Below are 56,479 nucleotides of genomic sequence, written 5' to 3' on the forward strand. Positions count from 1 at the left end.
CCACATGTAGCCGAGCGCGACGAGGCCGAACAATTTCATGAAATCGGTCGCGGCGGCGCCGGCATTGTCGGGCTTGGTCAGCGCGTTCTGCATCAGCCAGCCGGTGGCCTGCTGCAGATGGCCGAGAGCTGTGGAGAGCGGGGTGATGAACGGCTTCATCGCCTCGTCGCCGCCATGCTCCTTGGCGAAGGCCGTGACCTCGCCGAAGAACGCCATCGCGGCGCGGCCGCCGTCGCGCGGCAGCTTGCGGCCGACCAGGTCGAGCGCCTGGATGCCGTTGGCGCCCTCATAGATCATCGCGATGCGGGCATCGCGCACGAACTGCTCCATGCCGTGCTCGGCGATATAGCCGTGGCCGCCGAACATCTGCTGCGCCGAGACCGTGTTGGCGAAACCGGTGTCGGTCAGAACGCCCTTCAGCACCGGCGTCATCAGGCCCATGTGGTCGTCGGCGGCCTGGCGATCCTTCGGGTCGTTGGAGCGGTGCGCGACGTCGCTCTTCAGCGCGGTCCACACCACCATGGCGCGCGCCGCCTCGTTGAAGGCGCGGATCGTGAGCAGCGTGCGGCGCACGTCGGGATGCACGATGATCGGATCGGCCGGCTTGTCGGCGGCCTTGACGCCGGTCAGCGCGCGGCCCTGCAGGCGCTCGCGCGCATAGGCGACCGCGTTTTGATAGGCGACCTCGGACTGCGCGAGGCCCTGCACGGCGACGCCGAGGCGGGCCTCGTTCATCATCACGAACATGCCCTGCATGCCCTTGTTCTCTTCGCCGATCAGCCAGCCGGTGGCGTTGTCGTAGTTCATCACACAGGTCGAATTGCCGTGGATGCCCATCTTGTGCTCGATCGAGCCGCAGGTGACGCCGTTGCGCTGGCCGAGCGAGCCGTCGGCATTGACCAGCACCTTGGGAACGACGAACAGCGAGACGCCCTTGATGCCGGCCGGCGCGCCTTCGATGCGCGCCAGCACCAGGTGGATGATGTTCTCGGCGAGGTCATGCTCGCCGGCGGAGATGAAGATCTTGGTGCCCGTGATCTTGAAGCTGCCGTCGGCCTGGCGCACCGCCTTGGTGCGGAGCAGACCGAGATCGGTGCCGCACTGCGGCTCGGTCAGGTTCATGGTGCCGGTCCACTCGCCGGCGATCATCTTCGGCACATAGGTCTTCTTCTGCTCGGGGGTGCCGTGCACCAGGAGCGCGGCGGTCGCGCCCATGGTCAGCCCGCCATACATCGAGAATGCCATGTTGGCGGAGATCTGGAATTCGTTGACCGCCTGCGAGAGCGTCACCGGCAGGCCCTGGCCGCCAAATTCAGTCGGCGCCGACAGGCCGAGCCAGCCGCCTTCGGCGACCTGCTTGAAGGCTTCCTTGAAGCCTTTCGGCGTGGTGACGCTGCCGTCGTCATTGCGCTTGCAGCCTTCGAGATCGCCTGTGCGATTGAGCGGCTGCAACACCTCTTCGCTGAGCTTGGCGGCCTCGCCAAGGATCGCCTCGCGCACATCGGCCGACGCATCGGTGAAGCCGGAAAGATTGCCGTAGCGATCGATCTGGAAAACGTCGTTCAACAGGAAGCTGACGTCTTCGACGGGGGCTTTGTAGGTCGGCATGCTGATCTCCCGGCTGGCTCGCGGTCGCACGCGCGACCGATGCTGCTCAGCTTGTCCTTGGGTTTGTTGGAACGGACCTTATCCGGTTCGGAAGGTCCGCGGCAGGTCCTAGCGAGACTGTGATTGCGACGTTGCGCCGCTCTGCTTCATCAATTCCTCGCCCATCATCCGATGCAGCAGGTTGATCGCCTTGAGCGGGCGCACCATCACCTTGAAATGCGTGATCCGGCCGTCACCGTCGAACGTGATGATGTCGACGCCGTTCAGCTTGATGCCTTCGATCTCGTTCTCGAATTCGAGCACCGCGCCGGTGTCGTTGCGCCACTCGCCGAGATACTTGAAGGTCGGGCCGCCGAGCACCTTGGCGGCGCTGGTAAGATATTTGAAGGTAATGTCGCGGCCGCGCTGCGGCGTGTGCACGACCGGGCTTTCGAACACCGCGTCGGGATGCAGCAGATCCCACAGAGCGGCGGTGTCGTGGGACTTCATGTAAGCGTACCACTTGTCGAGGCCCGGCTTGCTCATTCGGACGTCTCCTGCGGCAGGGGGTTTAAGAAGCCTGAACATCAGCCGCGCGCGACAAGGCGGCACGCCGATCATCATATGCATATTGACGCATATGCACAGTTGCGCATAAAGTCAAGCGAACTTCAGAATGGCGAACTCGGGAACTGAGATGGAGGTGGGCGTTGGCACTCGGTGACGCAATCCTCGCCTGCCTCACGGAACGTCCGATGACGGGCTATGAGCTCGCCAAGACGTTCGACGCCTCGATCGGCTTCTTCTGGAAGGCCGACCATCAACAGATCTACCGCGAGCTCTCCCGCCTGCGCGACAAGGGCCATGTCCAAGGCCGCGAGGTAGTGCAATCCGGCAAGCCGAACAAGCTGGTCTACACCCTGACGGCCGAGGGGCGCGCGGCGCTGAAGCACTGGGCGGCGCGGCCGAGCGTTCCGGCCTCGATCAAGGACGACCTCTTGGTCCGGCTCTATGCGCTCGACTGCGTCGACATCGAGCCGCTGCGCACCGACCTGATGGCGCGGCTGGAGCATCACCGTGACCGCTATGAGCGCTACGAGCGCCTGCTCAACAAGCGCTTTCCCGACGGCACCGCACCGCTGGCCGATGTCGGCAAGATGCTCAGTCTGCGTCTCGGGATGCGCCATGAGCGCATGGTGGTGGAGTGGTGCGAGGAGGCGCTCGACGCGCTGTCGGCGATGTCCGGCCGCAGCAATGTGCTGCCGCTCGACGACGGCAAGCGCGAAGGCAACGGCTAGAAACAAATCTCAGGTCATGTTTTGCGCGTGCCGACACGCGACGCGGAATCCGCTTTGCCGGAAAGCGATAGGCGTGTCCTGATCCGGCGCAACAGGTTCCCGGATTCTCTAACTTTAAGGCCCGCCGGCCGCATTCCTTAACCCGTTATTTACCGTGACGGGAAAAAGTCAGCAGCTGAAGCAGACGACCAGCGCAGAATTCGATTGTCTCTTAACGGGAATGCGCGGGGAGGCTGCGGGCGCAGGGTGTAGCGCCGGAGTCGGGACCGGACGGAATCATGAATTCGCGCGTATCGTGGAGTGTTGACGGCATCGATCCCTCCGTCCGCGACAGGGCCGAGGCGGCTGCGCGCCGCGCCGGCATGTCGCTGAACGACTGGCTCAACTCCACCGTCGGCGAACCGAGCCCGCCGGATTGGCGCATGGCGCCCGAGCAACGGCAGCCGATGCCGAGCCGGGAAAGCCGCGAGGTCGCCGATATCCATCAGCGGCTCGACGCGATCACCCGCCAGATCGAACAGATTGCAAAGCCAATGTCGCGCGCCGAAGCCGTGCGCGCCGAAGTGCCGCGCGGCCAGCCCGCCGTCGCACGGCAGCTGAACGACGCGATTTCGCGCCTCGATGCGCGGCTGTCGCAGATTTCGCGACCGCAGCCGGCGCGCGAGCCGCAACCCCAGCCGATGCGTGAAGCGCAGATGCAGCGGGAGCCGCAGATGCAGGACCGGCAACTGGAGGAAAGGCTGCGCCAGGCGGAAGCGGTCGAGCGCGCCGCAGCCCAGGTCTACCGCCCCTCGCCGCCACTCAGCCCGGCCTCGTTCGATTCCGCGATCGCGGAGATCGCCGCGCGCCAGAACGAGCTCGACGGATCAGCGCAACGGCAGATGCCGCCGCGTAGCGCGCCGCCGATGCAGCAATCATCGCCGCCGATGGCCGCCTATGCGCCGCCGCCGGCTGCGCCGGCCGGGCCCGATTTCTCCTCGCTCGAGCGGCACCTGCTCAAGATCACGAGCCAGATCGAGGCGCTGCAGCGGCCCGATCATATCGAGCAATCGATCGCGGCCTTCCGCGGCGAGCTTGCCGAAATCCGCCAGGCGATCACTGAGGCGATGCCGCGCCGCGCGATCGAATCGATCGAGAACGAGATCCGTTCGCTGCATCACCGGATCGACGAGATCCGCCAGGACAGCAGCAACGGCCAAGGCCAGGTGATTACCGGCATCGAACGCGCGCTGGCGGAAATCCGCGAGGCGCTGCGCACCCTGACGCCCGCCGAGCAGCTGACCGGCTATGACGAGGCGATCCGCAATCTCGGCGCCAAGCTCGACATGATCCTGCGCGCCAACGACGATCCGTCGACGGTGCACCAGCTCGAGAGCGCGATCGCCGCGCTGCGCGCCATCGTCTCCAATGTCGCCTCCAACGACGCGCTGCTGCAGCTCTCCGGGGACGTGCATGCGCTGGCCGCGAAGGTCGACCAGCTGTCGCAGATGTCGCGCGCCGAGTCCCACGTCGATGCCTTCGCCGGGATCGAGCAGCGCATCGCCGCATTGGCCTCGACGCTGGAAACCCGCGAGCGGCCGGTCGCTGGCTACGACAATACCGACGCCATCGAGGGCGCCCTGCGCTCGCTGTCGGAGCGGATCGACCGCCTGCAGGTCGGCAACGACAGCTCGTCGGCGTTCACCCATCTCGAGCAGCGCGTCTCCTATCTGCTCGAGCGCCTGGAGTCGGCCGACCAGCGCTCCGGCAATCTCGGCCGGGTCGAGGAAGGGCTGCATGACATCATGCGGCACCTCGAGGCGCAGCACGCCCACATCGCCTCTCTGGCCGAAGCCACCCGTAACAACATCAACACCGCCGCGCCGCAGCCGATGATGGACAGCGGCATCGTCGACCTGGTGAAGCGCGAACTGTCCGACATCCGCTTCAGCCAGTCGGAGACCGATCGCCGCACCCAGGATTCGCTGGAGACCGTTCACAACACGCTCGGTCATGTCGTCGATCGGTTGGCGATGATCGAGAACGATCTGCGCACGGTTCGCACCGCGCCGCCGCCGGCCCCCGCGCCGGCCGAACCGCGGATGGAAGCACCGCGCACGGAGATGCCGCGCGCGGCGATGCCGCAGCCGGTCGCGCAGCCCCAACCTGAATCGTACAGGCCTGAATCGTACCGGCCCGAATTGCCCAATCCTGCGCTGGCGCAGGAGCACTTCATGTCCGCGCCGCGCGAATTCCATGCCGCGCAGCCGGTCGAGACCGCGCCGCCGCCGCTGCCGCCGCGCGCGATCAGCGAAATCCTCGAGCCGCATGCCGCCTCCGCGCGCGCCGCGATCGCGCCGGATCTGCCGCCGGATCATCCGCTCGAGCCGGGCACGCGCCCCTCGGGCCGCGTGTCGTCGCCGTCGGAGCGGATTGCGGATTCCGAGCGCGCGATCTCTGATCTTCCCGCCGGCAAGAAGGAGCCGGTCTCGACCTCGAGCTTCATCGCCGCCGCGCGCCGCGCCGCGCAGGCCGCCGCCGCGCAGCCCGTCAACGACAAGGCCGCGCGTGCAGCGAGCAAGGCCGCCGCCAAGGCCAAGGAGAAGGCCGACAAGGCTGCGAAGGCCGCTGCCGGCAAGGCCGGCGCGCCGGCGACTGGCGCGTCGGAGACCCAGCCTTCGACCATCACCTCCAAGATCCGCTCGCTGCTGGTCGGCGCGAGCGTGGTCGTGATCCTGCTCTCGACCGCCAAGATGGCGATGAACCTGCTCGACACCAGCTCCGCGCCGCAGACGCCGGCGATCGAGCACAGCGAGCCGGCCGCGCCCCCCGTGCAGCCGCCCGCCGAGAACTCTGTCGTCCCAGCACCGGCTGCGCCGTCCGGCACGCCCGGGCCGTCAGCGCCTGGGCCGTCGATGACCTCGCCGACTCCGCTCGGCCGCCAGTCCAACAACACGGCGGCGCCGAACACGCTCGACAGCGCGCAGGTCACGATCCCTCAGGCTCCCGCGCCCGCAGCGGCGCCTGAGCCGGCCGCGGCACCGGTCGCCGCTGCCAGCGATATCACCGGCACGATTCCGACTGCGCCGCCGCTCGGCGGCAAGCTTGCCATGGTCCAAATTCCCGCGGGCGAGAAGCTGCCCGACGCGATCGGCGGTCCGGCGTTGCGCACGGCTGCGATCAAGGGCGATGCGGCGGCGGCTTACGAGGTCGGCGTCCGCTTTGCCGAGGGCAAGGGCGTGCCCGCCAATGTCGACGAGGCCGCCAAATGGTATGGCCGCGCGGCGCAGGCCGGCGTGGTGCCCGCGATGTTCCGGCTCGGCACCTTCTACGAGAAGGGCCTCAGCGTGAAGCGCGATTTCGATGTGGCACGGCGCTACTACGTGCAGGCTGCAGAGCGCGGCAACGCCAAGGCGATGCATAACCTCGCGGTGCTCGACGCCGATGGCGGCGGCAAGGGTGCAGACTACAAGAGCGCCGCGCAGTGGTTCCGCAAGGCGGCCGATCGCGGCGTCGCCGACAGCCAGGTCAACCTCGGCATCCTCTATGCCCGCGGCATCGGGGTCGAACAGAACCTCGCAGAATCCTTCAAGTGGTTCAGCCTCGCAGCCGCGCAGGGCGACGCCGACGCCGGCCACAAGCGCGACGATATCGCCAAGCGGCTCGATCCGCAGTCGCTGGCCGCAGCGAAGCTTGCGATCCAGACCTTTACCCCCGAACCGCAGCCGAGCGATGCGGTCAACGTGCCGGCCCCGGCCGGCGGCTGGGACGGCGCGCCGGTGCAGCCCGCGGCGGCGAAGTCCGTCAAGCCACCGTCGAAGCGGACCGCGGCGCTGGCCGCACACTAGAGCATTTTCGGTTCTGATTGAATCAGAACCGAAGCTCTAGGTGGTGTGGACACTTACCGCATCCAAAGGACGATGGCTGCGAGAGTGACGACGGCTAGGTAATTTCGGGCGGTCTTTTCGAAGCGGGTTGCGACGCGTCGGAACTGCTTGAGCTTTGAGAAGCAGCATTCGACGAGGTGACGCTGGGCATAGAGGTGCTTGTCCAGCGGGTATTTGAGTGCGCGTGACGGGTTGTTGGGGATGACGGCGAGCGCGCCCTTGGCGGCGATGGCTTGGCGCAAATGATCGGCGTCATAGGCCGTATCGGCCATGACGACCTCGGCAGGTAGTCCCTCGATCAATGCGGCAGCTTGCGGTGCATCGCCCTTCTGGCCTGCGGTCAGCGCGAACCGTACGGGACATCCCAAGCCACGAACGGCCATATGTATCTTGGTGCTCAGGCCACCGCGCGAGCGGCCGATCGCCTGATCTTCAGACCCCCTTTTTTGGCCCCGGCGGCGTGCTGATGCGCCCGGACGATGGTGGAATCGACGATCAAATATTCGAAGTCCGGATCATCGGACATCGCCTCGAAGATCCGCCACCAGACGCCCTTGATGCTCCACCGACTGAAGCGCCGGAACACGCTGTTCCAATCCCCGAACGCCTCCGGGAGATCACGCCAGGGAGAGCCCGTGCGAACAATCCAAAGTACACCTTCCACGAACATCCGATTGTCGCGCCCAGTGGAGCCCTTCTGGTCGGGGCGACCTATGATCAGCGGCGCCATCCGCTCCCAAGCCGCGTCGCTCAATACCAAACGGTCCATCACACCCAAGACTGCCTCCCCAAAAGCAGTCTTGAATCTGATTTGCGCCTAAAAGGGAATCCTTAGAGTCCACACCACCTAGTCTAGATTCTTGTTTTGACGCATTTTCTTCACGCGAACCGGTGTCCACTTCGCTCGAAAACGCTCTAATCGCACTCAGTTGAAAGCTGCTGCGGCGCCTTGACGGCGCCGCTGTCCTATCCCTCCGCCCTTCCGCCGTGTAGATAGGCGCAAAACCCCGCGCCAATAGCGCACGCGTTCCGGAGGGTCAGGCTTGTCTGTCGACGATCGTCAGGATGATGGAACGGGCCATCGTTCGTCGCCGACCGGTCCCCAGACGCCGTCGCCGTTTGCCGCGCCTCCCAAGCCTCGGCCTTCTCCTCCACCTTCTCCTCCACCTTCCCCTCGGCCTCCACCCCCGCAATGGCAAGGACAAGGGAACGTCGCATCGCCGCCCCGCACCTTCCGGTTCTCGCTCTGGTCGGTCATCATCTTCGTGCTGCTGGTGTCGAGCGTCGCCATTCAGGCCTATCGCGACCTGTCGAAGCCGGGTGCCTGGGACTTCTGGCGCGAGACTTACATCGCGGCGAGCATGAATTCGGCGGTGATACCCGACGTCGACATCGATGGGTCGGGCCGCGGCCGGCGTGCACTTGCGATCAGCGGCAAGATCGGCTCGGCCAGCGCGAGCTGGTTCCGCGACCGGCTCAGCGAGGCCCGTCTTGCACCAGGCGATGCCGTGCTGCTGTCGTCGCAGGGCGGTGCGTTGAACCAGGCGGCGATCATGGGCGAGGTCATCCGCACACATGGGCTCGTCACCGCCGTCGCTACATCAGACGCATCGGGCAAGCTGCGCCCCGCGGCCTGTGCCAGCGCCTGTGTGCTGGTCTATGCCGGCGGCCAGACCCGCTATGGCATCGCGGGCTCGCGGCTCGGCGTGCATCGCTTCACGACCAGCGCACCGGTCAGCGATCCCCTCGCCGAGGCGCAACGCATCCCAGGGCATGGTGCTGGGCTACATGACCAAGATGGGCGTCTCGTCCGGGATCGTGGAAGCGATGTCGCAGACCTCGGATATCCGCTGGCTGAGCCCGAAGGAAGCGCTCGCGCTGAACCTGGTCACCAAGCCGATCGACCGGCCCTGAGGCGACACGGGCGCCATTAGTCTGAATTATCAACCACGTCCGCAGCCGAGCTGCCACGTGCGGCGAAAAATGCCATCGAGGGCGGATTCTTTAGTCCCTCCCCTCGCCGATTTCGGTTATGCAAGAACGCGGCAATCGACCCGCGTTCGCCTGCTTCTTGCGCGCCGACCGGATTCGTTCAGCCGGAGAATGCCCGACCAGAACGACATCACGCCGTGATGCGGCCTTGCGCCCCAGCATGTGGCGAACCGACAAGAAGCGACGCGCGTGCAGCTCTACCTCCCGATCGCCGACATTCCAGTCAATGTCTTCCTCATCCTGGCGATGGGCGCGGCGGTTGGCTTCGTCTCCGGCATGTTCGGGATCGGCGGCGGCTTCCTGATGACGCCGCTCTTGATCTTCGTCGGCATCGCGCCCGCGGTCGCGGTTGCCTCGGTTGCGAGCCACATCGCGGCCTCCTCGTTCTCCGGCGCGATCTCCTATTGGCGCCGGCGGGCGATCGATCCCCTGCTGGCGGCAGTGCTGCTGGTCGGCGGCACGATCGGCACCGCGCTGGGGGTATGGACCTTCACTTTCCTGCGCTCGCTCGGCCAGCTCGACCTGATGATCGCGCTGTCCTACGTCATCCTGCTGACCACGGTCGGCGGGCTGATGTTCTGGGAAGGCCTGCGCGCGATGCTGCGTTCCCGGCGCGGCGGCCCGGTCACGCTGCGCAAGCCCGGCAGCCATGGCTGGATCCACGGCCTGCCGCTGAAGCTGCGCTTCAAGCGCTCCAAGATCTACCTCTCGGTCATCCCGGTCGTCGTGGTCGGGCTCGTGATCGGCTTCATCGGCGCGGTGATGGGCATCGGCGGCGGCTTCATCCTGGTGCCGCTGATGATCTATGTGCTGCGGGTGCCGACCTCGACCGTGATCGGCACCTCGATGGTGCTCACTCTCGTCACCATGGTGTTCGCGACCATGCTGCACGCGGTCACCAACCACCTGGTCGACGCCGTGCTGGCGCTGATCCTGATGATCGGCGGCGTCACCGGTGCGCAGTTCGGCGCCCGCGCCGGCCAGAAGATCCGCGGCGAGCATCTGCGCTTGCTGCTCGGGCTGCTCGTGCTTGCGGTCGGCATCCGCTTTGCCGTCGAGCTGGTGATCCGGCCGCAGGACCTGTTCAGCATCCGCGAAACCGGCGGAGCGCCGCCATGAGGCTGCGCGCACCGCTTGCGATCGTGGGCCTCGTCGCCGCCAGCCTGGCGGCGGTACCCGCGCGGGCCGAGCGGCTGATCGTGTCGGTCTCCAACCACCGCGTCACGGTGACGCCGAACTATTCCGGCGGCGAGCTCGTGCTGTTCGGCTCGGTCGAGAAGGACGACAAGACACCGTCCAATCGCGGCAATTACGATCTCGTCGTCACGGTGTCGGGCCCACGCGCCGACATGGTGACGCGGCGCAAGGAACGCAAATTCGGGATCTGGATCAATACGGACTCGCGGCAGTTCCTGCAGGTGCCGGGCTATCTCGCACTGTTCTCCAATCGTCCGTTCGAGCAGATCGCCTCACCGGAGGTGCAGCGGCGGCAACAGCTCGGGCTCAACAACGTGCTCTTGATGCAGCGGGTCGGGCCCGACTTTGCCGACGTGGTGCCGAACGATCCGTTCCGCAGCGCCTTCGTCCGGCTGCGCTCCGAACACGGGCTGTACCGCGAGGCAACCGCGGCGGTGACGTTCCTGACGCCGACTTTGTTCCGCACCGGCATTCCGCTGCCGGCGGAGGTGCCGATCGGCACCTACAATGTCGAGATCAAGCTGTTCTCCGACGGCGCGCTGGTGACCAAGACCGAGACCGCCTTCGAGATCGTCAAGGTGGGCTTCGAGCAGTTCGTCGCCACCACCGCGCGGCAGAACGGCCTCGTCTACGGCCTCGTCACCGCGTTCATGGCGCTGATGACCGGCTGGATGGCCTCGATCGTGTTCCGGAAGGATTGATTTAGAGCGTTTTCGAGCGAAGTGGATACCGGTTCGCGTGAAGAAAACGCGTCAAAACAAGAATCTAGAGCCCCGTTCCGATTCAATCGGAACGGGGCTCTAGTCACGCCTCTGCTGCAACGCGCTCGCGAACGCATCGCTCAGGATCGAGAGGCCAAGATCGATCTCGTCATCGTTGATCGTCAGCGGCGGAGCGATGCGGAAGACGCTGCCCATGCCGGGCAATTGCACGATGTTGGTGCTCAGTCCGAGCTCCAGGCAGCGCTGCGACACAAGCGTGCCGAGCGCTTCGTCAGGCCCCTTGCTGAAGCGGTCGCGCACGATCTCGATGCCCTGCATCAGTCCCCTGCCACGTACGTCACCGATGCATTCGAACCGGTTCTGAAGGGCCAGCAGCCCATCCCTGAGCCGCGCGCCCGCGATCCCCGCACGCTCGACCAATCGGTCGCGGAGGATGATCTCGATGACCTTCAGCCCGACCGCAGCCGGCATCGGGTCCGACACATGCGTCGTGTAGAACAGGAAACCCCGTTCGTGACAGCGCTCTTCGATTTCGGCTGACGTGACAACCGCGGCCAAGGGCAGGCCGGCGCCGAGCGTCTTCGACAGGGTCAGGATGTCAGGCACGACGCCGTCACGCTCGAAGGCGAACATGGCGCCGGTTCGGCCGAGGCTGGTCTGTGCCTCGTCGACGATCAGCAGCATGCCGCGCGCGCGGCACAATTCCTTCAGCGCGGCGAGGTAGCCCTCCGGCAGATCGATCAACCCGCCGGAGCTCAGGATCGGCTCGGCGATCATGCAGGCGAGCGAGCCGGTCGATTGGCGGTCGATGAGATCGAAGGCGTAGGCCAGCTCGGCCCGCCAATCCGCCGCTTTGCCGAAGCGGGGCCGATAGAGGTTCGGCGTCGGGATCGCGAGCGAGCCGACCGGCGCGGGACCATAGCCCTTGCGGCCGGCCGAATAGGTCGCCCCGGCCGCGCCCGATGTCATTCCGTGCCAGGACTGCGCGAACGCAACGGTCTCGAAGCCGCCGGTGGCGAGCTTGGCCATCTTGATGGCCGCCTCGTTCGATTCGCCGCCCGTGCTCAGCAGCATGACGCGATCGAGCCCCGGCGGCAAAAGCTCCGCGAGCTTTTCAGCGAGCGCGACGACCGGACGCGTCAGCATGCCGCTGAACAGATGGTCGAGCCGCTCGGCATGCTCGCTGATGGTCTGGACGATCTCCGGATGGCCGTGACCAAGCACGGCACTCATCTGCCCGGACGTGAAATCCAGGATGGCGCGGCCGTCAGCGTCATAGACGAAGGATCCGGAAGCGCGCTCAATGATGACGGGGGCAAACGTCCCGCCATAGCGAATGAGGTGACGTCGCGCGCGCGTTCCCAGAAGGATTTGTCGTCATTTCCGGCCATGCCCGTTTCCTAGCTGCTCGGTCGCCGCGATGAACGACCTTTGCAGCACATCTTATGCACGCGGCGCAGCAATGACGTTGCGATTTGAGATGCATTTCGCCCATTCTTCTGCGATCAATTGCGCAAAAGATAGAAAATGCGAAAGAAATGGGAACCACAATCGTGATCGACGAGATGGACCGGAAGATCCTCGACGTGCTGCAGGTCGAGGGGCGCATCACGAATCTCGAGCTGGCCGAGCGGATCGGCCTCTCGTCCGCCCCCTGCATGAGACGCGTCCGGACCCTGGAAGAGACCGGCATCATCAATTCCTATGTGGCGCTGGTGGACCCTGCGCGAATTGGACTTGGGTTCGACGTCATCGTCGAGGTCCGCCTCAAGCAACAGAACAGGGAGTCCTTCGCGCGCTTCGAGAAAAAGGTGACCGGCCTTCCGGAGGTTGTCGAATGCTGCATGATTGCCGGCGATTGGGATTACTCGCTAAGGGTCGTGTCCTCAGATCTCGCAAACTATCAATCGTTCATCCTCGACCGCCTGATGCACCCGGACACCGATATCGCGAGCTACCGCACGACCATCATCCTGCGGAAGGTCAAATCGACGACAAAGATCGATAGCTCGCTGTTCTGACTGCAAGGATCAAAGCAGCACCCCGACCGCCATCGCGATCACGCTGAGCGCCATCGCACCGGTCGAAAGCCAGCCGAGCCGGTAGAGCCACCCGCCCACAACGAAGCGTCCCATCACCTCCTTGTGGTGGGCCATGATCATCAGCAGCACCATCACCGGCACCGCGAGCACGCCGTTGACGACCGCGCTCCAGTACAGCGCCGAGATCGGATCGATCGGTGTGAAGTTGAGCGCGATACCGATGCCGCCCGACAGCGCCAGCACCGAATAGAACGCCATCGCCTCCTTCGGCTTGCGCGCCAGTCCGACCGGCCACCGCCGTCCCTCGCCTACCGCATAGGCGGTCGCGCCTGCGAGCACCGGGATCGCGAGCAGGCCCGTGCCGACGATACCGAGCGCGAAGATCACCTCGGCAAACGGCCCGGCAATCGGGCGCAACGCTTCTGCGGCCTGCGCCGAGGTCTGGATGTCGGTCTTGCCGGCGGCGTGCAGCGTGGCTGCAGCGGTGACGATGATCGACAGCGCGATCAGATTGGAAAACGCCATGCCGGTGACCGTATCGGCGCGGATGCGGGAGAACTCCTTCCGTGCGCCGTAATGCTTGTCGATCAACGGATGCTTGGTGACGTCGACCCGCTGCTCCTCCGCCTCCTGCGAGGCTTGCCAGAAGAACAGATAGGGCGAGATGGTTGTGCCGAAGATCGCCACGATGGTGGTGAAATAATCGGAGCTCCAGGTCAGGCGCGGAACCAGCACGCCGGCCAGCGCCTGCATCCACGACACCTTGGCAAAGGCGAGCGCCGCGACATAGGCGAACAGGCTGAGCGTCAGCCATTTCAGGACCGCGACGTAGCGCCGGTAGTTCATGAAGATCTGCGCGGCGACTGAAGTAACGCCGAACAGCACGACGTAGAGGATGGCCGGGCCGCCGATCAGGAGCCTGGTCGCGTCCGCCATGGCCGACAGGTCGGCGGCGATATTGACGGTGTTGGCGATGAACAGCAGCATCACCACGATGACCAGCAGCCAGCCCGGATAATGCCGGCAGACATTGCCCGCTATGCCGTGCCCGGTGACACGGCCGACCCGCGCGGAGATCTCCTGGATCGCAGTCATCAGCGGGAACGTCAGCAGCATGGTCCAGCCGATGCCGTAGCCGAGTTGCGCGCCGGCCTGGCTGTAGGTGCCGATGCCCGACGGATCGTCGTCGGAGGCGCCGGTGATGAGGCCCGGGCCGAGCGACTTCACGACGCGCTTGAAGCTGAACGGCTCGCGCCGCGGCTTCGCCGCCGGCGCATCTTCATCCTTGTCGTGTCGCGAGATCGTTTCTTGCCGCGTCATGTCCGGTTCCAGCCGTCTGACAACGGACCGGATACCGCCAAGGTTCCTGGGCTGAAACCTAGGCCTCGATGACCGTGGCGACGCCGGGCGCGAGGATCCGCAGACGGCGGCCGAAGCCGAGCGTATCGAAGCTCGCGCGCAGGTCACTCGCGTCCTGCCGGAAATGCGCCCAGCCATCGGTATGAACGGGCACGATGACCGCGTCCGCAAAGGCGCGCGCGGTCTCGATCGTGTCATTGGTGTCCATGGTGAGATGAAACGGGCCGCGGGTTTGCGCCGCGCCGGCGAACGGCAGCACCACGCCGCAATCAAAACGCCGCGCGACCTCGGCAACACCGTCGAACCAGGTGGTGTCGCCGCTGACATAGACCGGACGGCCGGGCTTCGCCGGCTCCAAGACGAAGCCGACGACGTCGCCGGACAACGGCTCGATGCCCGCGGGCCCGTGCCGCGCCGGCGTCGCGGTGACGGTGAGGGTCCGGCCGCGCTTCGTCAGTGTGGTCGAGGCCCAGGGCGCAAAACCCTCGGCGTTGCCGCCGAGCCGCTTGGCACCGGCCTCCGTCGTCAGCACGCGCTTCGCCTCTTTGAGAAAATCCCGTCCGGAATGGTCGAGATTGTCGGAATGTTGATCGTGGCTCAGCAGCACCGCATCGATCTCGCCGACGTCGCGCGCACTGAGCGCGGGCCCGGTCAGCTTCTCCAGTTTCACATGCGGCAGTTGATAGTCGCCGGGTGCATCGAAGGTCGGATCGGTGATCAGGCGGAACCCGTCGATCTCAATCAGAGCGGTCGGGCCTCCGATCAGGGTGATGGTGATGCTCACGTTGCACTCCTCTTGGGCGAAGCCGCGGCGGGGCGGGTCACCAGGTAAATGCCGAGCGCGACCGGAACGATCCCGAGCAGATCGCGAAATTCGACATGCTCGCCGAGCACCAGATAGGCGAACAGCATGCCGAGCGGCGGCATCAGGAAGTGATAGGCGCTTGCGGCGGTCGCGCCACACACTTTCAGGAGATGAAACCAGAGCAGATAGGCGAGGATCGAACCGCCCAGCACGAGGAAGGCGAAGGCGCCGGCGAGCCGCATGCTGGGCACGATGTCGCCGACGCTGGAGAGCGTGAAGGCGAACGGCATCACCGCAAGGCCGCCGGCGATGTTCTGGATGCCATTGCCGATCCACAGGCTGCCCTTCGGCGCCAGCAGCTTGAACAGGACGGTGCCGGCGACGATCGAGGCGAGCGAAGCCAGCGTGAACAGGATGCCGTGCGGGCTGTCGGTCCCGACCTTCATGCGATGCCAGACGATGAAGGCGACGCCGACGATGCCGAGCACGAGGCCGATCACCTTGCGCCAGCTCATGCTCTCGCCGAGAAACAGCGACGCCAGCATGGCGGTGAACACGGGATTGGCGGAGACGATCAGCGCGCCGAGGCCGGCGGAGACCGTCTTCAGGCCGGTATAGCCGAGCCCGAGATAGAGCGCGTTGTTGGCGACGCCGAGCACGGCGAACACCGCCGCATCGCGCCAGCTGAGGTCCCATTGATCTCTGCGCAGCCAGGAGGTGCCGAGGATCAGAACTCCGGCGAGCGAGAATCGCGTGGCGAGCAGGATCAGCGGCGGGCAATCGGTGACGCCGATCTTGCCGGCGACGAAGGCGTAGCTCCAGAGCAGGCAGAACAGCGCGATCAGCAGCGGCAGGGTGTTGAAGCGGGCGCGGGTGACGGACATCGAGGTTGCGGCGGGCGAGCTTGCAGAGGACATGGCAGTTTCTCCTTCGCCCCATGATCTAAGCCCGCGCCTTGTCATTTGGAAATTAAATGATAGACTGACTTCCAGTGGATTTATGAATGGAGGCTGCGATGCTCGACCTGGAGCTTTTGCGCAGTTTCGTCTCGGTGGTCGACGCCGGCGGCTTCACCCGCGCCGGAGAGCGCGTCCACCGCACGCAATCGACGGTGAGCCAGCAGATCAAGCGCCTGGAGGAGGATGTCGGCCAGCCGCTCTTGATCCGCAGCGGCAAGGACGTCACCCCGACGGAGGCCGGCGAGCGGCTGCTGACCTATGCGCGGCGGCTGCTGTCGCTCGCGGAAGAAGCCCGCGACGTGCTCTCGCGCCCCGGCAGCGAAGGCGCGATCCGGATCGGCATCACCGAGGATTTTGCCGCCTATCGGTTGACGAGATTGCTCGCGACCTTCGCGCGCAGCCACCCGAATTTGCGGCTCGACGTGCGCTCCGGCCAGAGCCTGTTCCTGCACCGCGATCTGGAGCGCGGCGATCTCGATCTCGCGCTGATCAAGCGCGCAGTCAGCGAGAAGGGCGGCATCGCAGTGTGGCCGGAACGGGTGCACTGGGTCACCAGCAAGAGCCATCCACGCGACACGGCGACCGGCTCGGTGCCGCTGATCGGCTTCGGCTCGGGCTGCCTCTATCGCGCCCATGCCATCCATGCGCTGGAGCGCGCCGGCCGCAACTGGCACATGGCCTACACCTCCTCGAGCCTCGCCGGGATCCAGGCCGCGGTCGCCGCAGGCCTCGGGCTCAGCATTCTCTCGGAAATGTCGATCCAGGCCGAGCATCGCGTGCTGACGGCGAAAGACGGCTTTGCGCCGATCGAGCGGACCGAAGTCGCGCTCATCGCTGCCCCTGAGGCCAGTCCTGCGACGTTGCGGCTGGCGGATCGGCTCGCGGAGTATTGCGAGAGCGTGCAGGCGAAGGCGGCGTAGCGGCGATGCTACACTCTCCATCCCATCATCCTGAGGTGGTCGCCTCTTCGGCGAGCCTCGAAGGATGACGGTGATAGAAATGCTTGGATGTCTCAATAACACCGCGAGGCCACGAACGCGTGGACGCGGTTGTCGCCGAGCACGTGTGCCATGAAACCCGGCGATCCGAAAATCCGCGCGAAAGCGGCGTCGCGGATGCTGAGGCCCCCGGTGTAGGCGCCGAACGCCGGCATCACCGCGCGCTCGCCGTCACTCGCAAAGCAACGGCGCTCGATCGAGCGGCCGCGGGTCGGCACCCGCGCCTTGGGGTGGAGGTGGCCGGCGATCTCGCCGGCAGCGCCGGTCGGCTCATGGCGGAACACAATCGGGCCGATCGCGACCTCGGTCGCGACCACGCCGCCGAGACTGGTCGGCAGCGCCGGATCGTGATTGCCCGAAATCCAGATCCAGTTGCGCCGCACTTGCAACGCCGCGAGCGCCTCGCGATCTACATCCGAGAGGCGCGTATGCGCATCACGATCGTGAAAGCTGTCACCGAGCGCGATCACCTGCCTGGGATCGTGCCGCGCGATGACGGCGGCAAGCCGGCTCAATGTCGCGACCGTGTCGTAGGGCGGCAGCAGCACGCCACGGCTGGCAAAGCTCGAGCCTTTTTCCAGATGCAGGTCGGACACCACGAGCAGGCTCCGCTCTTCCCAGAACAGCGCGCCCGAGCAATCCGCCACGAAGCCGACATCCGCCACCGTGACCCTCGAAACGCGCATGTCGTCACCGTCTCGCAAAACCTGCGCGCTTGCCGCCACGTCCTGTTCCCCAAAGGATGATCCGATCGAATCGGATCATATTCTTTTCCGGTCGCGTTTTCTTCACGCGAACCGGTATCCACTTCGCTCGAAAACGCTCCAGCGTTACGTCGTCGCCTCCCGCACGAGTTCCTCGGCCGCCTCGGCCAGAAGCTCGTCGGATGCTTCGCCATAAACTGACTCGCGGCCGATTTCCAGCAGCGCGGGCACGGCAAGCGGAGAAACGTGGTCGAGGTCCTTGTGGGTGATTCGGCCATGGATGCGCGCAAGCATGTCGCTGAGGCGGCGGAGATCGAGCAATCCCGTGGCGGCATCGCCGCGCGCGGCGCGCAGCAGCACATGGTCGGCCTGGTGCTTGCGCAGCACGTCGTAGATCAAATCGGTCGAGAACAGCACCTGACGGCGCGACTTCTCCTCGTCGGTGAAGCGGCGCGCGATCAGCCCGGAGATGATGGCGCAGTTGCGGAAGGTGCGCTTCATCAGTGCGGATTCCGCAAGCCACGCCTCGAGATCGTCGCCGAGCATGTCGGGGTCGAACAGCGCATTGAGATCGAGCTTGCCATGCCGGATCATGAAAGACAGATCTCCGACGCCCCACACTGCGAGCGAATATTCGTTGGCGACGAAGCCGAGCGGACGGGCGCGGGCGCGCTCCAGCCGGCGCGTCAGCAGCATGCCGAGCGTCTGATGCGCGAGCCGGCCCTCGAAGGGATAGCAGACCAGATAATGGCTGCCGCCGCGCGGAAAGGTTTCCACCAGGAGTTCGCGCACCGCAGGTACTCGCGAGAATTTTCGCTGCAGCGACAGCCAGTCGTGCACCTGGCCCGGCAGCGCGTTCCAGGCCCGGCTGTTGTCGAGCAATTTGCGGACGCGTTCGGCGAGATAGGTCGAGAGCGGAAACTTGCCGCCCATATAGGACGGCACTTTTGCATCTTTATCATTGGCGCGGGAGACATAGACCTGGTCCTCGACCAAGGCCTCGTAGCGCACCACCTCACCGCCAAAGACAAAAGTGTCGCCGGGCACGAGCCCCTCGATGAAGACCTCCTCGATCTCGCCGAGCATCCGGCCGCCGCGGGCGATCGCACCGGTCGAGCCTCCGCTTTTCCCTTGCCCGCCGGCACGCGAACGCACCAGCCGCACCTTCAGCATGGTCTCCTCGACAATGGTGCCGACGTTGAGGCGGTAGCTCTGCCGCACCTTCGGATTGGTGACGCGCCAGCGGCCCTGCTTGTCCTGCTTGATGCGCGCGAAACGCTCATAGGTCTTGAGCGCGTAGCCGCCGGTCGCGACGAAGTCGACCACATCGTCGAAATCGGTCCGCGCCAGCGACGCATAGGGCGCCGCGGTCCTGACTTCGTCATAGAGTTCGTCGGACAGGAACGGCTTGCCGCAGGCGCAGCCGAGCACGTGCTGGGCCAGCACGTCGAGCGCGCCCGAGCGCAGCGGCGGCGTGTCCTGCGCATTCTCGGCGATGGCGTCGATCGCGACGGCGCATTCCAGCACCTCGAACCGGTTGGCCGGCACCAGCACGGCGCGCGAGGCCTCGTCGAAGCGGTGGTTGGCGCGGCCGATCCGCTGCATCAGCCGCGACGAGCCTTTGGGCGCGCCGATATTGATGACGAGGTCGACATCGCCCCAGTCGACGCCGAGATCGAGCGATGAGGTGCAGACCACGCCGCGCAGCCGGCCCGCGGCCATCGCGTCCTCGACCTTGCGGCGCTGCGCGACGTCGAGCGAGCCGTGATGCAGCGCGATCGCAAGCCCGTCGTCGTTCATGCGCCACAGATCCTGGAACAGCATCTCGGCCTGGCTGCGCGTGTTGACGAACACCAGCGTGGTCTTGTTGCGCTTGATCAGCTCATAGACCTCGGGCAGCGCATGGCGCGCACTGTGGCCGGACCACGGCAGCCGTTCCCTTGTGTCGAGCATCTCGACCACCGGCGGCGCGGCGCCGCCGGCGATCACGACGTCGGCAGACACGCTCTCGTCGCCCGGCTGCGGCACCAGGAAGCGCGCGAGCTGTTCCGGCTCGGCCACCGTCGCCGAGAGACCGATGGCGCGCGCCTGCGGCGCGATGGTCCAGAGCCGCGCAAGCCCGAGCGACAGCAGATCGCCGCGCTTGGAGGTGACCAGCGCATGCAGCTCGTCGAGCACGATGCGCTTCAGCGAGGAGAACAGGAAAGGCGCGTCGTCGGAGGCGAGCAGCAGCGCCAGCTGTTCCGGCGTGGTGAGCAGAATGTCCGGCGGATAGCGCCGCTGCCGCTGTCGCCGCGACACCGGCGTGTCGCCGGTACGGGTCTCGATCTTGATCGGCAGCCCCATCTCGGCAACCGGCGTCTCCAGATTGCGCGCGATGTCGACCGCGAGCGCTTTCAGCGGCGAGATGTAGAGCGTATGCAGCCCGCCGCTGCGGCGAACGCCGCGGCCGGTGGAGATCAGGTTGGGGCGGACTATTTCCGCTCCGATCTCTCCATTCGCGAGCTCGTCGGGCTCCCTCCCCCTGAAAGGGGGAGGGTTGGGGTGGGGGTCAGCCGCTTGCTCCGTGCCTGCGGCTGACCCCCGCCCGTCACGCTCCGCAGCGCTGACGCGAGCGGGCGCGCGCCGACCTTCCCCTTTCAGGGGGAGGTGAGCAGGAGCAGCGCCACCAAATCCTTCCCCGCTCAATTCCACCAGCGTCGGCAGGAACCCCGCCAGCGTCTTGCCCGCGCCGGTGGGCGCAATCAGCAGCGCGGAGCGTTCCTCGTGCGCCTTCGCCAGCAGCGCGAGCTGATGCTCGCGCGGCGACCAGCCGCGTGACGCGAACCAGTCGCGAAACCGGCGCGGCAAGAGATCGGCCGTTTCCGACGGCGTGACGGAAAAGAGATCGAGCGTCGACACGCCCAAGAGGTAGATGGTTCAGCGGGTTTCGTCGAGGGCGGACGAAAATGGCGGCAGGCGGCAGGTACCGCCAGCTCGCTCTGTGGGCCGCGAAGCGCCTGGAAGTCACCCCGCCCCGCCTGCGGGGAGAGGTCGGATCGCATCGTCAGATGCGATCCGGGTGAGGGGGTACAGGTGTCTCAGCTCACACTGCCTGGTGGAGAGAGCCCCTCCACTCCAACCCTCTCCCCGTAAGAACGGGGAGAGGGAGAAGAGAGAGCTTCTCCCCCTACTCCGTCATCGGCTCGCCCAAGAGGTCCCAGTCCTTGCCGTTGAAGATCGAGACATAGAGCGTCTTCATCGGCGTGTAGTCGTCGGGCGTATAGCTGTAATTGATGCCGTCGAGGAAATAGGGCGAGTGGAAGCCGGCCAGCGTGGTGGCGTGCTTCAGCACGTTGGCGCGGGTCAGATCGTCGCCGCAGCGGCGCAGGATTTCGCCCATCGTCGCCGCCTGGCCGTAGCCGGCGAAGGCGATGGTGTTATCAGGATCGATGTTCGGCAGGTACTTCTTGCGCAGCTCCTCGAACGCGACCACATCGGCATCCTTCTCGTAGCGGGGCACGCCGACTTCCTTGTTGTAGCGGATCGCGACGATGTCCTTGGCGTTCTCGAGACCCGCGGCGCTCAGGATCGAGCGGCCAGTCGAGCCCGCCGACAACAGCTGCAACGGCTTCCAGCCGAGCTCGGCCACCTTGCGGATCGACTGCGACGTCGCCTTGCCGGTGGTGATGTTGTAGAACACGTCGGCGCCCGACTTCGAGAGATTGATGAGCTGGGAATCGACCGTCGGATCGGTGAGATCGTAGGTCTGCTCCATGATCACCTGTGCCTTGCCGCCGGCATCGGCCAGCACCTTCTTGAACGGGCCGAGGAAGTCGCGGCCGAAATCATCGTTCTGGTAGAGGATGCCGACCTTGGCGTTCGGCTTCACGCTGACGACGTGCTTGGCGAGGATGCGCGCCTCGGTCGGATAGAGCGGCAGGCCTGCCATGGTCCATTTGAAATTCTTCGGGTCGTTCCATTTCGAGGCGCCGGTGTTCAACAGCAGTTGGGGAACGCCCTTGGAATTGAGGTACTTGTGCACGGAGGTCTGCGGCGCGGTGCCGAGCGAGCCGTAGAGCGCCAGCACCTCTTCCTGCTCGACCAGGCGGCGCGTCGCCTCGACGCATTTCGGCGCGCTGTAGGCGTCGTCCATGGTGAGGAATTTCACCTTGCGGCCGTTGATGCCGCCCTTGTCGTTCAGCATCTGGAAATAGGCCTCGCCGACGCGGCCCAGCACGCCATAGAGCGAGCCGGGACCGGAATGCGGCACGGTCTGGCCGAGCTTGATCTCGGTGTCACCAGCACCCGGATCGTACTTCTTGTCGGCGGCCCGGACGAACGGCGCAGGCAGCACGGACGCTGCGATCACGGACAATGCAGTGGCGCCGAATTCGCGCCGTGTATGCTTTTTCATTATTTCTCTCCCTGAGACGAAAAGCTCTCGCATTCCGCCATGCGCCGGGCAAGCGCGAAGTCACGGCTTTGCGGCGCAATGCCGCGTCACGGCAAATGCGTAGCGTGTAGACTCAAGTTTGAGCGCGATGCGAAGGATCGCGGTTTCACCCTCCCCTGGAGGGGGAGGGTCGACTCACATTGAGCATAGCGAGATGTGAGGCGGGGTGGGGTGACGGTCTTTCCGCGAACAACGCTGCGCGTGTTGAGAGATCACCCCACCCCGCTTCGCATTTCGCTACGCTTCATGCGAACCGACCCTCCCCCTCCAGGGGAGGGTAAGCGCGTCACGCCTTGGTCGCGACGGCGACGAGCCCGGGCGCCGGGATGTTGTGCTCATTGCGCGCCGAGAGATCGTCGAGCAGCGCCAGCGTCAGCCCCGCGGCGGCGACCGCGGCGCGCACGTAGGCTGCACTGTGGGCGTAGCGCAGCCCCGCGCCGAGGATGACACCCTCGCCGTCATGGGTCTCCGTCGTGAAGGCGAGCACACCGCCCGCGACCAGCACGCGCGCGGCCTCGGCGAGCACGGGCGCGAGATCGGCGACATAGACCATCGCGTCCGCAGCGAGGATCAGTTCAGCGCTGGCGTCCGGCTTGCACGAAATTCCCTTCAGCATGTCGTCGACCTCAAGCTCGGCATAGAGCCCGGTCGCGCGCGACTTGTCGATCATGCGCGGCGACAGGTCGATGCCGATGAAGCGGTCGACGTGCTGCGCGAAAGCACCGGCCGCCAGTCCGGTGCCGCAGCCGAGATCGATCGCGCGCTTGAAGAATGCCGGCTTCCTCGCTGAGGCGCGCACCGACAGCACCGCCTTGAACAGCAGCGCCGGGCCGCGATAGCCGAGATCGCCGACCAGCGCGGCCTCGAAGCGCGGCGCATATTGATCGAACAGCGTCTGCACATAGCCCGGCGGCATCGCGCCGACGGCCTCGACGCCGAGCTGCATCAGATGCAGGCCGGCGCCATGGCGGTCTTCGGGATCGGCGTCGCGCGCGGCGCGGAAGGCTGCGATCGCCGCATCGCGCTGGCCGAGCTCGAGGCGGATATTGCCCAGCGTGTACCAGGCCGACGGGAATTTCGGCACCAGCTCGATCGCCTGTTCGAGCAGCTCGGCGGCAGCCGGCAGATCGCCCTTCAATTGCAGGTCGCGCGCGAACTCGTAGCGGCGGTCGGCAACGAGGTCGCCGGAGGACAGAAACAGGCGGGGGGCCATTTTCTCTTAGGGAACCGATCTTGGCCAAGTCTGGCCGTCCATTAAAACACGGACTTTTTCCGGAGATGGAAGCGCGGGTCAAGCCCGCGGATGACGGCTAAACATCGCGGATCGATCGCCTATATAGGGACAATGCGCCCGCAAGACATCCTGATGCCCGTCCCGGCCGGGCTTTGCTGCAAGCCCGGCCGCTTCCACATCGATCCTGTCAGGCCGGTCGAACGGGCGCTGATCACGCATGGCCATTCCGATCATGCGCGGGCGGGGCATGGCGCAGTGCTCGCGACCCAGGAAACGCTCGACATGATGCGGCTGCGCTACGGCGAGAATTTCGCCGGCACGACGCAGGCGGTCGCTTACGGCGAGGAGATCAGGCTCGGCGACGTCACGGTGACGTTTCATCCCGCCGGGCACGTGTTGGGCTCCGCCCAGATATCGGTCACATGCAAGGATACAAGGATCGTCGCCTCCGGCGACTACAAGGACGCACGCGACCCGACCTGCGCGCCGTTCGAGCTCGTCCCTTGCGACGTCTTCATCACGGAGGCGACCTTTGGCCTGCCGGTGTTTCGCCATGGCGATGCCGCCGATGAGGTGAAGAAGCTGCAGGCGTCGGTCAGGCTGTTTCCGGAGCGCGCGCATCTGGTCGGCGCCTATTCGCTCGGCAAGGCGCAGCGCGTGATCGCGCTGCTGCGCGAGGCCGGCTACGACGCGCCGATCTACCTGCACGGCGCGATGGAGAAGATCACTTACTACTATCAGGAGCGCGGCATCCCACTCGGCGAGCTCCGGCCCGCGCGCGGCATGAAGAAGGCCGAACTCGCCGGCACCATCACGCTGGCGCCGCCGAGCGCGACCTCCGATGTCTGGACTCGCCGCTTTCCCGATCCGGTCACCGCCTTCGCCTCGGGCTGGATGCGCGTCCGCGCCCGGGCGCGGCAGGGCGGCGTCGAGCTGCCGCTGGTGATCTCGGATCATGCCGACTGGGACGGGCTGACGGCGACGATCGCTGCGACCGGCGCCGGCGAGATCTGGGTCACCCACGGCCAGGAAGACGCGCTGGTGCATTGGTGCAAGAGCAAGGGCCTTGCCGCGCGGCCGCTCGATCTGGTCGGCTATGGCGACGAGGATGAGGGCGAGATGGCACCGATCACCGGCGAGGCACAGCCCGCCGGCGAGGCCGAAACATGAACCGCTTTGCCGAGCTGCTCGACCGCCTCGCCTACGAGCCGGGCCGCAACAACAAGATCAAGCTGCTGGTTGCATATTTCCGCGAGACCGAGGATCCCGACCGCGGCTACGCGCTGGCGGCGCTGACCGGTGCGCTGTCGTTCAAGCACGCCAAGCCGGGCTTGATCCGCGACCTGATCACCGAACGCGCCGACCCTGTGCTGTTCGGCTACTCCTATGATTACGTCGGCGATCTCTCGGAAACCGTCGCGCTGATGTGGCCGAAGGCCGAGCTGCCGGGCCACAACAACCCGCCTCCTCCCACCCTCACCGACGTCGTCACCACGCTGCGCACGCTCGGCAAGGCTGATTTGCCGTCGCAGCTGGCGCGCTGGCTGGACGAGCTCGACGAGACCGGGCGCTGGGCGCTGCTGAAGCTCGTCACCGGCGCGATGCGGATCGGGATCTCGGCGCGGCTGGCGAAGACCGCAGCGGCCACACTCGGCGACAAGGATCCGCACGAGATCGAGCTGATGTGGCCCGGCCTGTCGCCGCCCTATCTCGAATTGTTCGCCTGGCTCGAAGGCCGCGGCGACCAGCCGATCAATCGTGATCCGACACCGTTCCGCCCTGTGATGTTGGCGCATGCGATCGAGGATGGCGATTTCGTCAATCTCGACGCCGCCGATTTCAGCGCGGAATGGAAGTGGGACGGCATCCGCGTGCAGGCTGTCGCCGGCCGCGATGCGCGTGGCCATATCCAGGCGCGGCTCTATTCGCGCACCGGCGAGGATATCACCGGCAGCTTCCCCGACCTCGTGCCGTCGCTGCATCTGCAAGATACTCTAGATTTGAAGCATGATGACTCCCGAAAACCGCCGCTTCACACTTTTCGGCATAATGCTTCATTCGCGATCGACGGCGAATTGCTGGTGCTGCGCGACGGTCGCGTGCAGACCTTCAACGTGTTGCAGCAGCGACTGAACCGGAAGGTGGTTTCGCCGAAGCTGATCAAGGAATTTCCGATTCACTTGCGCGCCTACGACCTGCTCGGCGACGGCGAAAACGATCTGCGCGAGCTGCCCTTCACCGAGCGGCGCGCGCATCTCGAAGCCTTCGTCGCCAAGCTGAACGACCCGCGCATCGATCTGTCACCGACGGTTCCGTTCGCGAGCTGGGAAGAACTGGCCGCAGCGCGCGCCGATCCGAAGAGCGCCGGCGCCGGCGACGATGCCGACGCAGTCGAGGGCGTGATGCTGAAGCGGCGCGACGCGCCCTACCTGCCCGGGCGGCCGAAGGGGCCATGGTGGAAGTGGAAGCGCGATCCGCACGTCATCGACGCGGTGCTGATGTATGCCCAGCGCGGCCACGGCAAGCGCTCGTCCTATTACTCCGACTACACGTTCGGGGTCTGGACCCGTGGCGATGCCGGCGACGAACTGGTGCCGGTCGGCAAGGCCTATTTCGGCTTCACCGACGAGGAACTGTTGCAGATCGATCGCTTCGTCCGTCGCAACACCACCGAGAAGTTCGGCCCGGTGCGGCATGTCGTGCACGAGCCGGATCAGGGGCTGGTGCTGGAAGTCGCCTTCGAAGGCCTGCAACGCTCGCCGCGTCACAAATCCGGCGTCGCGATGCGCTTCCCCCGGATCAGCCGCCTGCGCTGGGACAAAGCCGCCGCGCGAAGCCGACCGGCTGGAGACGCTTGAACGGATGTTAATCTCCATGACAGGAAGTTAAACCCGAAGCGCGCATGGCAGCCATTGATCGCGGCTCACAGATTTCCCATGTGCTGCGCCGTGACCTATAATGCGCGGGCGATTCCGCCAGGAGAGAACGATGCCGAACGACGTCAGGGACTTGCCGGCCGGCCAGAGCCAGAGTGACGGCCTGTACCGCTTTCTCGGCGGATCGCCGCTCTCGGTGGCGTTCCGGCTGATCCTGCTCTCGATCCTGGTCGGCGTCGTGCTTGCCGCGATCGGCCTCGACCCGTGGAATATCCTCAACAGCGTCCGCAGGCTGTTCCAGACCATCTGGGATTTCGGCTTCGACGCGATCAACTGGGCCTGGCGCTACTTCCTGCTCGGCGCCGTGATCGTGATCCCGATCTGGCTGTTGTCGCGGCTGTTCGGCGCGCCGCGCGGCCGCTGATCCCAAAGGAAAGCTCGCAGCCCGATGCAATTGCGATTTGTCGGCTGCGGCGATGCATTCGGCTCCGGGGGCCGCTTCAACACCTGCTTCCATGTCAGCGGCGAGCGCGTCAATTTCCTGATCGACTGCGGCGCGTCCTCGCTGCCGGCGCTGAAGCGGCTCGAGATCGACCGCGACGCAATCGACCTGATCCTGATCACGCATTTCCACGGCGATCATTTTGCCGGCCTGCCGTTCTTCCTGCTCGACGCGCAATTCTCCCGCCGCACCCGGCCGCTGGTTATTGCCGGGCCGCAAGGCATCGAAACGAAGCTGCCTGAGGTGATGGAGGTGATGTTCGAGCATTCTTCCAAAACCAGACAGCGCTTCGATCTGTCCGTCGTCACGCTCGCGCCGCAGGAGCGGCGCGGCTTCGGCGAGGTGAACGTGACGCCCTATCCTGTGGTGCATGGCGAGTCCGGCGGGCCATTTCTCGCCTATCGCATCGAGGCGGAAGACCGTGTCGTCAGCTACAGCGCCGACACCGAGTGGACCGACGCGCTGATCCCAGCCGCGCAGAACGCCGACCTCTTCATCGCCGAAGCCTATACCTACGACAAAATGGTCAAGAACCATCTCAGCCTGAAAACGCTGGAAGCGCATTTGCCCGCCATCAACGCCAGGCGCGTGGTGCTGACCCATATGAGCGACGACATGCTCGGTCGCGTCGACGACCTGCCGTGCACGATCGCGAGCGACGGCACGGTCGTGGTGTTCTGACCATGCAATTACCTTGCAGGCTACCCCGCCCCTCCGCCACCGCATTGCTCTGAGGACAATTCCGGCATGGTCGCGCGACGGATGTCGCGATAGAAACGCCTATTCCTTGCAACTGTAGCCATGCACGCACCCATCCACCCAAAGATCACGACCCGCCAGGTGTTCGCCATCGCCGGTCCCGCGATGGTCGCCAACCTGACCACGCCGCTGATCGGCATCGTCTCGACCACGGCGATCGGCCGCCTCGACGATGCCGCGCTGCTCGGCGGGGTCGCAATGGCCTCGGTGATCTTCGATTGCCTGTTCTGGCTGTTCGCCTTCCTGCGCATGAGCACGCTGGCCTTCACCGCGCAGGCGCAGGGCGCGGGCGAGCCGCAGGAATATGCCGCGATCCTGGTGCGCGGCTTCATCGTCGCCGGCCTGATCGGCGCCACGCTGATCGCGTTGCAGGTGCCGCTGGCCGCGGTCACATTCCAGCTGATGGGCGGCAGCGAAGGCGTCACGCGTGCGGCCAAGACGTACTTCATGATCCGGATCTGGTCGGCGCCGCTGGCGCTCGCCAACTACGTCATCCTGGGCTGGCTGGTCGGGCAGGCGCGCGCCAATCTGGCGCTGGCGCTGCAGATCGTGATCAACCTGATCAACATGGCCGCAACCGTGCTGCTGGTGCAGGTCTACGGCGCCGGCATCGCCGGTGCCGCGATCGCCGCCGTGCTTGCCGAGACGACCGGTTTCGCCGTCGGCATCGTGGTGGCGTGGCGGATCTCGCAAACAGGCTTTGCCGTTCCTGCGGCCACGCTGTTCGACCGCGCCAAGCTGATGCGCATGCTGGCCGTCAATCGCGACATCATGGTCCGCACCGCGGCGCTGATCGTCGTGTTCCTGTTCTTCACCGCGAAGGGCGCGCGCGAAGGCGACGTGACGCTGGCGGCGAACTCGGTGCTGAACAATTTCCTGCTGGTGAGTGCCTTCTTCCTCGACGGCCTCGCCAACGCCGCCCAGCAGCTCTGCGGCCGCGCTTTCGGCGCGCGCGACGCACGCGGCTTTGCCGATTCGACCCGGCTGGTGCTGCTGTGGGGTGTCGGCTTTGCGCTGGTCGTCTCGGTGCTGTTCGCGCTGTTCGGACCGGCGCTGATCAACCTGATGACAACAAGCGAGGACGTGCGCCGCTATGCGCGCGAGTTCCTGGTGTTCGTGATCCTGGCACCTCTGCCCGGTGTGTTCGCCTTCGGCTTCGACGGCATCTATGTCGGCGCGACCTGGGCGCGCGAGATGCGCAATTTGATGCTGGCCTCGCTCGCGATCTTCCTCGCCGCCTGGTGGGCGCTCAGCGCATTCGGCAACACCGGGCTGTGGATCGCGCTGCTCGGCTTCTACGTCGCGCGCGGCGGCCTGCAGGGCCTGCGCTATCCGGCGCAGTTCAGGAAAACGTTCAAGACTGCGTAGCCCGGATGCAGCGAAGCGATGCTCTGTTCCCTCGCCCCGCTCTTCCGGGGAGAGGGCTGGGGTGAGGGGCTGTCTCCAAGAAGGCGGTAAGAACTGGATCCGCGGAGGGGCCCGCTCACGGCCCCGCAAGCGGGGGCGAGGTAAGAACGGCTACCTGACCGGCCAATCCTCGGCCGTGATGGTCGCAGCATCGGCGCCGACGATTTCCGACAGCGAGTCGCGGCCGGTCCGCAGCAAGGTCGAGGACAGGTCGCGCTTGATGTCGTCGACCAGGCCGATGCCCTTGTAGACCAGCGAGGAATAGAGCTGGATCAGGCTGGCCCCGGCGCGAATCTTGGTTAGCGCTGCGCCGCCGCTATCGATGCCGCCGACGCCGATCAACGGAAATGCGCCTTCGACGCGGACATAGGTCTCGGCGACCATCCGGGTCGAGAGGCGGAACAGCGGACGGCCCGACAGGCCACCCTGCTCCCTGGCGCGATTCTCCTCGCGCAAGGTCGAGGGACGCGCCAGCGTCGTGTTGGCGACGATCATGCCGTCGACGCGCCGCGAGCGGGCGATGTGCACGACATCGTCAAGCTCGGCGAGGCTCAGATCCGGCGCGATCTTCAGCAGCACCGGCGAATCGCCGGCGTTCTTGCGCACCCGCTCACGGGTATCGATGACCCGCGCCAGCAGATCGTCGAGCGCCGCCGATTGCTGCAGATTGCGCAGGCCCGGCGTATTCGGCGAAGAAACATTGACGGTGAAATAGCTCGCGACCGGGGCAAACGTCTCGATCAGCTTCACATAGTCGGCGACGCGGTCGGTCGAATCCTTGTTGGCCCCGACATTGACCCCGATGATGCCGCCGCCGCTGGCGCGCGCGGCGAGCCGGCGCAGCACGGCTTCCGCGCCGTCATTGTTGAAGCCCATGCGGTTAATGACGGCCTCGTCGCGCTCCAGACGAAACAGCCGCGGCCGCGGGTTGCCGGCTTGCGGCTTCGGCGTCACCGAGCCGATCTCGACAAAGCCGAAACCAAGCCGCAGCAGCGCGTCAGGCACCTCGGCGCTCTTGTCGAAACCCGCCGCCATGCCGATCGGGTTCGGGAAGTTCAGCCCGAAGGCGCGTACCGCGAGCTTGGGATCATCCGCCCGCTGCCGGATTGGCGGCAGCAGCTTCAAGCCCTGGATCGCCATGCGATGGGCATCTTCAGGATCGAACCAGCGCAGCAGCGGCAGCGAGAAGGCGTCGAAGGCACGGATCACGGCTTCAGCTCCGGAACGTCGTGGCCGCCGTCGGAGCGCGCGCGAAGGCTGAGGATTTCGGTGACCGCGCCGAGGTCGAGTTCGCCATAGAGATGCGGGAACAATTCGTCATTGCGCGAGCGTTCCCAGCGCAAGGCGTCGCCGAGCGCATCGGCATCGACCGCGACCAGGAACAGGCCGGTTTGCCCGTGATAGTGCTTGCGCGCGGTTTCGGCCACCTGGGAGGCGGTGGAAAAATGGATGAAGCCGTCGCGATTGTCGTCCGCACTGCCCCGGTAGACGCCCTGCCGCTCGGCCTCGCGCCAGGCCGAAGCGGGGGTGATTTTGTAGATCATGGGCACGGCCCGGCCTTCCCTTTTGTCCTTGAGTCTCTTGGGGTTTTATCCGGATTTGAGGGGAAATGCCCCCGACGCCATTTGGCGAGCGAGGGACCGTATCGGCGGCAGCGGCGCAACTCAAGCGGTGCCGGGACACATCCGACGGCAGATTTGCGGAAACACGAGGTTTCAGGTAATAATTCCTACCATCCAGGGTGTCCTCGATGGCCAAACAGTCCAAAGCCGCCCGACCGCTGACCCACGCGCAGGTCTGGGCCGCGCTCGACAGGCTCGCCGAACGCGCCGGCCTGTCGCCGTCCGGCCTTGCCAAGCAGTCAGGTCTCGACCCCACCACCTTCAACAAGTCCAAGCGCGTGACCGGCGACGGGCGCGAGCGATGGCCGTCGACCGAATCGCTCTCCAAGGCGCTGGCAGCCAGCAATGCCAGCATGGAGACCTTCGTGCAGTTGCTCGGTGATGGCCCGCGCGCCGGCCAGTCGGTGCCGTTGCTCGGCTTCGCGCAGGCCGGCGCCGGCGGCTATTTCGACGACAGCGGGTTTCCCGCCGGCAAGGGCTGGGATGAAGTGGCGCTGCCGGCGACCAGCGACGAGCACGCCTATGCGCTGGAGATCGAGGGCGACTCGATGAAGCCGGCCTATCGCGAGGGTGACATCATCGTGGTATCACCCGCGACCGCGATCCGCCGCGGCGACCGCGTCGTGGTTCGCACGACGGGCGGCGAGGTGATGGTGAAGGAACTGAAGCGACGCACCGGCAAGGTGCTGGAACTGGCATCGCTCAATCCGGAACACCCCGACCGCATGCTCGATGCCGAGGAAGTCACGTGGATCGCGCGCGTCGTGTGGGCGAGCCAGTAATTCGACGAAACGGTAACCACAAAACCGGTGTCGTCCCGGGCAAGCGAAGCGCGACCCGGGATCCATAACCACCGCACGTCCTGCTGGAGAAGGCCGGGGCCACAGCCTGCTCTAACAACATGATCCTGCGGTTATGGGTCCCTTGCTTTCGCAGGGACGACAGCGGAGATTGCGGTTGCGCCTCGCTGCCTCCGCCTACGTCGCGTAGTCCGGCTCCTTGCGGTCCAGCATCCGCTTCAGCGCATCGAAATGCCGCTGCGCCGGGCTCGGGCCGTTGTAGAGATGGTCGTCGCGGAAATCGCGCTTGGTCTTCTCGACCACATGCTGCGGCAATTGCTTGAGCGGCTGCTGGGTCCACATCGCATAGATCTGCACCTGCGCGGCGCGCTCGATGTAATAGAGCCGGTCATAGGCATCGGCGACGGTCTCGCCGACGGTCGAGATGCCATGGTTGGCCATGAACAGGATGGTCTTGTTGCCGATCACCTTGGCGAGCCGCGCGCCTTCCTCGGGATCCAGCGCAGGGCCGGTGTAGAGATCGTCATAGGCGATCGCTTCCGACAGCCCGACCTCGGTCTGACCGATCTCCTTGATGCGCGGATCCTCGAGCCGGGTCAGCGCGCTCGCATACGGCATATGGGTGTGGAACACCGCCTTGGCCTGCGGCAGCGCCTTGTGGATCGGCGCATGAATGCAATAGCAGGAGCGCTCGACCTCACCCTCGCCTCGCTTCACCTCGGCATCGTCGATGCCGACCTCCATGAAGGACGACGCGGTGACCTCCGACCAGTGCATGCCGAACGGAATCTGGTAGTAGCGGTCGGTGCGGCCGGGAACCACGAAGGTGAGATGGTTGAAAATGCCTTCCGAAAAGCCGTGGATATAGGCGAGCCGATGCGCGGCCGCGAGATCGACCCGCGCCTGCCATTCCTCGGCGTTCGAACTGTCCTGCAGCGATGTCGGCGAAACCCTGAACTGCATGCGCATGCTCCCATCTGTGCCGGCCTCTCGGCGGAGGCCGTGCTGATTTTGTGGGACGGAGTGTAGCGCAATCGGACGCAACCCCGGCTGAAATTGCCGGGGATCAGCCATCCGGATTTTGCGGCGCTACGCCGCAGCCGTAACCTCGTAGCCCGGATGGAGCGAAGCGCAATCCGGGACACCTGGGCCGCTGGGAACGCTTCCCGGATTTCGCTGCGCTCCATCCGGGCTACGCATCCCTCAAACTACGATGACCGCGCCAGCGCGCCGTCGATCATGTTCACCGCGTTCTGTACGCCGTAGACCGCGACGAAGGAGCCGAAGCGCGGACCCTTCTCCTGGCCGAGCAGCACCTGGTAGAGCATGTTGAACCAGTCGAGCGAGACGCCGGGACGGCCGTCCTTGCCCTTCTTGACCATGTCGAGGAACGGCTCGCGGCGGCCGATCTCGTAGACCACGTTCTGGATGTCTTCCGCGGTCGCGTCAGCCGGCATGTTGGCAAGCGCATCGCGCAGGTCCTGCAGCGCGGCGCGCTCAGTTTCAGTGGGCTCGCGGAACTGCTTGGTCGGCGCCACGAAGTCGCGATAATAGTTGATGGCATAGCCGACCATCGCATCGAGCTTCGGATGGGTCTGCGGCGTCACGCCGGGACGATAGCGGCCGATGAAGCCCCACAGCGTCTCGGCGTTCTCTGCATTCGACGACGATACAAGCGTCAGCAGCAGCTGGAAGGTGACGGGCATGTCGGCCTGCGGCGGCTTGCCGGAATGGATGTGCCAGACCGGATTTTGTAGCTGCTGCCGCGCCTCCTGCCGCGTGAAGCCGTCGAGGAACTGCTGATAGTCGTCGACATTGCGCGGGATGACGTCGAAATACAGCCGCTTCGCTGCCTTGGGCTCGCGATACATGAACAGCGACAGCGATTCCGGCGAGGCGTAGCGCAGCCATTCGTCGATGGTGAGCCCGTTGCCCTTCGACTTCGAGATCTTCTGGCCCTTCTCGTCGAGGAACAGCTCGTAGTTGAAGCCTTCGGGGGGCGTGCCGCCGAGCGCCGAACAGATCTTGGCAGACAGCTTCACCGAATCGATCAGGTCCTTGCCGGCCATTTCATAGTCGACGCCGAGCGCATACCAGCGCATCGCCCAGTCCGGCTTCCATTGCAGCTTGCAGCGGCCGCCGGTGACGGGAACGGTGACGCTCTCCTTAGTATCAGGATCTTCATAGCAGATGGTGCCGGCCTTGGCGTCGTGCGCCGTCACGGGCACGTAAAGCACGAGGCCGGTGCGCGGACAGATCGGCAGGAACGGCGAGTAGCTCGCCGCGCGCTCCTCGCGCAGCGACGGCAGCATGATCGCCATCACCTTCTCGATCCGCTCCAGCATGCGCAGCAACGCGGCATCGAACCGGCCGGAGGTGTAGTACTCGGTCGAGCTCGCGAACTCGTAGTCGAAGCCGAACTGATCGAGGAAGGCGCGCAGCCGCGCATTGTTGTGCTGGCCGAAGCTCGGATGGGTGCCGAACGGATCGGGCACCTTGGTCAGCGGCTTGCCGAGGTGCTGCGCCAGCAATTCCTTGTTCGGCACGTTGTCCGGCACCTTGCGCAGCCCGTCCATGTCGTCCGAGAAGGCGAGCAGGCGCGTCTTGATCTTGTCCTCGGTGAGCACGCGGAAGGCATGGCGCACCATCGTGGTGCGCGCGACTTCGCCGAAGGTGCCGATATGCGGCAGGCCAGAGGGGCCGTAGCCGGTTTCGAACAGCACCTCGTCCTTCGGATTTTTCTTCAGCCGCGCCACAATCGCTTTCGCCTGCTCGAACGGCCAGGCGTTGGATTGTTCGGCGAGCGCCCGCAGGTCGCTCGGGCTGGCAGCAAGATCAATCACGGACATTTCTTCAGGCTTTCTCCAAAATGGCCGCGAAAACTAACGCTTTCGCGGCAAAATGCAAAGTTTGGGGCGACCGTCATTGCGAGGAGCTCCGCGACGAAGCGATCCATACCGGTTCTGCAGCGGCAGTTGGTGGATTGCTTCGCTTCGCTCGCAATGACGCGGATGGTGTGGCGTGCATCAGAACGGGCTGATCGAGAAATAGCGCAGCCACAGGTCGGTGAAGCGGCCTTTTTCCCAGATCCGGAACAGCGCCCAGTTCAGCGATTGCCGGAGCAGATCGTTGCCCTTGCGCACGGCGATGCCGACGCCCTCGCCGAAATAGCGGCTCTCGACAAAGGGCCCGCCCGAAAACGCGCAGCATTCGGCGGAATCGGTGCCGTTGATCCAGAACGCGAGCGAGATCGCATCGCCAAAGATGAAGTCGACCTCGCCGCGGCGCAGCGCCGCGCGCAGCGCGTCGTTATCCGGATAGGAATGGATCTCGGCGTCGGTGAACATCGCCTTGAGGTAGGCCTCGTGCGAGGTGCCGGCGATGACGCCGACCTTCTTGCCCTCGAGATATTCCGGGCGGATCTCCGGCATCACGTTGTCGCGGCGCGACACGAAGCGTGCCGGCGCGCGGTAATAGGGATCGGTGAAATCGACCTTGGCGCGCAGCTGCGGCGTCACCGCCATCGACGCGATGATGGCATCGCCCCGGTTGGTCGCCAGCGCATCGATCAGGGTCTCGAAGCGGCGCATCTGGATGGTGCAGGTGACCTTGATCTCGTCGCAGAGCGCACGCGCCAGGTCGACATTGAAGCCGGCGGGATTGCCGTCCGGACCGGTGAAATTGAACGGCGGATAGTCGGTCTCGGTCAGGAAGCGGATCACGGTGAGGCGCGACAGGTCGGGCCGATCCGGCCGCCGCCGCGGGTCCCAGAAGCCCGGCACCGCCTGCGGCGCGGCCTCGGCGGCCTTGGGCGGCTGGATCGGGGCCGACGGGGCGGCAGCAGCCGGGGGCGTTGCTACCGGGGGCGTCGCTGGTGCCGCTTTTGCGGGGGCAGGCTTGGCGGGCTGGGCCGGCGCAGGCGCCGGCTTGGCCGGCGGTGTCTGCGGCGCCGAGGGCGTCTGCCCGAGCGCAGGCTCCGCCGAGGCCAGCAGGGCGGCCGCCATCATCCCTACGGCCAGGCGAAGCTGGCGCGAGCGGACGACAAAGGGCTGGGCGGACAAATCTGGCATAACCGGCAATTTTAGGGAATTGAACGGCTTATAGACCATCCGGCGCGTGATGCGAGCGCCGATCGAGGTTAATTCTGAGCCGGAAAAGGCGGTCAAAGATACCGTTTGAGATCGGTCGCCGCCTCTTCCGGCGTCCGTTTCAGATTGAACGGCGCGACGAAATGGCCGTCGCGGTCCATCAGATAGATCAGCGCGGTGTGATCCATCGTGTAGTCGCCATCCTTCAGCGGCACCTTCTTGGCGTAGACCCGGTAGCTCGACAGCACCTTGGCGATCGCGGCGGACGATCGCCGGTCAGGCCCTTGAGGTGCGGATCGAAGCTCGAAAGGTAGTCCTTCATCGCTGTAGCGGTGTCGCGTTCCGGGTCGACCGAGACGAAATAGGCATTCACGCGGTCGGCGTCCTTGCCCATCGCCTTCAGGACCTCCGAGATCTCGAACAGCGAGGTCGGGCAAATGTCCGGGCAATGGGTGAAGCCGAAGAAGATCAGCGTCGGCTTGCCCTGGAGGTTCTTGTCGGTGACGGTCTGGCCGGATTGGTCGGTGAGCTGGAACGGCCCGCCGATCGCGGCTGGCGCGGCGACGGTGCGCAAGCCGCCGACCGCCCACAACATGAGGAACAGGCCGACCGCCAAACTGCACGCGAAGGCAGCAAAGATCACCAATGGGCGCGTGGTCCGGGGCATGATGCGAGGGCGTCCTTGTCAGAAGCAGGCGGAGATGCCGGCCGTGATCATTTCGAAAAACACCGCGGTCCCGTAGTGGAACCAGAGCGCGGCAGCGGCGAGCAAGGCCAATCCGCCGATCCCGGCAGCGGCCCACAGGATCGCAGATGCCACCCGGCCCTGCGGAGCCGTCACGAGCTCGGATCGGGTGGAGATCGGCTGAACCATGCGGTTGAGATAAGCCGGGTTCCGGCGGTCAGCAAGCGCAATGGCCATGGCAGGCCGTCAAATGATAGCGAGGCGATTCTGGGCCTAACCTCGTCATACCCGGTCTGCCGACGATGACGAGAGAGGACGCTCGCCGAGATCGGGCTCAGCGCGCGGGCTCGGCGGGCTTGGGCGCCGAGGCCTGGGCGTTGAGGTAACACGGCTTGTACAGCGCCTGCAGTTGCTTACCGCGCAGGAAGATCATGTGCCGGGTCAGGCCACCGCGGTCCGCGATCCATTTGCGTACCGCCGGCGGGTACATCAGATACAGCATATGGGTGGCTTCGGGATTGGGGACCGGGCGACCGTTGTCGCCGTAATCCCAGGCGGCATGGAAGCCGAGACTGGCGTGTGAGGTCACACAGATCCGGTCATGTGGGACCTTGCCGAGCACGATGGTGCAGGCCGAGGCGCACAGCCCGTCGATGATCACGGTTTCGCCCGATGTGCGCAGGTCCTGGTACTTGTCGACATAGATGCCGATCTTGCCGCCGCGATCGTCGGCGATCCTGACCACTGCCTGAGACGCCCCCATTCCCGCCAGCAGGAGAACCGCAGCGAGCAACCCCGTCATCAACTTCATTTTGGCCAGCCCCAGTCGAAACCGAATCTGTTTGGTCTGTGATGCAAGACAATCGTCAGCGTGTTGCGGCCGCGGATTTTTGTCCAGACGAGCGAAGCCGGTCAAAACAAATTCAAATTGGGTGTTGCGCGGGCGCTGCAGTGGAGCGTGGAAAAGGTCCCAAACTGGAACAGCTTGCCGCAACCATTTGATGCCTCGCCGCCACAGGCAAGATCCATTTGACGTTGACCGCGCACAACGACGCGGTCTTGAATTCCGGCGGGACGGGGAAATCAAAATGGCTGACGATGCAGATGTGATCGTGATCGGCGCCGGACTTGCCGGTCTGGTCGCTGCAACCGAGATCGCCGACGCAGGCAAGCGCGTCATCGTGCTCGACCAGGAAGGGGAACAGAGCATCGGCGGCCAGGCCTTCTGGTCGTTTGGTGGATTGTTCCTGGTCGATTCGCCGGAACAACGCCGGCTCGGCATCAAGGATTCCCTCGAACTGGCGCTGCAGGACTGGATGGGCACTGCCGGTTTCGATCGCGAGGAGGATCATTGGCCGCGCAAATGGGCCGAAGCCTATGTCGCGTTCGCCGCGGGCGAGAAGCGCGACTGGCTGCGCGCGATGGGCCATCGCATCTTCCCGGTGGTCGGCTGGGCCGAGCGCGGCGGTTACGACGCCATGGGCCACGGCAATTCCGTGCCGCGCTTCCACGTCACCTGGGGCACCGGCCCCGGCATCGTCGAGCCGTTCGAGCGCCGCGCGCGCGAGGCCGCCAAGAGCGGACAACTGGCGTTCAAGTTCCGTCATCGCGTCGATGCACTCAGCATCAGCAAGGGCACGGTCGATGGCGTGAGCGGCGCGATCCTGGAACCATCTGATGTCGAGCGCGGCAAGAGCTCCTCGCGCAACGTCACCGGTGATTTTTCGCTGCGTGCGCAGGCAGTGATCGTCGCCTCCGGCGGCATCGGCGGAAATCACGATCTGGTGCGGCAGAACTGGCCGAAGCGGCTCGGCGAACCGCCGAAGTTCATGATCTCGGGCGTGCCCGAACATGTCGACGGCCGCATGATCGGCATCACCGAGGCGGCCGGCGGCCGGCTGATCAACCGCGACCGCATGTGGCACTACGTCGAAGGCATCCAGAACTGGAACCCGATCTGGCCACGTCACGGCATCCGGATCCTGCCGGGACCGTCATCGCTGTGGTTCGACGCCACCGGCAAGCGGCTGCCGGCGCCGCTGTTCCCGGGCTCCGACACGCTCGGGCAACTGCACTACATCATGGGCACCGGCTACGACTATTCGTGGTTCATCCTGACCCAGAGCATCATCAAGAAGGAGTTCGCGCTGTCGGGCTCCGAGCAGAACCCCGACCTCACCGGAAAAAGCTGGCGCATGACGATCAAGCGCGCCACCAACAAGGGGGCGCCGGCGCCGGTCGAAGCCTTCAAGCAGCACGGCGCCGACTTCATCGTGCGCGACAATCTCGCCGACCTCGTCGGCGCCATGAACAAGCTCGCCGGCAGCGACCTCTTGCAGCTCGACGCCATCAAGACACAGATCGAGGCACGCGACCGCGAGATCGCCAATCCCTACGTCAAGGACGCCCAGGTGATGAACCTGCACAATGCCCGGCGCTATATCGGCGACAGGCTGATCCGCACCGCGAAGCCGCATCGCATCCTCGATCCCGCGCACGGCCCGCTGATCGCGGTGAAGCTCAACATCCTCACCCGCAAGACGCTCGGCGGCTTCGAGACCGACCTCGATTCGCGCGTGTTCGGCAGGGATCACCAGATCATCCGCGGACTCTATGCGGCCGGCGAAGCCGCCGGCTTCGGCGGCGGCGGCGTGCACGGCTATCGCTCGCTGGAAGGCACGTTCCTCGGCGGCTGCCTGTTCTCAGGCCGCAACGCAGGGCGCGCGGCAGCGAAGGCGGTGAACTAGACCCGCCGGGCATGAACCGGCGGGTCTCTGTTGTTGAACTCGGAGTTTCTTCAGGCCGTCTTGGTGAAAAGCGTCAGGACACCATTGGTGAGATTGACTGCAACGACTTGTGCCGAGCTGAGGCCCTTCGCCTTCAGTGCGGATACTGCTTCCGTAGACGCGTCGATGGAACCCCGCAGGTTCTTCAGGTCGTCCTCGCTTGCCTTTGCGACGACAGCCTCGACCTTTGACCGGACCTCGGGCTGCAGTTCCTTGACGTCCACGACCTGTATGCTCCGGATGACGGTGGACTCGTCAGACTGAGCCTGCGGCGGCGTCTTCGGTTGCGTTCCCTGCACTTGCGCCCAAGCAGGTGTTCCAAGCGAGAGCGCCGCAGCGATGACGGATGCCGTAGAGATGCGCATGAGCATTCCTTGTGTTGATTGCCCCCAACATCCCGCGACAACGAGCTTTCCTCGCTGATGGTTCCGGCCGGAAATCCGTTCGTCGCAGGGCGCTGCCAAAATATCGAAAACAACCCCATGCAAAGTAGCCGGCAGTGGCCTGCGTTCGACCAAGCGACTTGACACGTCGGGCAACTATTTCTATTATTCAGAATTAATGCAAATGCCCCGCTACGGCTTACTCTCATCTTGCTCTTGGGCGCGTACTCATAAACTCGAAATGTCCGCCTTCGATGGCAAAGCGGGCACGCGACCCCGACCCCAGGAATGTCGCCTTGTGATCCGAAGCCGACATGGCAGCTTCATTCATTCAACATTTCAATGCTCGCTTCGCCGGGACCGTTGTTCCAAACAACCACCATCCCGTCGCGCACCTCCAGAAACGAGGTCGGGTTATCGGGCAGGGTGACGACAGCTTTGCCGCCTGCAGGGATGACCCTTTCCAGCGTTTCAAGCTCGACAAAAATAGTTAGTGGCCTGCCGGAGCCGTTTTCAATCGGAAGCTTCATTTTCGCATAGCTCCAGGGACCGCCTCAGGTCGGAAGCGTCTTTGATACCACAAGCCCGCAATTGTCGCTAAGCGGACTTGATACGCTCGACGCGAGTTCTTCCGAGTCTGGCCTACACCGGAAGTAGCCCACGACTGACAAAGGGTCGTTGCAGTGCGATATAAATATTGGGCCGGAAAGGTATCTTGTACCAAACCGCTATCGGCGTAATTTCGACGCGCGGTAGACGCTGCTGAGGAGGTTTCAAATGTACAGTCGCATCTTGGGACTCACGACATCTGCTCTCATTCTGGCGTACGGCACTGTCGGTGCCTTTGCACAGAACCAAGTGACACCCCAACCAGATCAGCAACAAATGCAATCGCATCCGATGGGCCAGGAAGGCGCGAGCACGAAGGGGCACGGAAGCATGATGGGCGGCGGCATGATGGGCGGCGGCATGATGGGGCGCGGCATGATGGGTGGAGGGGTGATGGGACCACCTTTTATGATGCGTATGATGTTCGCTCTGATGGACGCCGACGGCGACGGGACCATCTCACTGCAGGAGTTTCAGGCAGCTCACGAACGAATTTTCAAGGCAATGGATAGCAATAAGGATGGCAAGCTTACGCTGGAAGAGATGCAAGCGTTCATCCATGGGGCCAGGTGATCAGGTTTCTGCGGCCCAAGTCTGACCAGCAGGTAGAGCAACTAACTCGTGTACGCTACTCGCCCAAACGAATAACCCGAACTGGCTCATGATAAGCGAATGTTCGCCGGCTTGCGAAGGGCCGGCATGCCCGAGTTGTGGCTAAGCGGGCCACACCTTCCATGTCGCCTGTTGGCCCTTCTCGGAAGTGCCGCACTGGCTATCGAAAGTTCGGTGCCGGGGGTGAAGCGGACTTCTCGGTTGCGCCCTTCAACTTCCGAGTTTGGACCCTCAACGGACATCCGACCTTATTTTGATAAGATCGGCCGCGCACAATCGGAATACCTTAGAGGACCATGCTGACTATCAAGGAGAAGTCGATTGGAAAAATCTCCCAAGGATACGCTCGTTGGCACCTGGGTTCAGGTCTCGCTTGATACTGTCTCCGCTGACGGTACGAGGCGACCGCTTTACGGTGAAAATGCGAAGGGCATGATTATCTACACCAGCAACGGATATTTCACGCTCATGCAGGCAAGCGTTGATCTCCCTAAACTCAAATCGGGCCTACCTTCAAAAGCGACGCCTGAAGAGGCTAAGGCCGTGATCGCCAACTCCATCGCTTATTTCGGCAAATACTCGCTAGACGAAACCAGCATGGTTCTTAGTCTCGATATTCAGGCCAGCACCTTCGCAAATCTGACCGGCAATCCTTCAGAAAAGCGCAACGTCACTTCTCTGACGGACAGCGAATTGAAGTTTAACAGGCCATTTGTGAAAGACGTAACGCTGGAGGCCGTTTTCAAGCGAGCCGAATAACCGCATTTTCAAGCTCCGCGATCCGCGGATCGATGATGGTCTTCATCATCTCGGCGACAGGAATGCCGTCAAAGGTTGGATGCAGCCTTCGGGCTTCCTCCAGACCTTCCTTGATCTCGTTGATTTCATAAGCAGCAAGGTCCCAGTTACTTTCTCTACCGGCAAACCACAGCTTGGCGTGGCGAAGCTGCGTGAGCGCGAGCGGCGAAGCAATCCATGCTTCCGCATATGCCGCGCGATGGATTGCCTCCCTTCGCTCGCAATGACGAAGTGGTCCCGCGGCACATCGCTACCCTTATGACGCAGTGGAACTAGTCCGCCTCCGCGCTCGCGAAGCGGACGCCGAACGTGTCGGCGTTGGCCTCGCCCCAATCGTAGAGCGCCTGCAGCATCGGCTTCAGCATCTCGCCGCGTTTGGTCAGGCAATACCGCGAGGCGCCGCCGCCGCGCTCCTGCTTGACGAAACCCGAATTGCAGAGGTCGCGCAGGCGCTCGGTCAAGACCTTGTCGCTGAGCTGCGGAATGTCGTGGCGCAACTCGCCATAGCGCATCGGCCGAACCTTCAGCCGGCTCAGGATCACGGTCTTCCATTTGCCGCTGAGCTGATCGATCGAGAACTCGACCGGGCAACCATATTTGCGCTTGGTCTTGCGGATCATCGCAACTCTCCCGCGGCACTTTCCATCTGGTTCGTTGAGAGCCGCCGTCGATCCATCTAAGCACGCTTTGCACGGGTTGGGCGAGTTCAGGGATCATTGCAAGGCATGACAGAAGACAGTTCCGCCCGAGGCCCGAGCGACGAGCAACGTCAGCGCAGGCGCATCATCATCAGACGCGACGGGCCCTACGAACCCGACCCCGGCATCCCGATCGTCGATCATCTCGGCGTGCCGATCGCAGCCGAGACGCCGGTGCGGCTCTGCCGCTGCGGGCAATCGCAGACCAAGCCGTTCTGCGACGACAGCCACATCGCGCGCGGCTTCACAGACGCCAGAGATCCGCGGCGCGTGCCCGACAAGCTCGAAATCTATGCGGGCCAGCAAGCCTACGTGTTCGACAATCGCGGCACCTGCGCGCATTCCGGCTTCTGCACCGACCGGCTCAACTCGGTGTTCCATCTCGGCGAGGAGCCTTTCATCGCGCCGAGTGGAGCGCGCTTCGACGACCTCATCAATGCAGTGCGCAGATGCCCGTCGGGCGCGCTCGGTATCGGCATTGGCCCCGCGCGGGACGCCAACCTGTCCGACGTCGAGCGGCCGCCACAGATCGAAGTATCGAAGGATGGTCCTTATCGAGTCACCGGCCAGGTCGAACTGGTCGACGAGGATGGCGCGCCGATCGCGGGGAATGCGGGTGCGTCACTGGAGCATGTCAGCCTGTGCCGCTGCGGCTCGTCACTGAACAAGCCGTTCTGCAGCGGCATGCATTGGAATGTCGCATTTCACGATCCGGTTCCGGATCCGATGCGCGAGCCGACGCTGTTCGAATGGGCCGGCGGTTATCCCGCGCTGCTCGACATGACGCGCATCTTCTACAGCCGCTATGTGCCGGAGGACCCGCTGCTCTCCCCGCTGTTCGCCGAGATGTCGCCGGACCATCCCGAACGGGTGGCGGCGTGGCTCAGCGAGGTATTCGGCGGGCCGCGCTTCTACACCGAACGCTATGGCGGCTATCGGCGGATGGTGTCGCAGCACATCGGCAAGGAGATCAGGCCGGAGCAGCGCGCGCTGTGGGCCACCTACATGGTGCAGAGCGCCGACGATGCCGGGCTGCCGTCCGATCCGGAATTCCGCGCGGCATTCGTCGCCTATATCGAATGGGGCTCGCGGATCGCGGTGGAGAATTCCGGAGCGGGCGCGAAGCCGCCGCCGAACATGCCGGTGCCGCAATGGTGGTGGGTCTGCAACGCAACGCCGGCCGCGCGGCCGTCGGCCATCGCGGGCGATGCGCATGCCGCGAGCGAAGTCAGCGTCGCGCTGCCCGGTCCAGATGAGCCGGTGCAATTCGAGCGGCATATCCGGCCGCTGTTCCGGCCGATGGATCGCAACTCGATGCTGTTCGCGTTCGATCTCTGGAAGGAAGAGGACGTTGCCAGGCATGGCCAGCAAATTCTGGCACGCCTCGAGGCCGGGACCATGCCCTGCGACGGCGCCTGGCCGGCCGAACAAGTCGCGCTGTTCGCACGCTGGGCGGCCTTGAAGGCGCCAACTGGATCGTGAAGCCACGCTCGAGCCGGACTGGTTGAACCCACCTCGTCGGCGTGCTGCAATCGTGCCGGCAGGGTGGGTTCTTTGATGATGCGGCGGTGTCCAATCGGCTTACTGGCCCTGGCCGGCGCACTTGCGTTGAGCGGTGGGCCGGCGGCTGCGGATTCGCTCGTCATCAACGGCACGACGCGAACATTCACGCTGCAAGCTCCGGCCGCCCGGCCGGCGCCGCTCGTCATCGTGCTGCACGGCAAGACCCAAAGCAGTGCCGACATGATCACGCGGACGTCGTGGCCGTTGATCGCCAGGCGCGACGGCTTTGCGGCGGTCTATCCCGATGGGTTGAACCATGCCTGGGCCGACTCCCGGCCGGACCAGCGGCGCGCCGGCAATCCGCCGCCTGAGGGCACCGACGACGTCGCCTTCATCACCCAATTGATCGCAAAGCTGGTGGACGACGGCATTGCCGATCCGAAACGCATTTATGTCACCGGCATCTCCAACGGCGGCGCGATGGCCATGACGCTGGCCTGCGAACGCGCCGACCTGTTCGCCGCGGCGGCCAGTGTCGTCATGAACCTGACCGACGAATCGGCCCACGCCTGCCGGCCCGCGCGTCCGGTACCGATGCTCCTGATGAACGGCACCGTCGACCCGCTGATCCCCTATCAGGGCGGCCGCGGCACCAGCTACTTCGCAGTCGACGGGTTCTGGTCGACCGAGCGCACACTGGAATTCTGGCGACGCATCGATGGCTGCGAGACCAGGGACGCCGCAACCACCGATCTGCCCGACCGCAATCCGTCCGATCAATCGACCGTCACGCGGATCGACTCGGCCTGCCCGCAGGGACGTAACGTCGTGCTTTACCGCGTGAATGGCGGCGGTCATCGCATGCCCGGCCACTTCCCGGACGCGCATTTTACGAAATTGGCGGCGACGCTGCTCGGACCCCAGAACGGCGACATCGACGGCGCCGACACGATTTGGGCGTTCTTCATGCGATTTCCGTGAAATGTACGCTGCAAAATGCGCAGTGGCGGCGGTCGCCCCGACAGGCTAGAGGTCTGGTTCTGATCAAATCAGAACCAAACCTCTCGATCTCTTGTCTTGACGCGTTTTCTTCACGCGAACCGGTAGCCACTTCGCTTGAAAACGCTATAGACATGCCCGCCATTCAAGTGGAGACCCAAATGAGCATTCAGCGTTTCGAAACCGGCCCGCGCATGAGCCAGGCCGTCGTGCACGGCAACACCGTCTATCTCGCCGGCGTCGTCGCCGGCAAGGCCGCGGGCGGCAGCGTCACCGACCAGACCAAGGACATCCTGTCGATCATCGACGGCCACCTCGCCAAGGCTGGCACCGACAAGTCGAAGCTGCTCAGCGCGACCATCTACATCACCGACATGAAGACGTTCCCGGAGATGAACGCGGTATGGGACGGCTGGGTCTCCCAGGGCAATACGCCGGCCCGCGCCACCGTCGAGGCCAAGCTCGCGGCGCCGCAATACAATGTCGAGATCATGGTTGTCGCAGCGAAGTAGGCGCGACGCAGGTCATCGCGACAGATGCCCCGGATTGCAAATTGCAGTTCGGGGCATTTCATTGGCACCTCACGCGCTGATCCGCGATCGCTCGGCCGCGGCCTCACCGAGATCGGACTGAAGCCAACGCGCAATCCGACGCCACGAACCAGCCAGAGCCTTGCAGCCCATGAACAGGCCGAGGTGACCACACGGCTCGATGCCGCGTTGCAGCCACGCCGGCGGCGTGCCTAACAGCCCGATTGTCGCAAAGGCCTGATCGGGTGGAACGACGATGTCGTGCTCTGCCGCGAGCACGAATACTGGCAATTTCACTGCAGCCAAATCGATTTTGCAACCAAGCGCGACGACGTCTCCCGCCGCGATCCGGTTCTGGCGAAAGATCCAGTCGGTCACTTCCAGGTAGTAGGTGCCCGGCAGATCAAGCGTCTCGTCGTTCCAGCGCGTGAAGCGTTCGAGCAGCGCCCGTGCATCCTCCGGCTCGCCGTCGAGTTGCCGCTGCAGCGCCGCTTCCACGTCAAGCGTGCTGAGCGGGAGGCTCCAGATCTGCAGCATGTGCTTGCCGCTGACGATCCCCTCTCCTTGACGCACCATTGCCTCGAAGCTTTGCTGCGGAAGCGAGGCGACCATCTTGGACAACTCGGATGGCACCGAGACGTCGACCGGGCTGCCTGCAAGCACGAGCCGCCGTACCTTGCCGGGAAAACGTGCTGCATAGAGCAGCGCCAGCCATCCGCCCTGACAGAGGCCAGCAAGATCGACGGGCGGCCCGATCGTGTCGACGGCCACGTTGAGATCGGACAGATAGGTGTCGATCGAGAAATATCGCATCTCCGGGGTCGCCGAGCGCCAATCGGTGAGATAGAGACGTGCAATGCCCGCCGCCTGTAACGCTTCCATCAAGCTGTGGCCGGGGGCAAAATCCGCTATCTTCGCACGATGCAGCGCGTAGGGCGCGCAGACCAGCAGCGGCCGGCCTTCGACCGCGTTCGAGAAGTCCAGCAGGCGCATCGACGGCAATTGCAGCGCGACCGAATTGGCTGTCGTCCACGGCAGCGCCGCCTCGCCCGGCGCATCTGTCGGCTCGGGCCCGCGATCGAGGTACCAGTGCGAGTAGATATCGAGTGCCAAGCGCGTGGCTTCAAACGGCCATAGCCAAGCGTGCCCCGCCCAGCTGGTGCTCGCACTCCGCTCTGATGGATCCGCCTCTTCGTGCAAGCTCATTCACCGGTTGATCGCTATTGGGATACTTAAGCCGGCGAGGATCGAAACCTTGACCCTGATCAAGAACCGGCGAATTTAAGTATTCAGCTTACGCCGAAACCCGCTGGAGCAGCCACGCCGGGACGTCACGATCTCGCGATCCCGGCGCGGCTTGCTGCAGAGCGGCGGCCATGGTTTCGGTGGCTACGCGGCGCGTGCTGTAGCCTTTTCCGCCTCGAGCCTGCGTGCAAACAGCCAGCGGAAATAGGTCAGCGGCGCATCGGCGCCGATCGCAAGCAGCTGATAGTCCGGATCGACGTCGAGCACCTTCTGCTGCGCCTCGATGAAGTCCTTGTCCTCGTTGAAGGCCTCCTCGAGGGAACGCCGCAGCGACAGCGAAATGTTCGGATTGTCGATGTCGAAATCGTGCAGGTAGTTCCAGAAGAAGTGCGTCGACGAGCGCGTCTCCGGCGTCATGAACTGCGCGTTGCGGTATTGCCGCGTGCCCGGAACCTGGACGCCCTTCTCCACACCCTGCCCCGCCGGCGCAAATGTCGTGTCGAGCGTGAAGATGCCCGGCACGATCATGCGGCCGATATTGCGACGATCGACCTTGTCGTCGCGATTGGAGATCACCTTCTTGTGGTAGGGCGGCGCATCGGCGCCCATGTGCCAACGCTCGACGCGGAAGCCGTCATCCAGCTTCTCGATCGCGACCGGCTTGGTCTTGTAGGCGTATTCCTCGGAACCGCCGAGCGTGTTGGTGTGCACGAAGGCGAGATGCGCAAAATCGCTGAGGTTATCGACGATCAGGAGCCAATTGGCCTTGTAGTGCATGTAGCCCGGCAGGCCGCGCCATTTCGGATCCTCGAGCGGCGGATAGTCGAGGATCAGCTTCGGATCGGCCTTCTCGGGATCGCCGGTCCAGATGAAGATCATGTTGTAGCGTTCGACCACCGGATAGCTGCGCACGCCTGAGCTTGGCCGGGATCGCGTCCTGGCCCGGGATCTGGATGCACTTGCCGTCGGCCGCGAACTTCATGCCGTGATACATGCACCTGATGTCGTCACCCTCGACGCGCCCCATCGAGAGCGGCGCGGCGCGATGGCAGCAACGGTCGTCGAGCGCGACGACCTTTCCGCTGGCGCCGCGATAGATCACGATCGGCCGCTCCAGGATGGTGCGCGCCAGCTTCTTGCCGTCGATCAGCTCGTGGTTCAGCGCCGCCACATACCAGGCGTTGCGCAGGAAAATTCCGTCGTCAGCCATGTCAGCCTCCCAATGCAATGTTGCTTGCAATGAGGTTAGGTGATCCCGGTCATCGGGATAATCCGATTTGGCTGGACACACTGTACCGCTGGATGGACAATCGGCCATGGAATGGCGCGACTGGGAGCTGTTTTGCGAGGTTGTCGAGCATGGCGGCTTCACCGCGGCCGCGCGCGTGCTCGGGCATCCCAAATCGAGCCTCAGTGCTGCGGTGCAGCGTCTCGAGGCCAATCTCGGGCTGCGGCTGATCGAGCGGACCACGCGGCACCTGCGGCTGACCGACTCCGGCGAGACCATCTATCGCAAGGTCCGCCCGCTTTTCGCCGCGCTGCACGACACCCACAGCGAGGCGCTGGCGATGAGCAGCGCGGTCGCGGGCACCCTGCGCATCAAGGCGCCGTACGAATTCGGCGCGCATCACGCAGGGCCGGTCGCCTGCGCCGTGATGGGCCGCTATCCGGAGCTCGCGATCCGGATCGATGTCGAGCACGACATCGTCAACCCGATCGCCGAAAATTACGACATCGTGTTCGCGATGCTGGAGGCGCCGCTGCCGTCGGCCGGCATCGTGATCCGCCGCGTCTTCACCCTCGAGCGCGGCCTGTTCGCGGCACCGGCGCTATTGGAGAAGTTCGGCGAGCCGCGCACGCTGGATGAGTTGAGAAAGCTGCCGCTGTTGACCGGCCCCAGCGATCCGCCATGGGCGATCACGGCTCCCGGCGGCGCGGTCGAGCATCTCGCGGTGGATCGCGCGCGCCTCACCAGCTCGAATGCCCATGTCCGCCTGCAGGCGGCGCTCGCCGGCCATGGCGTGCTGCGGGTCACTGCGAGCTACACCCGCGCCGCGGTCGCGGCCGGCGAGTTGCGACGGCTGTTGCCGGACCATGCCTGCGAGCCACTCAACGTGCACGCACTGCTGCCGGCGCGGCAATTCGTCCCGGCAAAGGTCCGCTGCTTCCTCGATGCGATGGAGGCGCACGCGCGGGGTGATCCGGAGGCTTACATCAGGCCGTGACCGCTGATCGGCTCTATTTTGGCCGATCGCCATTTTCTCGGGAACCTGTACGGCCGGTTGGCATCCAATGGTAATATACCGCCAACAGTGAGGGTGATCCCGCCATGCGCCAGGCCCGTGTAACGTCCCTGCCGCCGATCCGCTCAGGCGATGCCGAGCTCGTGCAGCGCGCGCTTGCCCGCGACGAGGCCGCGATCCGTGCCATCATGCAGGCGAATAATCGCCGGCTGTTCCGGCTGGCGCGCGGCATCCTCCGCAACGACAATGAGGCCGAGGATGTGGTTCAGGACGCCTATGTGCGCGCCTTCAGCCATCTGGACCAGTTCCGGGGTGACTCCAGCCTCTCGACCTGGCTGTCGCGGATCGCGATGAACGAGGCGCTCGGCCGCCTGCGCAGCAAACACGCAAGCGTGGAGTGGTCCGAGCTGCCGAAAGGCGCCGTTGAAGCCCAAATCATCCCGTTCCCGCTGTCGTCAGCGGACGATCCGGAAAAATCCATGGCCCAGCGCGAAATCCAGCATGTTGTCGAGCACGCGATCGATGAGCTGCCCGAGGCGTTCCGGCTCGTCTTTATCACCCGCGTGATCGAGGGCATGAATGTCGAGGAGACCGCTGATATCCTCGGCCTCAAGCCGGAGACCGTGAAGACGCGCCTGCACCGTGCCCGGACCATGCTGCGCGACAATGTCGAACGGAAGATCGGCCCCATCGTGATGGAGGCCTTTCCCTTCGCGGGCCGGCGCTGCGAGCGATTGACCGAGGCGGTTCTGAAGCGGCTCGGCGTCACAATATAGATTCTTGGGAACCTCTGGCCGTCCGCACCATCCAACTCCTGTGCAAGCAACGACGTGCCGTGCGCTACGCCCGGCTCAACAGGAGTGTCAAACCATGTTCGTTCGATTGAGCATCGCGGTCGCCGCGCTCAGCGTTTTCACCGGCGCTGCGCTGGCCCAAGGCGCCAAGCTGACCGATCCGCAGATCGCGCACATCGCCTACACGGCAGGTGTGATCGACATCAACGCCGCCAAGCAGGCGGAGACCAAAGCTTCCAACAAGGACGTCAAGGCGTTCGCCAAGGACATGGCGCGCGACCATGAGGCGGTGAACAAGCAGGCGCTCGACCTCGTCAAGAAGCTCAAGGTGACGCCGGAGGACAACGACACCAGCAAGGCGCTGTCGAAGCAGGCGGCCGACAAGCTCGCCGAGCTCGGCAAGCTGAAGGGCTCAGCCTACGACAAGGCCTATATCGACAACGAGGTCGCCTACCACAAGACCGTCAACACCGCGCTGGAGACACAGTTGATCCCCTCGGCGAGCAATCCCGAGCTGAAGAGCCTGCTGCAGACCGGCCTTAAGATCTTCCAGGGCCACGAGCAGCATGCCGAACATGTTGCGGCGAGCATGAAGTAAGGAGACGCGCGATGTCACCCGGACGCTATCTCGCAACGCTGGCTTTGCTCGCGCTCGGCGCGATGGCTGTTCCGGCGCACGCAGCCACCATCCAGATCGTGATGGAGAATTTGGTGATCTCGCCGGCCGAGGTATCGGCCAAGGTCGGCGACACCATCGAATGGGTCAACAGGGACGTCTTGGCGCACACCGCCACCGCGAAGAACGGCGACTTCGACGTGACGATTGCGCCGAACAAGACGGCCAGGTCGGTTCTGAGCAAAGCCGGTACTGTCGACTATTACTGCCGCTACCACCCCAACATGAAGGCGGTGCTGACCATCGCGCCATGACTTGCGCGATGACCTGCGAGGTAATCGATCGGCGCACGCGAACCTTCGATAGTCCGGACAGCCGCACAGTCCGGCACTTCAGAAGGAGAGCACCATGACCGACCACACGACCATCGCCCGCCGCTATATCGAGCTCTGGAACGAGCGGACGCCGAGCCGGCGGCGCGAGATGCTGAGCGAGAACTGGACCGCCGACGCGCGTTATGTCGACCCGATGATGAGCGGCGACGGCCATGACGGCGTCGACGCGCTGATCGCGGGCGTGCAGCAGAAGTTTCCGGACTTCACGTTCAAGCTGATCGGCGAGCCGAACGGCTTCGGCGACCATGTCCGCTTCTCCTGGGGCCTCGGGCCCAACGGCGTCGACAGCCCGATCAAGGGCACCGACTTCGTCATGCTGAAGGACGGCCGGATCAGAAGCATCACCGGCTTCCTTGACCAGGTGCCGGGCGCCTGACGGACTCCGTCATTCCGGGGCAGCCCGAAGGGCTGAGCCCGGAATCCATCGGGCCGCGAACTTTATGGTGAAATGGATTCCGGGCTCGACGCTGCGCGTCGCCCTCAGGTGCGCAATTGCGCACCGGGGAATGACGAGGGAACTTCCACTCCCGCGATGTCGCTGCTAGTCTTCCCGAAACACAGGGAGGACGCCATGAAGGCAGATTACGCCTTCAAGACTTCTGTCGTCAGCGACATCACGCCGGCGCTGCTGGCGATCGGCCGCGACGGCTTTCCGCAAGCCCTGATCAGCGCACTACGCCGCGTCGCCGGTGTCGGTCACTGCATGGTGTTCTCGTTCACAGGTCCGCGGTCCGCCGCGTGCCTGCTCGACGTCGGCAACATCCCGACCGGACGCGACCTCGGGATCGCCTATTCCGAACATTTCCATCAGGCTGACCCGAACCGCGACGCGGTGTTCGAGGGCAAGGCGCAAGCCGTGCCGATCGTGCTGCCCGCCTTTGCGCGCCGGATGTACAGCGACGGCTATCGGAAGATTTTCTTCGACGATTCCGACATCGTCGACAAGTTCGCCTCTGCGATCTGGACAGGCGACACCTGCTTCTACGTCAATTTCTACCAGATCACCGCGCAAGGCCGCTTCAGCCGCGAGCAGATCGCGCGCCTCGCCGCGGTCGCGCCCGCGTTGACCGCAGCCGTGGCGCGGCACTTCCAGCGCGACCCGGCAGCGGATGCCGATCCGATCGCGCGGCTGAAGACCCTGTTTGCGACCGCCGAACCGCTCGCCAGACTGACCGGCCGCGAGAAGGAGGTCTGCCTGGGCATCGTTTCGGGCCTCAGCTCGGAAGCGATCGCGGCCGAGCTCGGCATCGGGCTGCACTCCGCCCTCACCTATCGCAAGCGCGCCTATGACAAGCTCGGCATCTCCTCGCAGAACGAGCTGTTCGCGATCGCACTGCGCCTGATGGCGTCGGCACGCCAGCTGAATTGAAGAGGCCAAGCGGCCGCGCCCCCTCTGTCCCCAACGGTGGGGACAGACCGGCAGCGTCTGCCGGCCTATGCTCGGTTCGGAATCCTGAGACCAACCCGAGATCGCACCGTGAGCACCGCTCCCCATTTCGACATCGACGTCCCCGCCTTCTGGCAGGATCCCTATCCGACGCTGGCGCGCATGCGCAAGGAGGCGCCGATCGCCTTCGTGCCGCAGCTCGGCAGCACGCTGCTGTGCAACCGCGACGATATCTTCGTCTCCGAGAAGCAGATCGACGTGTTCTCCTCGCACCAGCCCGAGGGGCTGATGAACAAGCTCATGGGCCACAACATGATGCGCAAGGACGGCGATGCGCACATGAACGAGCGCAAGGCGATCTTCCCTGCGATTTCGCCGAAGACCGTCAGATCGCACTGGACCGCACAGTTCGCCGGACACGCGACGCGCATCCTCGATGAGTTGACGCCGGACGGCGTGGTCGATTTCGTGCAGGCCTTCGCGCTGCCGTTCTCGGCCGAATGCCTGAAATCGATCACCGGCCTCACCAACATGCGCTTCCAGGACATGAACGCGTGGTCGCAGGGCATGATCGACGGCATCGCCAATTACACCGGCGATCCCGCGATCGAGGCGCGCTGCCATGCGGCGACCTCGGGCATCGACGCCGCGATCGACGACATGGTCCCTAGACTGCGCAAGACGCCCGACCTCAGCCTGCTCGGCGTGCTGCTGCAGACCGACATGCCGATGGAAAGCGTGCGCGCCAACATCAAGCTCGCGATCTCGGGGGGCCAGAACGAACCGCGCGACGCGATCGCCGGCACCGTGTGGGCGCTGCTGACCCACCCGGATCAGCTGGCGCTGGCAATGAGCGGTGCGATCTCGTGGCTGCAGGCGTTCGAGGAATATGCGCGCTGGATCTCGCCGATCGGGATGTCGCCGCGGCGGATCGCAAGACCCTGGACGATCAGAGACGTTGCATTCGAGACCAACGAACGCGTGTTCCTGATGTTCGGCTCGGCCAACCGCGACGAGAAGCATTTCGACAGGCCTGATGCATTCGATGTGCGCCGCGACGCCAGCAAGAGCATCGCGTTCGGCGCCGGTCCGCATTTCTGCGCCGGCGCATGGGCCTCGCGCGCCATGGTCGCCGACGTCGCGCTGCCGGCGATTTTCGACAGGCTGATGAATCTGCGCCTGATTGCGGACAAGCCGCCCCGGATCGGCGGCTGGGCGTTCCGCGGCCTGCTGGATTTGCCCGTGACGTGGGACGCGTAAGCGCTCTTATCGCCCCCAGCGCAGCACGACCGGATCGAGCGTGCGCGCGATCTCGATCAGCCCGGCGCGCGTCGCCGGATGCAGCGGTTGCAACGGGTGCCGCACCGCGTCCGACTTGATGACGCCGCCCTCGCGCATCAGCACCTTGCAGGCCTGCAGCCCGCATTGGCGGTTCTCGTAGTTGATCAGCGGCAGCCAGCGCGCATAGGCCTGCACGGCCTCGTCGCGGCGGCCGGCGAAGAACGGATCCATGATCTGGCGGATGCCGTCGGGATAGCCGCCGCCGGTCATCGCGCCGGTGGCGCCGGCATCGAGATCGGCCATCAGCGTGATCGCCTCCTCGCCGTCCCACGGCCCCTCGATCACGCTGCCGCCCTTCTCGATCAGGCCGCGCAGCTTGTTGGCCGCCATCGGCACCTCGATCTTGAAGTACCTGACATTGGCGAGCTCTTTCGCCATCCGCGCCAGGAAGTCCACTGAGAGCGGCGTGCCGGCGACCGGCGCATCCTGGATCATGATCGGGATGTTGATGGCATCCGACACCACCCGATAGAACTCGTAGATGCCCGGCTCGCCAACGCGGAAGGTCGCGCCGTGATAGGGCGGCATGATCATCACCATCGCGGCGCCGGCGGCCTCCGCCTCGCGGCTGCGCGCGGCGCACACTGCCGAGGAAAAATGCGTGGTGGTGACGATCACGGGAATGCGGCCCGCGACGTGCTCGAGCACGGCATGCATCACGGTCTCGCGTTCGGCATCGGTCAGCACGAACTGCTCGGAGAAGTTGGCGAGGATGCAGATGCCGTGCGAGCCGGCATCGATCATGAAATCGATGCAGCGCCGCTGTCCGTCGAGATCGAGGTTGCCGCCGGCGTCGAAGATGGTGGGCGCCACCGGAAAGACGCCGCGATAGGGACGCTGTGCCGAAATCGTCATGTCAAATCCTCCCACATCATCTGTCGCAGCTCGATCCGTCACACCTTGCGGAACGGCAGCGGCGGACCTTCGAGCCTGCGCAGGCCCGGCTCGCGGCGCTCCAGCCACCAACCATACTGCTTCGGCCAGGACGCGAACACCTCGCCGCCCCCGCCGCCGAGCGCAAGCTCGGCATGCAGCGGCCAGTTCGGATCGAACAGCGCCTCGCGCCCGATCGCGACCAGATCGGCCTGGCCGCCCGCCAGGACATCCTCCGCCTGCTGCGGATGCAGGATCAGGCCGACCGCGATGGTGGCGACCTCGGCGGTGCGGCGGATCTCGTCCGCATAAGTCACCTGGAAGCCATAGCCGCGCGGAATCCGCGCCGCGGTTGCCGAGCCGAGCAGGCCGCCCGACGAACAATCGATCAGATCGACACCACGCGCCCTGGCTTCGCGCGCGAATGCGATCTGATCCTCGAGCGTCAGGCCGCCATCGACACCATCGACCGAGGAGATGCGTACCGCCAGCGGCCGCTCCGCGGGCCAGGCGGCGCGCACGGTCTCGATGATCTCGAGCGGATAGCGCATCCGCCCGGCGCGGTCGCCGCCATAGGCGTCGCTGCGGCGGTTCGACAATGGCGACAGGAATTCGTGCAGGAGATAGCCATGCGCGCAATGCACCTCGACGAATTCGAAGCCGGCCTCCACCGCACGCAAGGTGGCGCGCCGCCATTCCTCGCGCAAAGCGGCGAGCTCGTCCACGTCGAGCGCGTGCGGCATCAGCCAGCCTTCCTCCATCGGGGATCGCGCTCGGCGCCACGGTGCGCCACGGCAGATCGCCGCGGGCGCAGTCGGCCTCGTCGAGTGCGGCATTGCCGTACCAGGGGCGCTGCATGCTAGCCTTGCGGCCTGCATGCGCGAGCTGGATCGAGGGCACCGCGCCGTTGTCCTTCAGGAAGGCGGCGATGCGTTCGAGCGGCGCGATCTGCTCGTCGTTCCAGATGCCGACATCGCCGTGGGTGATGCGTCCTTCGGCGGTGACCGCCGCGGCCTCGACCATCACGAGCCCGGCGCCGCCCTGGGCGAACTTGCCGAGATGCACGAGGTGCCAGTCATTGGCGAGGCCGTCGGTTGCCGAGTACTGGCACATCGGTGAAATCAGGATGCGGTTTCGGGAAGTCACGCCGCGAAGCGTGATCGGCTGAAACAGAAACGGCTGCGACATCGGGTCCTGCGGGAACGTGGTGGCGGGAAAATGGCGGCGGAAAACTAGGCGGCGCGCGAGCTGATCGCAAGCCGCGCCCGCAGCGCAGGCGGCAAGACCAGCGCGCATGCAGCGCGTCCACAGCGGCGCGATCCACAAACCCGCAACACCTGCTGCACAAATTTGTCCCGGTTGGTAAACATTTTCCGACATCGCCGGGTCACGCCACGGATCGCAATTCGCGCCTGACATGCCTACATTGCCGACATGAAAAAAATCGGATTCCTCTCGTTCGGGCACTGGACGCCCTCCCCGCAATCCCAGGCCCGCTCGGCCGCGGATGTGCTGCTGCAATCCATCGACCTCGCGGTCGCCGCCGAAGAGCTCGGCGCGGACGGCGCGTATTTTCGCGTCCATCACTTTGCACGCCAGCTGGCTTCGCCCTTCCCGCTGCTGGCGGCGGTCGGCGCGAAGACCAGCCGGATCGAGATCGGCACCGCCGTGATCGACATGCGCTACGAAAATCCGCTCTACATGATCGAGGACGCCGGCGCGGCCGACCTGATCGCGAGGGGACGTTTGCAACTCGGCATCAGCCGCGGCTCACCCGAACAGGTGATCGATGGCTGGCGCTATTTCGGCTATCAGCCGGGCGAAGGCGAGAGCGACGCCGGCATGGGCCGCCGTCATGCCGAGATATTCCTCGACATGCTGCGCGGACAAGGTTTTGCGCAGCCGAATCCGCGGCCGATGTTTCCCAATCCGCCCGGCCTGCTGCGGCTCGAACCGCTCTCGGAAGGCTTGCGCGAGCGCATCTGGTGGGGCGCCGGTTCGAACGCCACCGCGGTCTGGGCCGCGAAGCTCGGAATGAACCTGCAGAGCTCGACGCTGAAGAGCGACGAGACCGGAGAGGCCTTCCATATCCAGCAGGCCGCCCAGATCCGGGCCTACCGCGCCGCCTGGAAGGAAGCCGGTCACAGCCGCGAGCCGCGGGTCTCGGTGAGCCGCAGCATCTTCGCGCTGGTCGACGACCGCGACCGCGCCTATTTCGGCAACGGGCAGGAGGAAGACCAGATCGGCTTCATCGACGAGCGGACGCGCGCGATCTTCGGCCGCGGCTACGCCGCCGAGCCGGAGAAACTGATCGAGCAGCTCAAGACAGACGAGGCGATCGCGGAGGCCGACACCCTGCTGCTGACGGTGCCCAATCAACTCGGCGTCGCCTACAACGCACATGTGATCGAGAGCATTTTGACTCACGTCGCGCCCGCCATGGGATGGCGCTGATCACCCCCGAAGGATGATGCACCCTCGGCCACTTGCCGGCCGCTCCCGAGTTCCAGCGGAACTCCGTTCTCAAACGCGGAGAACTACGGAAACATAACTGCGCGTTGTGAGAAGAACAGGTCGAGTACAGTGCGTTAGGCGCGCACGTTGCGTGAACAGACCGCCGTAATATCCCGGGATCATCCCGCGCGGCCAGTTTGTGGATTTGCCCAGGTCAGGAATCCCGATCGCGATTGCGGCGCGTGAGATCGAGACGATCGACACGCTCGTCAATCC

Annotated in this window: 51 protein-coding genes and 3 pseudogenes (1 of these 54 only partly in view); 27 read left to right on the forward strand and 27 right to left on the reverse strand. The window is 64.9% G+C overall.

The annotated features are described in order from the left end of the window. Both ACVWW1_RS26730 and ACVWW1_RS26735 read right to left on the reverse strand, forming a co-directional pair. Nucleotides 1-1,608 carry the 5' portion of an acyl-CoA dehydrogenase C-terminal domain-containing protein gene (locus ACVWW1_RS26730; protein WP_456657978.1) on the reverse strand. Its footprint begins 180 nt before the window's first position, so 1,608 of the gene's 1,788 nt are visible here — the first part of the coding sequence; the start codon lies at nt 1,606-1,608; its stop codon lies off the left edge, out of view. Between the two features lie 108 nt (nt 1,609-1,716). Next, nucleotides 1,717-2,133 carry a nuclear transport factor 2 family protein gene (locus ACVWW1_RS26735; RefSeq protein WP_092119202.1) on the reverse strand — a complete coding sequence of 139 codons (417 nt, stop codon included), beginning with the start codon at nt 2,131-2,133 and terminating at the stop codon, nt 1,717-1,719. 164 nt (nt 2,134-2,297) lie between these two features. Between ACVWW1_RS26735 and ACVWW1_RS26740 the strand changes: the two genes are divergently transcribed. Continuing rightward, on the forward strand, nt 2,298-2,885 hold the full coding sequence (locus ACVWW1_RS26740; RefSeq protein WP_456657979.1) for a PadR family transcriptional regulator: 588 nt from the start codon (nt 2,298-2,300) through the stop codon (nt 2,883-2,885). A gap of 278 nt (nt 2,886-3,163) precedes the next feature. Then, a complete protein-coding gene (locus ACVWW1_RS26745) occupies nt 3,164-6,712 on the forward strand; it encodes a hypothetical protein (RefSeq protein ID WP_456657980.1) in 3,549 nt (1,182 codons plus the stop codon). Between the two features lie 53 nt (nt 6,713-6,765). Here ACVWW1_RS26745 and ACVWW1_RS26750 read toward each other — a convergent pair. Further along, nucleotides 6,766-7,529, reverse strand: a protein-coding gene (locus tag ACVWW1_RS26750) for an IS5 family transposase (protein WP_207832802.1) whose coding sequence is annotated in 2 segments (ribosomal slippage) — nt 6,766-7,191 and nt 7,194-7,529 — 762 coding nt in all. Because the reading frame shifts where the segments join, the coding sequence is not laid out codon by codon here. Nucleotides 7,530-8,016: 487 nt separating this feature from the next. Between ACVWW1_RS26750 and ACVWW1_RS26755 the strand changes: the two genes are divergently transcribed. The 3 genes from ACVWW1_RS26755 (at nt 8,017) to ACVWW1_RS26765 (ending at nt 10,641) form a co-directional block, all read left to right on the forward strand. After that, on the forward strand, nt 8,017-8,685 hold the full coding sequence (locus ACVWW1_RS26755; RefSeq protein WP_456657981.1) for a hypothetical protein: 669 nt from the start codon (nt 8,017-8,019) through the stop codon (nt 8,683-8,685). A 247-nt stretch (nt 8,686-8,932) separates the two neighbouring features. Continuing rightward, nucleotides 8,933-9,862: a sulfite exporter TauE/SafE family protein gene (locus ACVWW1_RS26760; protein ID WP_176528822.1), complete on the forward strand. Its 930-nt coding sequence runs from the start codon at nt 8,933-8,935 to the stop codon at nt 9,860-9,862. After that, nucleotides 9,859-10,641, forward strand: coding sequence for a TIGR02186 family protein (locus ACVWW1_RS26765; protein WP_456657982.1), 783 nt, complete (start codon nt 9,859-9,861; stop codon nt 10,639-10,641). Before ACVWW1_RS26760 ends, ACVWW1_RS26765 begins: the two co-directional genes overlap by 4 nt. 99 nt (nt 10,642-10,740) lie before the next feature. Here the strand turns inward: ACVWW1_RS26765 and ACVWW1_RS26770 are convergent. After that, a pseudogene (locus tag ACVWW1_RS26770) lies at nt 10,741-12,053 on the reverse strand (aspartate aminotransferase family protein). A 147-nt stretch (nt 12,054-12,200) separates the two neighbouring features. Between ACVWW1_RS26770 and ACVWW1_RS26775 the strand changes: the two are divergent. Further along, the gene (locus ACVWW1_RS26775) at nt 12,201-12,683 is read left to right on the forward strand and encodes an Lrp/AsnC family transcriptional regulator (protein ID WP_176528819.1); all 483 of its coding nucleotides are present in this window, start codon (nt 12,201-12,203) and stop codon (nt 12,681-12,683) included. Nucleotides 12,684-12,692: 9 nt separating this feature from the next. Here the strand turns inward: ACVWW1_RS26775 and ACVWW1_RS26780 are convergent, their stop codons facing one another. From ACVWW1_RS26780 to ACVWW1_RS26790, 3 genes are read right to left on the reverse strand one after another with little or no spacing between them, the layout of a single operon-like run. Continuing rightward, a complete protein-coding gene (locus ACVWW1_RS26780; protein WP_456657983.1) occupies nt 12,693-14,024 on the reverse strand; it encodes an NRAMP family divalent metal transporter in 1,332 nt (443 codons plus the stop codon). Between the two features lie 58 nt (nt 14,025-14,082). Continuing rightward, nucleotides 14,083-14,847, reverse strand: a complete 765-nt coding sequence (locus tag ACVWW1_RS26785; RefSeq protein ID WP_456657984.1) for an MBL fold metallo-hydrolase — start codon at nt 14,845-14,847, stop codon at nt 14,083-14,085. Beyond that, nucleotides 14,844-15,785, reverse strand: coding sequence for a DMT family transporter (locus ACVWW1_RS26790; RefSeq protein WP_456657985.1), 942 nt, complete (start codon nt 15,783-15,785; stop codon nt 14,844-14,846). Before ACVWW1_RS26790 ends, ACVWW1_RS26785 begins: the two co-directional genes overlap by 4 nt. A gap of 98 nt (nt 15,786-15,883) precedes the next feature. Here ACVWW1_RS26790 and ACVWW1_RS26795 point away from each other — a divergent pair, with 98 nt between their 5' ends. Next, nucleotides 15,884-16,747, forward strand: a complete 864-nt coding sequence (locus ACVWW1_RS26795) for a LysR family transcriptional regulator (protein WP_456657986.1) — start codon at nt 15,884-15,886, stop codon at nt 16,745-16,747. A 92-nt stretch (nt 16,748-16,839) separates the two neighbouring features. Here the strand turns inward: ACVWW1_RS26795 and pdeM are convergent, their stop codons facing one another. From pdeM to ACVWW1_RS26815, 4 genes are all read right to left on the reverse strand, one after another. Then, complete coding sequence (pdeM, locus tag ACVWW1_RS26800) at nt 16,840-17,511, reverse strand: ligase-associated DNA damage response endonuclease PdeM (RefSeq protein WP_207834843.1); 672 nt, start codon at nt 17,509-17,511, stop codon at nt 16,840-16,842. 144 nt (nt 17,512-17,655) lie between these two features. Further along, complete coding sequence (locus ACVWW1_RS26805) at nt 17,656-20,430, reverse strand: ligase-associated DNA damage response DEXH box helicase (protein WP_456657987.1); 2,775 nt, start codon at nt 20,428-20,430, stop codon at nt 17,656-17,658. A 268-nt stretch (nt 20,431-20,698) separates the two neighbouring features. Then, nucleotides 20,699-21,925, reverse strand: a complete 1,227-nt coding sequence (locus ACVWW1_RS26810; RefSeq protein ID WP_456657988.1) for an ABC transporter substrate-binding protein — start codon at nt 21,923-21,925, stop codon at nt 20,699-20,701. A gap of 325 nt (nt 21,926-22,250) precedes the next feature. Beyond that, nucleotides 22,251-23,177 carry a methyltransferase domain-containing protein gene (locus tag ACVWW1_RS26815; RefSeq protein ID WP_456657989.1) on the reverse strand — a complete coding sequence of 309 codons (927 nt, stop codon included), beginning with the start codon at nt 23,175-23,177 and terminating at the stop codon, nt 22,251-22,253. Nucleotides 23,178-23,309: 132 nt separating this feature from the next. Between ACVWW1_RS26815 and ACVWW1_RS26820 the strand changes: the two genes are divergently transcribed. From ACVWW1_RS26820 to ACVWW1_RS26840, 5 genes are all read left to right on the forward strand, one after another. Next, entirely contained in the window at nt 23,310-24,368 is a 1,059-nt protein-coding gene (locus ACVWW1_RS26820; RefSeq protein ID WP_456657990.1) for a ligase-associated DNA damage response exonuclease, read from the forward strand. After that, a complete protein-coding gene (locus ACVWW1_RS26825; protein WP_456657991.1) occupies nt 24,365-26,056 on the forward strand; it encodes an ATP-dependent DNA ligase in 1,692 nt (563 codons plus the stop codon). Before ACVWW1_RS26820 ends, ACVWW1_RS26825 begins: the two co-directional genes overlap by 4 nt. Before the next feature lie 130 nt (nt 26,057-26,186). After that, entirely contained in the window at nt 26,187-26,498 is a 312-nt protein-coding gene (locus ACVWW1_RS26830) for a DUF6460 domain-containing protein (protein ID WP_176528811.1), read from the forward strand. Between the two features lie 24 nt (nt 26,499-26,522). After that, nucleotides 26,523-27,257 carry an MBL fold metallo-hydrolase gene (locus ACVWW1_RS26835; RefSeq protein WP_456657992.1) on the forward strand — a complete coding sequence of 245 codons (735 nt, stop codon included), beginning with the start codon at nt 26,523-26,525 and terminating at the stop codon, nt 27,255-27,257. 120 nt (nt 27,258-27,377) lie between these two features. Next, entirely contained in the window at nt 27,378-28,703 is a 1,326-nt protein-coding gene (locus ACVWW1_RS26840; protein WP_207834833.1) for an MATE family efflux transporter, read from the forward strand. Between the two features lie 150 nt (nt 28,704-28,853). On the opposite strand, the gene ACVWW1_RS26845 is transcribed toward ACVWW1_RS26840, so the two are convergent. Then, nucleotides 28,854-29,951, reverse strand: a complete 1,098-nt coding sequence (locus tag ACVWW1_RS26845; protein WP_456657993.1) for a quinone-dependent dihydroorotate dehydrogenase — start codon at nt 29,949-29,951, stop codon at nt 28,854-28,856. After that, on the reverse strand, nt 29,948-30,292 hold the full coding sequence (locus ACVWW1_RS26850; RefSeq protein WP_168470963.1) for a DUF952 domain-containing protein: 345 nt from the start codon (nt 30,290-30,292) through the stop codon (nt 29,948-29,950). Before ACVWW1_RS26850 ends, ACVWW1_RS26845 begins: the two co-directional genes overlap by 4 nt. 200 nt (nt 30,293-30,492) lie before the next feature. Here ACVWW1_RS26850 and ACVWW1_RS26855 point away from each other — a divergent pair, with 200 nt between their 5' ends. Further along, a complete protein-coding gene (locus ACVWW1_RS26855; RefSeq protein ID WP_212319840.1) occupies nt 30,493-31,146 on the forward strand; it encodes a S24 family peptidase in 654 nt (217 codons plus the stop codon). 195 nt (nt 31,147-31,341) lie between these two features. Here ACVWW1_RS26855 and ACVWW1_RS26860 read toward each other — a convergent pair whose 3' ends face one another. The 6 genes and pseudogenes from ACVWW1_RS26860 to ACVWW1_RS26885 form a co-directional block, all read right to left on the reverse strand. Beyond that, on the reverse strand, nt 31,342-32,127 hold the full coding sequence (locus ACVWW1_RS26860) for a class II aldolase/adducin family protein (protein ID WP_456657994.1): 786 nt from the start codon (nt 32,125-32,127) through the stop codon (nt 31,342-31,344). A gap of 245 nt (nt 32,128-32,372) precedes the next feature. After that, on the reverse strand, nt 32,373-34,013 hold the full coding sequence (locus tag ACVWW1_RS26865) for a lysine--tRNA ligase (RefSeq protein WP_456657995.1): 1,641 nt from the start codon (nt 34,011-34,013) through the stop codon (nt 32,373-32,375). Between the two features lie 177 nt (nt 34,014-34,190). Continuing rightward, a complete protein-coding gene (locus ACVWW1_RS26870; RefSeq protein WP_456657996.1) occupies nt 34,191-35,234 on the reverse strand; it encodes a transporter substrate-binding domain-containing protein in 1,044 nt (347 codons plus the stop codon). A 92-nt stretch (nt 35,235-35,326) separates the two neighbouring features. Beyond that, nucleotides 35,327-35,919, reverse strand: a pseudogene (locus tag ACVWW1_RS26875) (SCO family protein). A gap of 18 nt (nt 35,920-35,937) precedes the next feature. Further along, a complete protein-coding gene (locus ACVWW1_RS26880; RefSeq protein ID WP_456657997.1) occupies nt 35,938-36,174 on the reverse strand; it encodes a hypothetical protein in 237 nt (78 codons plus the stop codon). A 97-nt stretch (nt 36,175-36,271) separates the two neighbouring features. After that, nucleotides 36,272-36,748 carry a hypothetical protein gene (locus ACVWW1_RS26885; RefSeq protein WP_176528803.1) on the reverse strand — a complete coding sequence of 159 codons (477 nt, stop codon included), beginning with the start codon at nt 36,746-36,748 and terminating at the stop codon, nt 36,272-36,274. A gap of 277 nt (nt 36,749-37,025) precedes the next feature. Between ACVWW1_RS26885 and ACVWW1_RS26890 the strand changes: the two genes are divergently transcribed. After that, nucleotides 37,026-38,684, forward strand: coding sequence for an FAD-binding dehydrogenase (locus ACVWW1_RS26890; protein ID WP_456657998.1), 1,659 nt, complete (start codon nt 37,026-37,028; stop codon nt 38,682-38,684). 50 nt (nt 38,685-38,734) lie between these two features. Here ACVWW1_RS26890 and ACVWW1_RS26895 read toward each other — a convergent pair whose 3' ends face one another. Together ACVWW1_RS26895 and ACVWW1_RS26900 are read right to left on the reverse strand one after the other, a co-directional pair. Further along, nucleotides 38,735-39,088 carry a hypothetical protein gene (locus ACVWW1_RS26895; protein ID WP_338025821.1) on the reverse strand — a complete coding sequence of 118 codons (354 nt, stop codon included), beginning with the start codon at nt 39,086-39,088 and terminating at the stop codon, nt 38,735-38,737. Nucleotides 39,089-39,429: 341 nt separating this feature from the next. Beyond that, the gene (locus ACVWW1_RS26900) at nt 39,430-39,636 is read right to left on the reverse strand and encodes a hypothetical protein (RefSeq protein ID WP_456657999.1); all 207 of its coding nucleotides are present in this window, start codon (nt 39,634-39,636) and stop codon (nt 39,430-39,432) included. Nucleotides 39,637-39,883: 247 nt separating this feature from the next. Here ACVWW1_RS26900 and ACVWW1_RS26905 point away from each other — a divergent pair, with 247 nt between their 5' ends. Further along, the gene (locus ACVWW1_RS26905; protein ID WP_456658000.1) at nt 39,884-40,288 is read left to right on the forward strand and encodes an EF-hand domain-containing protein; all 405 of its coding nucleotides are present in this window, start codon (nt 39,884-39,886) and stop codon (nt 40,286-40,288) included. Nucleotides 40,289-40,648: 360 nt separating this feature from the next. Continuing rightward, a complete protein-coding gene (locus tag ACVWW1_RS26910) occupies nt 40,649-41,086 on the forward strand; it encodes a lipocalin-like domain-containing protein (RefSeq protein WP_207834820.1) in 438 nt (145 codons plus the stop codon). A gap of 311 nt (nt 41,087-41,397) precedes the next feature. Here the strand turns inward: ACVWW1_RS26910 and ACVWW1_RS26915 are convergent, their stop codons facing one another. Then, nucleotides 41,398-41,745, reverse strand: a complete 348-nt coding sequence (locus ACVWW1_RS26915; protein WP_207834818.1) for a winged helix-turn-helix transcriptional regulator — start codon at nt 41,743-41,745, stop codon at nt 41,398-41,400. A 105-nt stretch (nt 41,746-41,850) separates the two neighbouring features. Between ACVWW1_RS26915 and ACVWW1_RS26920 the strand changes: the two genes are divergently transcribed. The 3 genes from ACVWW1_RS26920 (at nt 41,851) to ACVWW1_RS26930 (ending at nt 44,837) form a co-directional block, all read left to right on the forward strand. Beyond that, nucleotides 41,851-43,305, forward strand: a complete 1,455-nt coding sequence (locus ACVWW1_RS26920; protein ID WP_456658001.1) for a CDGSH iron-sulfur domain-containing protein — start codon at nt 41,851-41,853, stop codon at nt 43,303-43,305. A gap of 75 nt (nt 43,306-43,380) precedes the next feature. Continuing rightward, on the forward strand, nt 43,381-44,307 hold the full coding sequence (locus ACVWW1_RS26925) for an alpha/beta hydrolase family esterase (protein WP_456658002.1): 927 nt from the start codon (nt 43,381-43,383) through the stop codon (nt 44,305-44,307). 179 nt (nt 44,308-44,486) lie between these two features. Beyond that, the gene (locus tag ACVWW1_RS26930; RefSeq protein ID WP_028334578.1) at nt 44,487-44,837 is read left to right on the forward strand and encodes a RidA family protein; all 351 of its coding nucleotides are present in this window, start codon (nt 44,487-44,489) and stop codon (nt 44,835-44,837) included. A gap of 69 nt (nt 44,838-44,906) precedes the next feature. On the opposite strand, the gene ACVWW1_RS26935 is transcribed toward ACVWW1_RS26930, so the two are convergent. From ACVWW1_RS26935 to ACVWW1_RS26945, 3 genes are all read right to left on the reverse strand, one after another. Further along, on the reverse strand, nt 44,907-45,848 hold the full coding sequence (locus ACVWW1_RS26935) for an alpha/beta fold hydrolase (protein ID WP_456658003.1): 942 nt from the start codon (nt 45,846-45,848) through the stop codon (nt 44,907-44,909). 396 nt (nt 45,849-46,244) lie between these two features. After that, complete coding sequence (locus tag ACVWW1_RS26940; protein ID WP_456660684.1) at nt 46,245-46,877, reverse strand: hypothetical protein; 633 nt, start codon at nt 46,875-46,877, stop codon at nt 46,245-46,247. After that, the gene (locus ACVWW1_RS26945) at nt 46,840-47,310 is read right to left on the reverse strand and encodes a Rieske 2Fe-2S domain-containing protein (protein WP_456658004.1); all 471 of its coding nucleotides are present in this window, start codon (nt 47,308-47,310) and stop codon (nt 46,840-46,842) included. Before ACVWW1_RS26945 ends, ACVWW1_RS26940 begins: the two co-directional genes overlap by 38 nt. Nucleotides 47,311-47,416: 106 nt before the next feature. On the opposite strand from ACVWW1_RS26945, the gene ACVWW1_RS26950 reads away from it, so the two are divergent. The 7 genes from ACVWW1_RS26950 to ACVWW1_RS26980 all read left to right on the forward strand — a co-directional run bounded on the left by ACVWW1_RS26950 (nt 47,417) and on the right by ACVWW1_RS26980 (nt 52,795). Continuing rightward, the gene (locus ACVWW1_RS26950) at nt 47,417-48,325 is read left to right on the forward strand and encodes a LysR family transcriptional regulator (RefSeq protein WP_456658005.1); all 909 of its coding nucleotides are present in this window, start codon (nt 47,417-47,419) and stop codon (nt 48,323-48,325) included. A gap of 104 nt (nt 48,326-48,429) precedes the next feature. After that, nucleotides 48,430-49,119, forward strand: a complete 690-nt coding sequence (locus ACVWW1_RS26955; RefSeq protein ID WP_456658006.1) for an RNA polymerase sigma factor — start codon at nt 48,430-48,432, stop codon at nt 49,117-49,119. Nucleotides 49,120-49,213: 94 nt separating this feature from the next. Further along, entirely contained in the window at nt 49,214-49,735 is a 522-nt protein-coding gene (locus ACVWW1_RS26960; protein ID WP_207834811.1) for a DUF4142 domain-containing protein, read from the forward strand. 11 nt (nt 49,736-49,746) lie between these two features. Further along, nucleotides 49,747-50,067, forward strand: coding sequence for a cupredoxin domain-containing protein (locus tag ACVWW1_RS26965; RefSeq protein WP_456658007.1), 321 nt, complete (start codon nt 49,747-49,749; stop codon nt 50,065-50,067). A 94-nt stretch (nt 50,068-50,161) separates the two neighbouring features. After that, nucleotides 50,162-50,524, forward strand: a complete 363-nt coding sequence (locus tag ACVWW1_RS26970) for a nuclear transport factor 2 family protein (protein WP_456658008.1) — start codon at nt 50,162-50,164, stop codon at nt 50,522-50,524. A 195-nt stretch (nt 50,525-50,719) separates the two neighbouring features. Then, nucleotides 50,720-51,517 carry a helix-turn-helix transcriptional regulator gene (locus tag ACVWW1_RS26975; protein WP_456658009.1) on the forward strand — a complete coding sequence of 266 codons (798 nt, stop codon included), beginning with the start codon at nt 50,720-50,722 and terminating at the stop codon, nt 51,515-51,517. A gap of 108 nt (nt 51,518-51,625) precedes the next feature. Beyond that, nucleotides 51,626-52,795, forward strand: a complete 1,170-nt coding sequence (locus ACVWW1_RS26980; RefSeq protein ID WP_456658010.1) for a cytochrome P450 — start codon at nt 51,626-51,628, stop codon at nt 52,793-52,795. Nucleotides 52,796-52,801: 6 nt separating this feature from the next. On the opposite strand, the gene ACVWW1_RS26985 is transcribed toward ACVWW1_RS26980, so the two are convergent. Both ACVWW1_RS26985 and ACVWW1_RS26990 read right to left on the reverse strand, forming a co-directional pair. Continuing rightward, nucleotides 52,802-53,731, reverse strand: coding sequence for a dihydrodipicolinate synthase family protein (locus ACVWW1_RS26985; RefSeq protein ID WP_456658011.1), 930 nt, complete (start codon nt 53,729-53,731; stop codon nt 52,802-52,804). Between the two features lie 38 nt (nt 53,732-53,769). Continuing rightward, nucleotides 53,770-54,937 (reverse strand): annotated as a pseudogene (locus ACVWW1_RS26990) (NADH:flavin oxidoreductase/NADH oxidase). 246 nt (nt 54,938-55,183) lie between these two features. Here ACVWW1_RS26990 and ACVWW1_RS26995 point away from each other — a divergent pair. Then, nucleotides 55,184-56,203, forward strand: a complete 1,020-nt coding sequence (locus ACVWW1_RS26995) for an LLM class flavin-dependent oxidoreductase (protein WP_456658012.1) — start codon at nt 55,184-55,186, stop codon at nt 56,201-56,203. Nucleotides 56,204-56,479: the final 276 nt, after the last annotated feature.

It is taken from the genome of Bradyrhizobium sp. JR3.5, assembly GCF_054057015.1.

Excerpts from the sequence above, each read along its gene's own strand:
- ACVWW1_RS26995 (WP_456658012.1), top strand. The coding sequence starts at position 55,184 with ATGAAAAAAATCGGATTCCTCTCGTTCGGGCACTGGACGCCCTCCCCG.
- ACVWW1_RS26915 (WP_207834818.1), bottom strand. The coding sequence starts at position 41,745 with ATGATCCGCAAGACCAAGCGCAAATATGGTTGCCCGGTCGAGTTCTCG.
- ACVWW1_RS26795 (WP_456657986.1), top strand. The coding sequence starts at position 15,884 with ATGCTCGACCTGGAGCTTTTGCGCAGTTTCGTCTCGGTGGTCGACGCC.
- ACVWW1_RS26935 (WP_456658003.1), bottom strand. The coding sequence starts at position 45,848 with ATGCGCCTGCTGGACTTCTCGAACGCGGTCGAAGGCCGGCCGCTGCTG.
- ACVWW1_RS26930 (WP_028334578.1), top strand. The coding sequence starts at position 44,487 with ATGAGCATTCAGCGTTTCGAAACCGGCCCGCGCATGAGCCAGGCCGTC.
- ACVWW1_RS26900 (WP_456657999.1), bottom strand. The coding sequence starts at position 39,636 with ATGAAGCTTCCGATTGAAAACGGCTCCGGCAGGCCACTAACTATTTTT.
- ACVWW1_RS26745 (WP_456657980.1), top strand. The coding sequence starts at position 3,164 with ATGAATTCGCGCGTATCGTGGAGTGTTGACGGCATCGATCCCTCCGTC.
- ACVWW1_RS26855 (WP_212319840.1), top strand. The coding sequence starts at position 30,493 with ATGGCCAAACAGTCCAAAGCCGCCCGACCGCTGACCCACGCGCAGGTC.
- ACVWW1_RS26985 (WP_456658011.1), bottom strand. The coding sequence starts at position 53,731 with ATGACGATTTCGGCACAGCGTCCCTATCGCGGCGTCTTTCCGGTGGCG.
- ACVWW1_RS26865 (WP_456657995.1), bottom strand. The coding sequence starts at position 34,013 with ATGTCCGTGATTGATCTTGCTGCCAGCCCGAGCGACCTGCGGGCGCTC.
- ACVWW1_RS26830 (WP_176528811.1), top strand. The coding sequence starts at position 26,187 with ATGCCGAACGACGTCAGGGACTTGCCGGCCGGCCAGAGCCAGAGTGAC.
- ACVWW1_RS26895 (WP_338025821.1), bottom strand. The coding sequence starts at position 39,088 with ATGCGCATCTCTACGGCATCCGTCATCGCTGCGGCGCTCTCGCTTGGA.
- ACVWW1_RS26920 (WP_456658001.1), top strand. The coding sequence starts at position 41,851 with ATGACAGAAGACAGTTCCGCCCGAGGCCCGAGCGACGAGCAACGTCAG.
- ACVWW1_RS26835 (WP_456657992.1), top strand. The coding sequence starts at position 26,523 with ATGCAATTGCGATTTGTCGGCTGCGGCGATGCATTCGGCTCCGGGGGC.
- ACVWW1_RS26815 (WP_456657989.1), bottom strand. The coding sequence starts at position 23,177 with ATGGCCCCCCGCCTGTTTCTGTCCTCCGGCGACCTCGTTGCCGACCGC.
- ACVWW1_RS26940 (WP_456660684.1), bottom strand. The coding sequence starts at position 46,877 with ATGCACTACAAGGCCAATTGGCTCCTGATCGTCGATAACCTCAGCGAT.
- ACVWW1_RS26975 (WP_456658009.1), top strand. The coding sequence starts at position 50,720 with ATGAAGGCAGATTACGCCTTCAAGACTTCTGTCGTCAGCGACATCACG.
- ACVWW1_RS26735 (WP_092119202.1), bottom strand. The coding sequence starts at position 2,133 with ATGAGCAAGCCGGGCCTCGACAAGTGGTACGCTTACATGAAGTCCCAC.
- ACVWW1_RS26775 (WP_176528819.1), top strand. The coding sequence starts at position 12,201 with ATGGGAACCACAATCGTGATCGACGAGATGGACCGGAAGATCCTCGAC.
- ACVWW1_RS26925 (WP_456658002.1), top strand. The coding sequence starts at position 43,381 with ATGATGCGGCGGTGTCCAATCGGCTTACTGGCCCTGGCCGGCGCACTT.
- ACVWW1_RS26955 (WP_456658006.1), top strand. The coding sequence starts at position 48,430 with ATGCGCCAGGCCCGTGTAACGTCCCTGCCGCCGATCCGCTCAGGCGAT.
- ACVWW1_RS26965 (WP_456658007.1), top strand. The coding sequence starts at position 49,747 with ATGTCACCCGGACGCTATCTCGCAACGCTGGCTTTGCTCGCGCTCGGC.
- ACVWW1_RS26860 (WP_456657994.1), bottom strand. The coding sequence starts at position 32,127 with ATGCAGTTCAGGGTTTCGCCGACATCGCTGCAGGACAGTTCGAACGCC.
- ACVWW1_RS26880 (WP_456657997.1), bottom strand. The coding sequence starts at position 36,174 with ATGGCCATTGCGCTTGCTGACCGCCGGAACCCGGCTTATCTCAACCGC.
- ACVWW1_RS26960 (WP_207834811.1), top strand. The coding sequence starts at position 49,214 with ATGTTCGTTCGATTGAGCATCGCGGTCGCCGCGCTCAGCGTTTTCACC.
- ACVWW1_RS26765 (WP_456657982.1), top strand. The coding sequence starts at position 9,859 with ATGAGGCTGCGCGCACCGCTTGCGATCGTGGGCCTCGTCGCCGCCAGC.
- pdeM (WP_207834843.1), bottom strand. The coding sequence starts at position 17,511 with ATGCGCGTTTCGAGGGTCACGGTGGCGGATGTCGGCTTCGTGGCGGAT.
- ACVWW1_RS26890 (WP_456657998.1), top strand. The coding sequence starts at position 37,026 with ATGGCTGACGATGCAGATGTGATCGTGATCGGCGCCGGACTTGCCGGT.
- ACVWW1_RS26885 (WP_176528803.1), bottom strand. The coding sequence starts at position 36,748 with ATGAAGTTGATGACGGGGTTGCTCGCTGCGGTTCTCCTGCTGGCGGGA.
- ACVWW1_RS26870 (WP_456657996.1), bottom strand. The coding sequence starts at position 35,234 with ATGCCAGATTTGTCCGCCCAGCCCTTTGTCGTCCGCTCGCGCCAGCTT.
- ACVWW1_RS26945 (WP_456658004.1), bottom strand. The coding sequence starts at position 47,310 with ATGGCTGACGACGGAATTTTCCTGCGCAACGCCTGGTATGTGGCGGCG.
- ACVWW1_RS26840 (WP_207834833.1), top strand. The coding sequence starts at position 27,378 with ATGCACGCACCCATCCACCCAAAGATCACGACCCGCCAGGTGTTCGCC.
- ACVWW1_RS26950 (WP_456658005.1), top strand. The coding sequence starts at position 47,417 with ATGGAATGGCGCGACTGGGAGCTGTTTTGCGAGGTTGTCGAGCATGGC.
- ACVWW1_RS26825 (WP_456657991.1), top strand. The coding sequence starts at position 24,365 with ATGAACCGCTTTGCCGAGCTGCTCGACCGCCTCGCCTACGAGCCGGGC.
- ACVWW1_RS26970 (WP_456658008.1), top strand. The coding sequence starts at position 50,162 with ATGACCGACCACACGACCATCGCCCGCCGCTATATCGAGCTCTGGAAC.
- ACVWW1_RS26790 (WP_456657985.1), bottom strand. The coding sequence starts at position 15,785 with ATGTCCTCTGCAAGCTCGCCCGCCGCAACCTCGATGTCCGTCACCCGC.
- ACVWW1_RS26780 (WP_456657983.1), bottom strand. The coding sequence starts at position 14,024 with ATGACGCGGCAAGAAACGATCTCGCGACACGACAAGGATGAAGATGCG.
- ACVWW1_RS26810 (WP_456657988.1), bottom strand. The coding sequence starts at position 21,925 with ATGAAAAAGCATACACGGCGCGAATTCGGCGCCACTGCATTGTCCGTG.
- ACVWW1_RS26820 (WP_456657990.1), top strand. The coding sequence starts at position 23,310 with ATGCGCCCGCAAGACATCCTGATGCCCGTCCCGGCCGGGCTTTGCTGC.
- ACVWW1_RS26905 (WP_456658000.1), top strand. The coding sequence starts at position 39,884 with ATGTACAGTCGCATCTTGGGACTCACGACATCTGCTCTCATTCTGGCG.